Annotated in this window: 50 protein-coding genes, 1 tRNA gene and 1 pseudogene (1 of these 52 cut by a window edge); 32 read left to right on the top strand and 20 right to left on the bottom strand. The window is 71.1% G+C overall.

Annotated elements, in window-relative coordinates; genetic code table 11:
* From CJZ86_RS11245 to CJZ86_RS11260, 4 genes and pseudogenes are all read left to right on the top strand, one after another.
* Window positions 1-390: pseudogene (locus CJZ86_RS11245) on the top strand (hypothetical protein); the annotation flags it as partial.
* Window positions 390-1,811 (top strand): UDP-N-acetylmuramoyl-tripeptide--D-alanyl-D-alanine ligase, encoded by a 1,422-nt coding sequence (locus tag CJZ86_RS11250; protein WP_094586032.1) that lies wholly within the window; start codon window positions 390-392, stop codon window positions 1,809-1,811. The pseudogene CJZ86_RS11245 and the gene CJZ86_RS11250, both read left to right, overlap by 1 nt.
* A 77-nt stretch (window positions 1,812-1,888) precedes the next feature.
* Window positions 1,889-2,254, top strand: coding sequence for a YbjQ family protein (locus tag CJZ86_RS11255; RefSeq protein WP_094586033.1), 366 nt, complete (start codon window positions 1,889-1,891; stop codon window positions 2,252-2,254).
* Window positions 2,255-2,325: 71 nt separating this feature from the next.
* Window positions 2,326-3,309: an META domain-containing protein gene (locus CJZ86_RS11260; protein WP_094586034.1), complete on the top strand. Its 984-nt coding sequence runs from the start codon at window positions 2,326-2,328 to the stop codon at window positions 3,307-3,309.
* Between the two features lie 22 nt (window positions 3,310-3,331).
* On the opposite strand, the gene pyrC is transcribed toward CJZ86_RS11260, so the two are convergent.
* From pyrC to def, 4 genes are all read right to left on the bottom strand, one after another.
* Window positions 3,332-4,393 carry a dihydroorotase gene (gene pyrC, locus CJZ86_RS11265; protein ID WP_198960125.1) on the bottom strand — a complete coding sequence of 354 codons (1,062 nt, stop codon included), beginning with the start codon at window positions 4,391-4,393 and terminating at the stop codon, window positions 3,332-3,334.
* Window positions 4,394-4,431: 38 nt separating this feature from the next.
* Complete coding sequence (locus CJZ86_RS11270; protein ID WP_094586035.1) at window positions 4,432-4,977, bottom strand: YqhA family protein; 546 nt, start codon at window positions 4,975-4,977, stop codon at window positions 4,432-4,434.
* A gap of 80 nt (window positions 4,978-5,057) precedes the next feature.
* A complete protein-coding gene (locus CJZ86_RS11275) occupies window positions 5,058-6,686 on the bottom strand; it encodes a permease (protein WP_094586036.1) in 1,629 nt (542 codons plus the stop codon).
* Window positions 6,637-7,131: a peptide deformylase gene (gene def / locus CJZ86_RS11280; protein WP_094586037.1), complete on the bottom strand. Its 495-nt coding sequence runs from the start codon at window positions 7,129-7,131 to the stop codon at window positions 6,637-6,639. The genes CJZ86_RS11275 and def overlap by 50 nt, the downstream gene beginning before the upstream one ends.
* Window positions 7,132-7,216: 85 nt before the next feature.
* On the opposite strand from def, the gene CJZ86_RS11285 reads away from it, so the two are divergent.
* From CJZ86_RS11285 to CJZ86_RS11295, 3 genes are read left to right on the top strand one after another with little or no spacing between them, the layout of a single operon-like run.
* Window positions 7,217-8,089, top strand: coding sequence for a formyl transferase (locus CJZ86_RS11285; RefSeq protein WP_094586038.1), 873 nt, complete (start codon window positions 7,217-7,219; stop codon window positions 8,087-8,089).
* Window positions 8,086-9,093, top strand: coding sequence for a polysaccharide deacetylase family protein (locus CJZ86_RS11290; RefSeq protein ID WP_094586039.1), 1,008 nt, complete (start codon window positions 8,086-8,088; stop codon window positions 9,091-9,093). Before CJZ86_RS11285 ends, CJZ86_RS11290 begins: the two co-directional genes overlap by 4 nt.
* Before the next feature lie 24 nt (window positions 9,094-9,117).
* Window positions 9,118-9,783 (top strand): DedA family protein, encoded by a 666-nt coding sequence (locus CJZ86_RS11295; protein WP_094586040.1) that lies wholly within the window; start codon window positions 9,118-9,120, stop codon window positions 9,781-9,783.
* On the opposite strand, the gene CJZ86_RS11300 is transcribed toward CJZ86_RS11295, so the two are convergent.
* Window positions 9,780-11,600, bottom strand: coding sequence for an SLC13 family permease (locus CJZ86_RS11300; RefSeq protein WP_094586041.1), 1,821 nt, complete (start codon window positions 11,598-11,600; stop codon window positions 9,780-9,782). The genes CJZ86_RS11295 and CJZ86_RS11300 overlap by 4 nt on opposite strands.
* Window positions 11,601-11,608: 8 nt before the next feature.
* Complete coding sequence (locus CJZ86_RS11305; RefSeq protein ID WP_094586042.1) at window positions 11,609-13,489, bottom strand: APC family permease; 1,881 nt, start codon at window positions 13,487-13,489, stop codon at window positions 11,609-11,611.
* A 106-nt stretch (window positions 13,490-13,595) separates the two neighbouring features.
* On the opposite strand from CJZ86_RS11305, the gene CJZ86_RS11310 reads away from it, so the two are divergent.
* From CJZ86_RS11310 to CJZ86_RS11360, 11 genes are all read left to right on the top strand, one after another.
* Window positions 13,596-14,807 carry a cation:proton antiporter gene (locus CJZ86_RS11310; RefSeq protein WP_094586043.1) on the top strand — a complete coding sequence of 404 codons (1,212 nt, stop codon included), beginning with the start codon at window positions 13,596-13,598 and terminating at the stop codon, window positions 14,805-14,807.
* Complete coding sequence (locus CJZ86_RS11315) at window positions 14,804-17,569, top strand: cation-translocating P-type ATPase (RefSeq protein WP_094586044.1); 2,766 nt, start codon at window positions 14,804-14,806, stop codon at window positions 17,567-17,569. Before CJZ86_RS11310 ends, CJZ86_RS11315 begins: the two co-directional genes overlap by 4 nt.
* A 144-nt stretch (window positions 17,570-17,713) precedes the next feature.
* A complete protein-coding gene (locus CJZ86_RS11320; protein WP_094586045.1) occupies window positions 17,714-19,630 on the top strand; it encodes an NAD(P)H-quinone oxidoreductase subunit F in 1,917 nt (638 codons plus the stop codon).
* Entirely contained in the window at window positions 19,630-21,186 is a 1,557-nt protein-coding gene (locus CJZ86_RS11325; RefSeq protein WP_094586046.1) for an NADH-quinone oxidoreductase subunit M, read from the top strand. Before CJZ86_RS11320 ends, CJZ86_RS11325 begins: the two co-directional genes overlap by 1 nt.
* On the top strand, window positions 21,183-22,493 hold the full coding sequence (locus CJZ86_RS11330; RefSeq protein WP_094586047.1) for a CO2 hydration protein: 1,311 nt from the start codon (window positions 21,183-21,185) through the stop codon (window positions 22,491-22,493). The genes CJZ86_RS11325 and CJZ86_RS11330 overlap by 4 nt, the downstream gene beginning before the upstream one ends.
* A 9-nt stretch (window positions 22,494-22,502) precedes the next feature.
* Window positions 22,503-22,904: a fasciclin domain-containing protein gene (locus CJZ86_RS11335; protein ID WP_094586048.1), complete on the top strand. Its 402-nt coding sequence runs from the start codon at window positions 22,503-22,505 to the stop codon at window positions 22,902-22,904.
* Window positions 22,901-23,950 (top strand): amino acid ABC transporter substrate-binding protein, encoded by a 1,050-nt coding sequence (locus CJZ86_RS11340; RefSeq protein ID WP_094586049.1) that lies wholly within the window; start codon window positions 22,901-22,903, stop codon window positions 23,948-23,950. Before CJZ86_RS11335 ends, CJZ86_RS11340 begins: the two co-directional genes overlap by 4 nt.
* A gap of 69 nt (window positions 23,951-24,019) precedes the next feature.
* On the top strand, window positions 24,020-25,081 hold the full coding sequence (locus CJZ86_RS11345) for an amino acid ABC transporter substrate-binding protein (RefSeq protein ID WP_094586050.1): 1,062 nt from the start codon (window positions 24,020-24,022) through the stop codon (window positions 25,079-25,081).
* Window positions 25,081-26,103, top strand: a complete 1,023-nt coding sequence (locus CJZ86_RS11350; RefSeq protein WP_094586051.1) for an ABC transporter permease subunit — start codon at window positions 25,081-25,083, stop codon at window positions 26,101-26,103. The genes CJZ86_RS11345 and CJZ86_RS11350 overlap by 1 nt, the downstream gene beginning before the upstream one ends.
* Before the next feature lies 1 nt (window position 26,104).
* Window positions 26,105-27,316 (top strand): amino acid ABC transporter permease, encoded by a 1,212-nt coding sequence (locus tag CJZ86_RS11355; RefSeq protein WP_094586052.1) that lies wholly within the window; start codon window positions 26,105-26,107, stop codon window positions 27,314-27,316.
* Between the two features lie 50 nt (window positions 27,317-27,366).
* Window positions 27,367-28,116, top strand: a complete 750-nt coding sequence (locus tag CJZ86_RS11360; RefSeq protein ID WP_094586053.1) for an amino acid ABC transporter ATP-binding protein — start codon at window positions 27,367-27,369, stop codon at window positions 28,114-28,116.
* Window positions 28,117-28,135: 19 nt separating this feature from the next.
* Here the strand turns inward: CJZ86_RS11360 and CJZ86_RS11365 are convergent, their stop codons facing one another.
* Entirely contained in the window at window positions 28,136-29,701 is a 1,566-nt protein-coding gene (locus tag CJZ86_RS11365; protein WP_094586054.1) for a glycoside hydrolase family 57 protein, read from the bottom strand.
* 113 nt (window positions 29,702-29,814) lie between these two features.
* Between CJZ86_RS11365 and CJZ86_RS11370 the strand changes: the two genes are divergently transcribed.
* Both CJZ86_RS11370 and CJZ86_RS11375 read left to right on the top strand, forming a co-directional pair.
* Window positions 29,815-31,440 (top strand): 2-isopropylmalate synthase, encoded by a 1,626-nt coding sequence (locus CJZ86_RS11370; protein ID WP_094586055.1) that lies wholly within the window; start codon window positions 29,815-29,817, stop codon window positions 31,438-31,440.
* Window positions 31,437-32,273 carry a carbohydrate ABC transporter permease gene (locus CJZ86_RS11375; RefSeq protein ID WP_094586056.1) on the top strand — a complete coding sequence of 279 codons (837 nt, stop codon included), beginning with the start codon at window positions 31,437-31,439 and terminating at the stop codon, window positions 32,271-32,273. The genes CJZ86_RS11370 and CJZ86_RS11375 overlap by 4 nt, the downstream gene beginning before the upstream one ends.
* A 15-nt stretch (window positions 32,274-32,288) precedes the next feature.
* Here the strand turns inward: CJZ86_RS11375 and CJZ86_RS11380 are convergent, their stop codons facing one another.
* On the bottom strand, window positions 32,289-32,813 hold the full coding sequence (locus CJZ86_RS11380; RefSeq protein WP_233133984.1) for a hypothetical protein: 525 nt from the start codon (window positions 32,811-32,813) through the stop codon (window positions 32,289-32,291).
* 23 nt (window positions 32,814-32,836) lie between these two features.
* Window positions 32,837-34,366, bottom strand: a complete 1,530-nt coding sequence (locus CJZ86_RS11385) for a peptide ligase PGM1-related protein (RefSeq protein ID WP_094586058.1) — start codon at window positions 34,364-34,366, stop codon at window positions 32,837-32,839.
* Between the two features lie 51 nt (window positions 34,367-34,417).
* Between CJZ86_RS11385 and CJZ86_RS11390 the strand changes: the two genes are divergently transcribed.
* The 3 genes from CJZ86_RS11390 to CJZ86_RS11400 are packed head-to-tail and all read left to right on the top strand — an operon-like array spanning window position 34,418 to window position 35,546.
* Window positions 34,418-34,717, top strand: coding sequence for a SemiSWEET family sugar transporter (locus CJZ86_RS11390; RefSeq protein WP_094586059.1), 300 nt, complete (start codon window positions 34,418-34,420; stop codon window positions 34,715-34,717).
* 13 nt (window positions 34,718-34,730) lie between these two features.
* Window positions 34,731-35,102 carry a fluoride efflux transporter FluC gene (locus tag CJZ86_RS11395; RefSeq protein WP_190609249.1) on the top strand — a complete coding sequence of 124 codons (372 nt, stop codon included), beginning with the start codon at window positions 34,731-34,733 and terminating at the stop codon, window positions 35,100-35,102.
* 9 nt (window positions 35,103-35,111) lie between these two features.
* Complete coding sequence (locus tag CJZ86_RS11400) at window positions 35,112-35,546, top strand: fluoride efflux transporter FluC (RefSeq protein WP_094586061.1); 435 nt, start codon at window positions 35,112-35,114, stop codon at window positions 35,544-35,546.
* Here the strand turns inward: CJZ86_RS11400 and CJZ86_RS11405 are convergent.
* A complete protein-coding gene (locus CJZ86_RS11405) occupies window positions 35,536-37,626 on the bottom strand; it encodes an HDIG domain-containing metalloprotein (protein ID WP_094586062.1) in 2,091 nt (696 codons plus the stop codon). The genes CJZ86_RS11400 and CJZ86_RS11405 overlap by 11 nt on opposite strands.
* A gap of 80 nt (window positions 37,627-37,706) precedes the next feature.
* Here CJZ86_RS11405 and folD point away from each other — a divergent pair, with 80 nt between their 5' ends.
* Window positions 37,707-38,588: a bifunctional methylenetetrahydrofolate dehydrogenase/methenyltetrahydrofolate cyclohydrolase FolD gene (folD, locus tag CJZ86_RS11410; protein WP_094586063.1), complete on the top strand. Its 882-nt coding sequence runs from the start codon at window positions 37,707-37,709 to the stop codon at window positions 38,586-38,588.
* A 36-nt stretch (window positions 38,589-38,624) separates the two neighbouring features.
* On the opposite strand, the gene CJZ86_RS11415 is transcribed toward folD, so the two are convergent.
* Window positions 38,625-38,807, bottom strand: a complete 183-nt coding sequence (locus CJZ86_RS11415) for a hypothetical protein (protein ID WP_094586064.1) — start codon at window positions 38,805-38,807, stop codon at window positions 38,625-38,627.
* Between the two features lie 160 nt (window positions 38,808-38,967).
* Here CJZ86_RS11415 and crtE point away from each other — a divergent pair, with 160 nt between their 5' ends.
* From crtE to CJZ86_RS11435, 4 genes are all read left to right on the top strand, one after another.
* Window positions 38,968-39,870, top strand: a complete 903-nt coding sequence (gene crtE, locus CJZ86_RS11420; protein WP_190609248.1) for a geranylgeranyl diphosphate synthase CrtE — start codon at window positions 38,968-38,970, stop codon at window positions 39,868-39,870.
* Complete coding sequence (locus tag CJZ86_RS11425; RefSeq protein ID WP_094586065.1) at window positions 39,867-40,412, top strand: divergent PAP2 family protein; 546 nt, start codon at window positions 39,867-39,869, stop codon at window positions 40,410-40,412. Before crtE ends, CJZ86_RS11425 begins: the two co-directional genes overlap by 4 nt.
* Window positions 40,409-41,869, top strand: a complete 1,461-nt coding sequence (locus tag CJZ86_RS11430; RefSeq protein ID WP_094586066.1) for an AAA family ATPase — start codon at window positions 40,409-40,411, stop codon at window positions 41,867-41,869. Before CJZ86_RS11425 ends, CJZ86_RS11430 begins: the two co-directional genes overlap by 4 nt.
* A 117-nt stretch (window positions 41,870-41,986) precedes the next feature.
* Window positions 41,987-42,301, top strand: a complete 315-nt coding sequence (locus CJZ86_RS11435) for a hypothetical protein (RefSeq protein WP_094586067.1) — start codon at window positions 41,987-41,989, stop codon at window positions 42,299-42,301.
* A 4-nt stretch (window positions 42,302-42,305) separates the two neighbouring features.
* Here the strand turns inward: CJZ86_RS11435 and CJZ86_RS11440 are convergent, their stop codons facing one another.
* The 6 genes from CJZ86_RS11440 to petH form a co-directional block, all read right to left on the bottom strand.
* Window positions 42,306-42,992, bottom strand: a complete 687-nt coding sequence (locus CJZ86_RS11440) for a GAP family protein (RefSeq protein ID WP_094586068.1) — start codon at window positions 42,990-42,992, stop codon at window positions 42,306-42,308.
* Window positions 42,993-43,032: 40 nt separating this feature from the next.
* Window positions 43,033-43,317: an acylphosphatase gene (locus CJZ86_RS11445; protein WP_094586069.1), complete on the bottom strand. Its 285-nt coding sequence runs from the start codon at window positions 43,315-43,317 to the stop codon at window positions 43,033-43,035.
* The gene (locus CJZ86_RS11450; protein WP_094586070.1) at window positions 43,314-44,789 is read right to left on the bottom strand and encodes a cobyrinic acid a,c-diamide synthase CobB; all 1,476 of its coding nucleotides are present in this window, start codon (window positions 44,787-44,789) and stop codon (window positions 43,314-43,316) included. The genes CJZ86_RS11445 and CJZ86_RS11450 overlap by 4 nt, the downstream gene beginning before the upstream one ends.
* Before the next feature lie 37 nt (window positions 44,790-44,826).
* Window positions 44,827-46,125 carry a glucose-6-phosphate dehydrogenase assembly protein OpcA gene (locus CJZ86_RS11455; protein ID WP_094586071.1) on the bottom strand — a complete coding sequence of 433 codons (1,299 nt, stop codon included), beginning with the start codon at window positions 46,123-46,125 and terminating at the stop codon, window positions 44,827-44,829.
* Window positions 46,126-46,197: 72 nt separating this feature from the next.
* Entirely contained in the window at window positions 46,198-47,721 is a 1,524-nt protein-coding gene (gene zwf, locus CJZ86_RS11460) for a glucose-6-phosphate dehydrogenase (protein ID WP_094586072.1), read from the bottom strand.
* Window positions 47,722-47,888: 167 nt separating this feature from the next.
* Window positions 47,889-49,058 carry a ferredoxin--NADP reductase gene (gene petH, locus CJZ86_RS11465; protein ID WP_094586098.1) on the bottom strand — a complete coding sequence of 390 codons (1,170 nt, stop codon included), beginning with the start codon at window positions 49,056-49,058 and terminating at the stop codon, window positions 47,889-47,891.
* A 230-nt stretch (window positions 49,059-49,288) separates the two neighbouring features.
* Between petH and CJZ86_RS11470 the strand changes: the two genes are divergently transcribed.
* Window positions 49,289-49,807 (top strand): SRPBCC family protein, encoded by a 519-nt coding sequence (locus CJZ86_RS11470; protein WP_094586073.1) that lies wholly within the window; start codon window positions 49,289-49,291, stop codon window positions 49,805-49,807.
* 115 nt (window positions 49,808-49,922) lie between these two features.
* Here the strand turns inward: CJZ86_RS11470 and CJZ86_RS11475 are convergent.
* Together CJZ86_RS11475 and CJZ86_RS11480 are read right to left on the bottom strand one after the other, a co-directional pair.
* A tRNA-Glu gene (locus CJZ86_RS11475) sits at window positions 49,923-49,995 on the bottom strand.
* A gap of 64 nt (window positions 49,996-50,059) precedes the next feature.
* A complete protein-coding gene (locus tag CJZ86_RS11480; RefSeq protein ID WP_094586099.1) occupies window positions 50,060-51,229 on the bottom strand; it encodes a histidine kinase in 1,170 nt (389 codons plus the stop codon).
* Between the two features lie 156 nt (window positions 51,230-51,385).
* On the opposite strand from CJZ86_RS11480, the gene CJZ86_RS11485 reads away from it, so the two are divergent.
* The 3 genes from CJZ86_RS11485 to pepN all read left to right on the top strand — a co-directional run bounded on the left by CJZ86_RS11485 (window position 51,386) and on the right by pepN (window position 55,233).
* Complete coding sequence (locus tag CJZ86_RS11485; protein ID WP_094586074.1) at window positions 51,386-51,943, top strand: hypothetical protein; 558 nt, start codon at window positions 51,386-51,388, stop codon at window positions 51,941-51,943.
* 112 nt (window positions 51,944-52,055) lie between these two features.
* Entirely contained in the window at window positions 52,056-52,496 is a 441-nt protein-coding gene (locus tag CJZ86_RS11490; RefSeq protein WP_233133985.1) for a DUF8650 domain-containing protein, read from the top strand.
* Between the two features lie 7 nt (window positions 52,497-52,503).
* Entirely contained in the window at window positions 52,504-55,233 is a 2,730-nt protein-coding gene (pepN, locus tag CJZ86_RS11495; RefSeq protein WP_094586076.1) for an aminopeptidase N, read from the top strand.
* Here pepN and CJZ86_RS11500 read toward each other — a convergent pair.
* Window positions 55,230-55,327, bottom strand: the 3' end of a protein-coding gene (locus CJZ86_RS11500) for a glycoside hydrolase family 10-like protein (RefSeq protein WP_094586077.1). It continues 1,156 nt past the right edge of the window; only the last 98 of its 1,254 coding nucleotides appear in the window; its start codon lies off the right edge, out of view; its stop codon occupies window positions 55,230-55,232. The genes pepN and CJZ86_RS11500 overlap by 4 nt on opposite strands.

Here is a 55,327-nt window from a genome sequence, read left to right on the forward strand (position 1 = left end):
GCCTCCGCACCCGCGCCTGTCGCCCCGCCGGCCGGGCCCACGGCAGCGCGCCTGCCCAGCCCCGCGCCGGAGCCCGTGGCCGACCCCGAGCCGCCGCCCGCCCTGGAGCTCGACCCCCTGCTGGCCCTGCTGGCGGAGGACGACCCGGAGCACCTGATCGCCTCGGCCCATCCGGAGCCCGCCGAGGGACGGCTGCTGCTGACGATGGCGCCGGCCTACACCGGCCTTGCCCCCGCGAGCCGGAGCCGCTGGGCGGAGCGCTGGCAGCAGCGCGCCCGGGGGCTGGGCTACGAGCGGCTGGAGCTGGTGGACGGCCAGGGGCGGCTGCTGGCCCGGGGGGCCCTGGTGGGGTCCGGCATGATCCTGCTCGACCCCGGAACTTCAGGTTGATGCTGCTGCCGTTCGAGCCGTTGTGCCAGCTCTGGGGCGAGCCCCTGATGGCCCCCGGAACCACCGGACCCGACCCCATCCGTCGCGTCAGCACCGACAGCCGCGGCGATCTGGCCGGCGCCCTGTTCGTGCCGCTGGTGGGGGAGCGTTTCGATGGCCACCGCTTCCTTGGCGATGCCTTCGCCGCCGGGGCGGCGGCGGCCCTGGTGCAGCGGGACCGGCTCGATGGGACGGCGCTGGCGGAGGTTGTGGCCGGCAGCGGCCGGCCGATCTGGCCCGTGGACGACACCCTGGAGGCCTACCAGCAGCTGGCCCTTCTCTGGCGGCGGCAGCTGGGCCTGCCGGTGGTGGCGGTGACCGGGTCGGCGGGCAAGACGACCACACGGGAACTGATCCGGGCGTGCCTGGCCCCGCTCGGGCCTGTGGTGGCCAGCAGCGGCAACGAGAACAACGACGTGGGGGCGCCGCTCACGATCCTGAAGGCGGACGCTGGCACCGCGGCCCTGGTGGTGGAAATGGGGATGCGTGGACTGGGGGAGATCGACCGTCTGACCCGCTGCACCGAGCCGGACGTGGCCGTGATCACCAACATCGGCACCGCCCACATCGGCCGCCTCGGCAGCCGGGAAGCGATCGGCCAGGCCAAATGCGAGATCACCGCCGGACTCGGGCCGGAAGGGGTGCTGGTGATTCCCGCCGGGGATCCCCTGCTGGAGCAGTCCCTTGCGCGGGTATGGCGGGGCCAGGTGGTCCGCGTCGCCCTGGAGGACGAGGCGGCGGCCTTCCCAGCTGGGGTGCCGGCGCCGGAGCTGGTGGGCCGGCTGGAGGGGTCTCGCCTGAGCCTCCTTGACGGTCCGAGCCTGCCGCTGCCGCTTGAGGGCCGCCACAACGCCCGCAACCTGCTGCTGGCGGTGGCCGTGGCCCGGGAACTGGGCGTGCCGGCGGCGGCCCTCGGCGACCTGGCGGTGGCGCTGCCGGGCGGCCGCGCCAGGCGCCTGCAGCTGGGGGGCGTGGAGCTGCTCGATGAGACCTACAACGCCTCGCCGGAGGCGGTTCTCGCCGCCCTGGAGCTGCTGGCGGCCCCTGGAGGCGCCTGCGAAGGCCGCCGCTATGCGGTGCTGGGCACGATGCTCGAGCTGGGGGAGCGCAGCCTGGAGCTGCACCGCCAGGTGGCGGGCCGGGCCCGGGCCCTCGGGCTCGACGGGCTGGTGATCGTGGCCGCCGAGGCCGAGGCGCAGGAAATGCTCGCCGCCGCCGCCGGATTGCCGCGGCTGGCGCGGGCGGCCACGCCCGAGGAGGCGGCCGCCGTGCTGCTCGACTGGCTGGAGCCGGGGGATCGGGTGCTGCTCAAGGCCAGCCGAGGCGTGGCCCTGGAGCGGGCGATTCCCCTGCTGGAGGCGGGCCTCGGCGCGGCCGCCTGAAACCGGCCGCTTGGAGCACCCCGCTTGATCCGGGTTGCCGCCCCCAGCAGGATGGGGCAGCCGCCGACCGCCTCCCGATGGTGAAACCCGTGTTCGTGACCACCACCTTCACGATCGAGGGCTACACAATCACCGCCTACCGGGGCCTGGTGCGCGGCATCGTCGTGCGCTCCCCCACCCTGGTGCAGGGCTTCCTGGGCGGGCTCAAACAGATCGTGGGCGGCCGGATCGGCGCCTACACCGAGATGTGCGAGCAGGCCCGAGAGCAGGCCTACGAGCAGATGATCCAGCACGCCCGGGCCCTGGGGGCCAATGCCATCGTCGGCACCCGCTACGACGGCTCGGAGGTGCAGGGCGGCACCGCCGCCGCCACCGAGGTGCTCTGCTACGGCACCGCCGTGGTGGTGGAGCCCCGGCCCAGCAGCAGCGGCAGCAGTGCGTAGAGAAGCAGCAGGCAGCGGCACGCCATTCCGGCGTCCGTGTCCGATTGTGGAGAGCCCGCCGGAGACGCCCGATGCCTTTCCCAGCCAGCTCGATCCGGCTCCTGGCGACCTGGAGCGGCGGTGCCATGGCCACGGCCTCGCTACTGACGGGGGCGTCGCTGCCCCTTCACGCAGCCCCCCAGAACCCGCCGCTGCAGGGCACCACCTGGCAGCTGGTGGGGATCCAGTCGATGGATGACGCCCAGGGCCTGAAGCGTCCGGCGAACCCCTCCCGCTACACCCTCTCGCTCCAGGCCGATGGCCGGGCGGTCCTGCAGCTCGACTGCAACCGCGCCACGGGCAGCTGGCAGGTGGAACCCAGCACTGACCCAGGCAACGGCGGCTTCCGCTTCGGGCCCCTGGCCAGTACCAAGGCGCTGTGCCCGGCGCCCAGCCTGGGGGAACCCCTGGCCCGCCAGCTTCCCTATGTAAGGGGCTACCTGCTGCGGGACGGCCGGCTCAACCTGAGCCTGCTGGCCGATGGCGGCATCCTCATCTGGGAACCCCGCGCCGCCGCCGGGCCCGGCTACAGCAACCGGCCCGATCCGGCACTGGAGTCGGCGATCCTGGCGGCCTCCCCCGACCTGCGCCGCCCCCTGGGAAGCGCCGCCGGGGGCATGGGGCGGATCAGCTATGTGCACGCCCGCACCGACCTCGACGGGGATGGCCGTCAGGACGTGCTCGTCTACCTGATGGGTCCCTACGTGTGCGGCACCGGTGGCTGCACGCTCCAGGTGTTCCGCCCCGAAGGCCGGGGCTACCGCCTCATCAGCAGCTTCCCCACCAGCCGGCTGCCGGTCATCGTCCCGGAGGCGCGCCGCAACCGCTGGCGCGATCTCTGGCGGCTGCAGTCCGGCGGCGGCGCACCTGCCACCTGGGTGCGCGAGGTGTTCGACGGCCGGGGCTACCGCAGCAAGGAGCGCATCCCGGCGGCCGGCCGACAACCGGCGGGCACCGCCGTGCTGAGCGGCGTTCCCTCCCTGGCGGACGGGGCGCCGTTGGCGCCGCGCCCCTGATCGATCCCGGCTGGGCTGGCGCTCAGTCGTCGTCGGCCAGCCGCCACTGCAGCACCTGGCCGGCATGGAAGGGCACCAGGGTGGTGGCGTCCCCGTCGGCGGCGTTGCCGTGCAGGCGCGGCGGCACCGTGTGGGGCTCCCGCACCAGGGTGATGTGGCCCTCGTTCAGGGGCAGCCCGTAGAAGGCGGGCCCATGCAGGCTGGCGAAGGCCTCGAGGCGATCCAGGGCCCCCTCCTGCTCGAACACCGCCGCGTAGCTTTCCAGGGCGAAGGGGGCGTTGTAGATGCCGGCGCAGCCACAGGCGCTTTCCTTGGCCGAGCGGGGGTGGGGGGCCGAATCGGTGCCCAGGAAGAAGCAGGGCTCCCCCGAGGTGGCCGCCTCGCGCAGGGCCAGCCGATGGCGTTCGCGCTTGGCCACCGGCAGGCAGTAGAAGTCCGGCCGCAGCCCGCCCTGGAACATGGCGTTGCGGTTGATGTGCAGGTGATGGGGGGTGATGGTGGCGGCCAGGTTGGCGCCCCCCTGGCGCACGAAGGCGACGGACTCCGCCGTGGTGATGTGCTCCAGCACCACCTTCAGGCCCGGATGGCGCTGCAGCAGCGGCGCCAGGTGGCGCTCGATGAACACGGCTTCGCGATCGAAGATGTCGATCTCGGCGTCGGTCACCTCGCCGTGGATGAGCAGGGGCATGCCGATCCGCTCCATCGTGGCCAGCACCGCCTCGATCCGGGCCAGGTCGGTGACGCCGGCGGCGGCGTTGGTGGTGGCATGGGCCGGGTAGAGCTTGCAGGCGGTGAACACCCCCTCGCGGTGGCCGCGCTCGATCTCGAGCGGATCGATCGTGTCGGTGAGGTAGGCGGTGAGCAGGGGGGTGAAGCGGCTGCCGTCCGGCAGGGCCGCCCGGATCCGGGCGCCGTAGGCCGCGGCGGCCGCCACCGTGGTGATCGGCGGGCTGAGGTTGGGCATCACGATCGCCCGGGCAAAGGTGCGGGCCGTGGCCGGGGCCACCGCCTGCAGCAGGGCACCGTCCCGCAGGTGCACGTGCCAGTCGTCGGGTCGCCGCAGCCTCATGCGGGAACTCACCATGGAGAGGACCTGAGGAACCGGTTCATGTCATCCAGTCTCTAGAACAGCCGCTTGCCGCCGCTGCCCGTGACCAGATAACCGCTCAGGGACAGCAGCAGGACACTCAGGCAGAAGAAAGCCAGGGACGGGCCGTCAAGGATCGGCAGGGTCAGCATCGCCTTGAAGGCCGACACGATCAGGGCCACCACCAGCACCTTGACCAGCTTCTCCTTGAGTTGGTCGAGGTCGCGGATGTCGAGCAGGCCACCACCCCCCTGGTCACGTTCCCGGGCCGCCTCGATCGGAGAGATCAGCAGTTCGTAGACCCCATAGCCGAAGATCAGCAGGGCGATACCGATCAGATAGAGATCGATCCCGGTCACGATCGCCCCCAGCAGTTCGGCCACGAAGGTCTTCTTGGTGTGGGCCACATCTCCCAGGCTGACCAGCGCCTTGCCGATCTCGAGCGTGCCGAGCACGAAAGCGACGACCGTGCTGACCAGGCTCATGACCACCGGCAGGATGGCGATCAGCCGCAGGCGCCACAGAATCCGCTCGAAGCGATGCTCAAACCGCTTGAAGCGGCCATTGGGCACGGAAGCCATGCGGCGCTGATGCAATCGGCCAACCCTAGGCAGCGTTTCGGCTGCCCACATCCATCCGCCACGGCGATGCCACCACCGGTTCAGCGCTGCGGGCGCCCCAGCAGAAACACCACCGCCATCGCCAGATAGCCCAGGGCCCAGGGGGTGCCGCTGCCCCAGCCGGGGTCCAGCACCGTGTCGGCCAGGGTGAAGCTCCAGGCATGGACCAGCCCCAGCCAGGAGGCGACCGCCGCCACCAGGGCGCAGAGGGCGGCGGCGCGGAACCGCTGCTCGATCACATAGACGAGCATCGCCGCCAGCAGCATCGCCGCCAGGATCTGGCCCTGCTCCAGGGCGAAGGCACCGGCGGCCCACACATCCGCCTGCTGCAGGGGCAGCAGCAGCTGGGGACCGAAGGGGTTGGCCGGCGTGCCGCTGCCCCCGGCCCGTAGGCCCGCCTTCAGCATCAGGGACCCCCAGCCCGCCAGGCCGGGCAGCAGGCCGAGGGCCACGGCGGGGGCGTGGGCCGGTGGCGTGGCCTGGAAGGCCTGGGCCGCCATCACCAGAGCGATGTAGAGCACGATCGCCATGCCGGCCTCGATCGGCACCAGCTGGCCCACCACCCCGAACAGCCCCAGCAGGCAGCCCAGGCCCATCACCAGGCCGTTGAGCCAGGAGTAGCCGATGCGGGCGCCCATGCCCTTCCAGCCGGGGTGGCCGATGTAGATGGTGGTGGGGAAGCAGGAGCCGAGTGCTGCCGCCGCGATCGTGCCGATGCCGTTGATCAGCAGGGAGCTCTTCACCGGGTAGGGGTCGCCGGCCGCCTCGGCGCTCTCCAGGTTCTGCAGGGAACCCAGCAGGTTGAACAGACCCATGGGCACCGTCACCCCCAGCCAGGGGACCAGGGCTTCGCGACCCTCCCAGAGGGCACCGAGCCTGGGCACGGGCAGGTGGAGTCCCACCTGGGCGATGTTGGCCTGCCAGGTGGGCCCATCGAGCCGCAGCAGGCCCGTGGCCGCGGCCAGCACGATGCCCACCAGCACCGCCAGCACGCCGCCCGGCAGGGGCAGCCGGGCCTGGCCGAAGTAGGCCAGCAGGATCACCGCCAGCACGGCCAGCCCCACCACCGGGACGGCATAGGTGCGCAGCAGGAACCCCAGGCCGATGTAGCCGAGGGCGATGCCAGCCAGGGTGGAGAGCAGGGCCGCCCGGGGCAGCCAGCGGCGCAGGGGGGCCACCAGGAAAGCGCCCCCCGCCTCGATCAGCCCGGACCCCAGGCAGGCCAGCAGGCCGGCGCGCCAGGAGAGCAGCGAAGCCGCCTGGGGATCCAGACCCTGGCCGGTGGCCGCCAGCTTCACCGGCAGCATCACCAGGAACACGTAGGCGAACAGGCTGACGGTGTTGATGCCGTAGGGCAGGGCGGTGCGGTCGTCACGGCCCTCGCGCCGCCCCAGGCGGTGGGCCTGGACGGCATAGGCCACGTTGCCCACCACCAGGCTGATGCCGGTGGCCGGCAGAATCGTGCCGAAGATCAGCCCATCGGGATACCCCAGCACGCCGCGACACAGGCCCACGATCAGCAGGATCTGGATGAGGTTGTCGAGGCCGAGCCCCAGGAAGCCGTCGAGGTCGCCGCGCACCCACCAGCGGGGGGACGGCGGCGGGCCGGCTGCGGTGAGTTCAGCCACGGGGCAGCCCCGCCGGCACCCGATCCGGGAACAGCACCCCATCGAGGTGGTCGCACTCGTGCTGCACCACCCGGGCGTGGAAGCCCTCCACCTCCCGCTCGAACGCCTGCCCCTGGCCATCGAAGCCCCGGTAGCGCAGGCGGCGCCAGCGGGGCACCCGGGCCCGCCAGCCGGGAACGCTCAGGCAGCCCTCCCAGGCGTCATCGTCCTGCTCCTCGCCGAGGGGCGTGAGTACGGGATTGATCAGCACCGTTTCCGGGATGGGGGGAGCCTCCGGGTAGCGGGGGTTGTGGGTGATGCCGAAGATCACCACCCGTAGGGGCACACCGATCTGGGGGGCCGCCAGGCCGGCCCCATCGGCGGCGGCCATGGTGTCGCGCAGGTCGTCGAGCAGGGCCGACAGGGCGGGGTCGTCGAAGCGTTCCACCGGCGCACTCACCTGGCGCAGGCGGGGATCGCCGATGGTGAGCACGTCACGGACGGCCATGGGCGCCTCAGGATCGGTCCCACTGTGCCGCCTTCCGGCCGCCCCGTCCGTACCATCCGCAGATGATGCTGCGATCGGCGGATCCATGGCCGTGAGCTCCCTGCGCGTGGCCGTGCTCTGTTGCGACGGCCTCTACCAGCGCCACCTGGTGCGGCGGGCGGCCGAGGACTTCACCCTGGTGGGCGTGGTGCTGCAGGTGTCGCCGCCGGCGAGCCGCAGCACCCTCTCCCGGCTGGCCAAGTACCGCCGGCCCCTAAGGCTGCTGCGCCAGCTGATCGCCCGGGTGCTGCTGCGGCCCCACGACCGCCGCGGCGCCGCCCTGCAGCGGCAGCTGTTCCACCGGGACGGCGCCCCCCCCGAGCTGCCGCCCGAGGTGCCGGTGCTGGTCACCTCGGCCATCAACGAGGGGCGCACCGCCGACTTCCTGCGCCAGGTCGCCCCCGACATCGTGCTGGTGAACGGCACCCAGCTGCTGCGGGCGCCGGTGCTGGAGCTGATCCCCGCCATCCGCCACGGCATCATCAACCTGCACACCGGGCTGTCGCCCTATTCCCGCGGCGCCAATTGCAACCTCTACATGCTCATGGAGGGGCATCCGGAGCTGGTGGGCGTCACCGTGCACCACATCGACCCCGGCATCGACAGCGGCGACATCATCCTGTCGGCCCACGTGCCGATGCAGCCCGACGACAACGTCGAGACCATCGAGGTGCGCAGCTTCCAGGTGGGCATCGAGCTGCTGATCGAGGCGGCCCGCCGGCTCGAGGCCGGCACCGCGCCGCGGGTGCCCCAGTGGGAGAAGGGCAAGCTGTTCCTGCGGCGCACCGGCTACGTCTACGAGCCCTGGCAGCGGCTGATGGCCAACCGCCGCATCGCCCGGGGCCTGGTGCGCGACTACCTGGCCGACCAGGCGCGCCGCGACGGGGCCGTGCGGGTGGTGCGGGGGGAGCAGCCATGAGCCGGCTGGGGCGGGCCGCCAACCGGGCGGCGGACCTGCTGTTCCTGCCGCCGTTGGATCGCCTCTGGCTGCGGCGCCTGCGGGGGAAGGTTCTGTGTCTGCTGTACCACCGGGTGGACGAGCCTGGCCGGGAGCCCTTCCTCGACCGCTTCGGGGTGCCGCCGATTCCCCCCGAGGAGCTGGCCGCCGAGCTCGGTGTCCTGCAGCGCCGCGGCGCCCGCTTCCTCACCTACGCCGACCTGCGGGCCGGACGCTTCCCCACCGGCTCCGAGTTCGGGGTGATCGTCAGCTTCGATGACGGCCTGCGCTGCAACTACGAAGAGGGGATGGACGTGCTCCAGGGCCTGGGCATCCCGGCCGTGTTCTTCCAGTCCACGGCGATGGACGCCGGCGGGGAGCTGGTCTGGGAGCACGCCCTCTACTGGTATGGCGCCCATCCCACCCTGGCGCCCCGGCTGGAGCAGCTGGCCCGCCAGCGGCTGGATCTGCCGGCCGACCTGGAGGGCGCGGCCCTGATCGCCCGGCTGCGGGATGGCACCCCCGTGGTGCGGGTGCGGGAGCTGCTGGCGGAGCTGGCGGAGCACTGGGGCACGGCCGGCGAGCTGGCGGCGGCGGCCGAGCGCCTGTATCCCAGCGGTGAGCATCTGCGCCGGGCCCGGGAGGCCGGCCACGAGCTGGGCAGCCACGGCCATCACCACGTCCCGCGCTGCAACATCAGCCCGGAGGCATTCGAGGAGGAACTGAGCCGCTCGGCCGCCGAGCTCGAGCAGGTGCTGGGGGAGGCCCCCCGGGCCTTCTCCTACCCCTTCAACAGCCATCTGCCCGGCGACGCGGAAATCTGCGGCCGCCACTATCTCCAGGTGGCCACCGTCGACGCCGCCCTGGTCACCCCCGCCAGCCCGGCCCTGGACCTGCCCCGCTTCACCTGGCCGGGGCCCCACGCCAACCGGCTGCGCCGCCGCCGCTGGCTCAGCACCGGAACACTGGCCTGGCCGGGGAGATAGGGTCTGGATTCCTTCCACGTTGCGATGGCCTGGCCCCTGGCCGTGTTCGACGGGACCATCAGCCTCACCACGCTTCAGACCCTCCTGCAGGACTGGGGGTACTGGGTGGTGTTCGGCGCCATGCTGCTGGAGAACGCCGGCGTGCCCCTGCCCGGCGAGACCGTCACCCTGCTGGCGGGCTACGCGGCCGGCAGCGGCCAGCTGCAGGTGCTCGGGGTGATGGGCGCGGCGGCCGGCGGGGCGATCCTGGGGGACAACCTCGGCTACTGGGTGGGTCGCCGGGCGGGCTGGGGGCTGCTGCTGCGGGTCGGTCGGCTGCTGGGCCGGACCCCGGAGCAGATGGAGACCCTGCGCGAACGCTTCCTGCGCCACGCCGGCAAGTCGGTGCTGCTGGGCCGGTTCGTGGCGGTGCTGCGGGTGCTGGCCGGCCCCATCGCCGGCGCGGTGCGCATGCCCTACCGCCGCTTCCTGCTGTTCAACATGCTGGGGGCGGTGCTCTGGGCCTCGACGATGGTGGGCCTGGCCTGGCTCGGGGGGCGCTGGATCCCCTTCGATCAGATGGTGAAAGGGGTCGTTGAGTTCGGCCTCGGCGCCCTGGTGCTGCTGGTGATCGTGCTGGTGGTGCCGAAGCTGGTGGGCCGCTTCGAGGAGGCGGCCCTGGAGTCCGATGGCGGGGAGCCGCCCGCCTAGAGCCCGAAGTGCCGACAGATCAGCCAGGGCACCACCAGGGCCAGGGTGATCGTGAGCGGTGCTCCGTAGCGGGCCATGTCCAGGAAGCGGTAGCGACCGGGGCCGAACACCATCAGGTTGGTCTGGTAGCCGATCGGGGTGAGGAAGCTCTGGCTGGCGGCGAAGGTGATCGCGAAGATGAAGGCCATCGGCGGCAACGCCAGCCCCTTGGCCAGTTCGGTGGCGATCGGGATCAGCAGCACCACGGTGGTGCCGTTGCTGAGGGCCTCGGTGAAGAGCTGTCCCAGCACGAACACCACCAGCAGCACCCCGTAGGCCGGCCAGCCCTTGAGGGAGTGGAGCAGGTCAGTGGCCAGGGCCTCCGCCAGGCCGGTCTTCTGCATCGCCACGCTGAAGCAGGAGAGGGAGCCCAGCAGCAGGATCACGTCCCAGCGGACGGAGCGCAGCAGCTCGCCGGAGCGCAGGCAGCCCGTGGCCACCATCGCCACCATGGCCAGCAGCACCGCGGCCATCAGCGGCAGCAGTTTGAACATCGGCAGCAGGATCATCAGGCCCGCGATCACCATGCCGACGAGCTTGCGATCGGTGGTGGGCAGGTCCTTCTCGAGCTCGTCGAGCAGCACCAGATCGTTGTTGGCCTGCAGGCCGCGGATGGCATCCACCGGGGCCTGCAGCAGCAGCACATCACCGGCCTGGAGCACCACCCGGCCGAGCAGCTCCCGCAGCACCTGGTTGCCCCGCCGCACCGCCAGCAGGGTGGCGTTGTAGCGCTGGCGAAAGCGCATGTCCCGCACGCTGGCCCCGGCCAGGGTGGAACCGTTGGGCAGCAGCACCTCCACCACCCGCTGGGGGGAGGTGGTCTCGCCGGAGAGCTCGCGCAGATCCTCCTCCTGCTCGCCGATCGGGGCGAGGGTGACGGTGTGCTCCTGCTGGAGACGCAGCAGGTTGTCCCGGTTGCAGCGCAGCAGCAGCCGGTCGCCGGCCTGCAGGGGCAGGTCGGCCAGGGGGGCGCTGAAGCTGTCCTGGCCCCGGTGCAGCTCCAGCACGTCCACGTCGAAGCGCCGCTGCAGGCGGCTGTTGTGCAGCGACTGGCCGATCAGCTCGGACTGTTCCGGGATCAGCACGTCGGTGAGGTAGCCGTCGCGGGCGAGGCCGCCCAGCAGGTCCTCATCCCCCTGGCCGCGGTCGGGCAGCAGGCGGTCGGAAACCAGCACCATGTACAGCCCCCCCAGCAGCCACACGGGGATGCCGATGGCCGTGAAACTGAACAGTTCCAGGGAGCCGAAACCCAGCTGGCGGCTCACATCACTGGCCAGCAGGTTGGTGGAGGTGCCGAGCAGGGAGATGGTGCCGCCCAGCACGGTGGCGAACGACAGGGGCAGCAGCACCTTGGAAGGGGAGACGCCGCGGCGGTGGCACCAGCCCTCGATCACCGGCAGCAGGGTGGCCACGATCGGGGTGTTGGGGATGAAGCCGGAGATGGGGGCCACCACCCCCACCATCAGGGCGATCATCCGCTTCGGGCTGCGGACCGCATCGGAGCCGATCAGGGCCCGCAGCCGGTCGAGGCCGCCGCTGCGGAACAACCCGGCGGAGACGGCGAACAGGCCCATCAGGGTGATCAGGGCGGGGCTGCCGAAGCCCTGCACCGCCTCATCGGGCTTGAGCACCTTGAAACTGACCAGGAGGGCGGCCGCCAGCAGGCCGGTGACCTCCGGAGCCAGCCAGCCGGTGACGAACAGCACCATCGCCCCAGCGAACACCGCCAGGGTGATCAGGCCTTCCGGCGTGGCGGCGACCGTGAGGAACGCTTGCATGGGGCCGTTCAGAGGTAGAAGCCGACCGTAGTGACGACCCGGGTGCCGTGCTCGCGCAGGGCGCGCCGCAGGCGGATCGTCGACTGGTTGTGGAGCAGGTTCTCCCAGCGGTGCCGGGTGACGAACACCGGCAGCACCACCATGCAGAAGGCGTGGCGGTCCTTGTGGTGCTGCTGCTCGAAGCGCCCCACGAACCGGGTCACGGGGTCCACCAGGGAGCGGTAGGGGGAGGGCAGCACCTCCAGGGGCACATCCGGGAGCTGGCGGCTCCACTGGGCGCGGAAGGCCTCCCCCTGGTCACCGGCGAGATCCACGTGCACCGCCACCAGGTCGCTGGCGACGCTGCGGGCGAAGCAGATGGCCTCGTAGCTGCCCCGATGCAGCTGGCCCACCAGCACCACCGTGGGGGTGCCGTCGCCGGGAGGCGGGGGATCCGGCAACGTCAGCCGCCCGTCGGAGACGATGCGCAGGCGCCTGGCCACATGGTCGTAGTGGGTGCGGATGCGGAGGTACATCAGCACCAGCAGGGGGATGGCGAGCACCACCACCCAGGCCCCCTGGGTGAACTTGCTGATCAGCAGCACCGCCCCCACCACGGCGGTGATCGTCGCCCCCACCCCGTTGACCAGGGCCCTGGTGCGCCAGCCCCGGTCCTGCAGCTTCCACCAGTGCATCACCATCCCGGCCTGGGACAGGGTGAAGCTGATGAACACCCCGACGGCATAGAGGGGGATCAGGCGGCTGACACTGCCTTCCACCAGCACCAGCAGCAGGCCGGCCAGGGCGCTCAGGGCCAGGATGCCGTTGCTGAACACCAGCCGGTCCCCGAGGGAGCAGAGCTGGCGGGGCAGGAAGCCGTCCTGGGCCAGGAAGGCGGCCAGCCGCGGAAAATCGGCATAGGCCGTGTTGGCGGCGAGCAGCAGGATCAGCAGCGTCGCGAACTGCAGCACGAACAGCAGCGGCCCATTTCCGAAGATCAGCTCGCCCAGCTGATAGAGGAGCGTGGGGCCGTTGTCCTCCACCACCAGGCCGCTCTGGCTGGCCAGGGCGCTGATGCCGCTGAACATCACGGCCAGCATCAGCACCATCACCACCAGCACCCGGCGGGCGTTGCGCCACTCGGTGGGCCGGAAGGCGGCGACGCTGTCGCTGATCGCCTCGATGCCGGTGAGGGCGGCACAGCCGGAGCTGAAGGCCCGCATCAGCAGCAGGGGGCCGATGACCTGCAGCCCCTGGCTGCCCTGGTGGGCCGCCTCCAGCAGCCGCTGCTGCTCCGCCACCGGCAGGGGGGGGAGCTGGCCCAGCCCGGTCTTGATCGCCCCGGCCACCAGCAGGGTGACGACGGCGGCCATGAACAGATAGGTGGGCACGCTCAGGAACCGGGCGCTGGAGCTCACCCCGCGCAGGTTGGCGAGCATGACGAGCAGCACCGCCAGCAGGCAGAGGGGCACCCGCTCGGGTGCCAGCGCCGGGACATAGGAGGTGAGGGCGGCGATGCCGGCGGCCACGCTCACCGCCACCGTGAGCACGTAGTCGATCGAGAGCGAAGCCCCGGCCACCAGGCCCGCCGTCTGCCCGAGGTTCTGCTGGGAGACCCGGTAGGAGCCGCCCCCGTGGGGGTAGGCCTTGATCGTCTGGCGGTAGCTGCTGGCCACCACCAGCATCAGACCCACGATCAGGGCCGTGATCGGCAGGGTGTAACCGAGGGCTGCCGCTCCGCCCATCCCCAGCACCAGCACGATCTCCTGGGTCGCGTAGGCCACCGAGGAGAGGGCGTCGGAGCTGAGGATCGCCAGGGCCTCGGCGTTGCTGTAGCGCTCCTCGTGGTGGGCACTGGTGGGCAGGGGAGTGCCGATGAGCCGGCGCCGCAGGTTCTCGAGGCCGGCCATGCGTCGTCGACTCGCCCATGGGATGCCCTAGGACGCTAGGGGCCGTCGGGCAGCCCGTCCCAGGCCGTACCGAGCCGTCCGCCATCCGCCTGGGCCGATCCGTGCCATGGGACAACCCACGCTGCTCAGCACCCTCCTGATCCTGCTGCTGGGGGTGCTGCTGGCCCGCCTCTCGGAAGGCTGGATGGCGCGCCTGGCCGTGCCGGCGATCGTCATCGAACTCGTGCTGGGCTTCGTCCTCGGCAACACCGTGGTGCCGTTCGAGGCCATGGCACCCCTGAGCGGCCTGACGGAGCTGGGGGTGCTCACGCTGTTCTTCCAGGTGGGGCTGGAGGTGCGCGGCGACCTGCTCAGCTCCCGCCGGGGAGCGATCCTGCGCACGGTGGCGCTGAGCTTCTGCACACCCCTGCTGGCCTTCTGGCCCCTCAGGACCCTGTTCGACCTGTCCATCCCCACCACCCTGCTGTGCCTGGCGGTGCTGAGTGCCACCGGCACCGGTGTGACCCTGCGGCTCCTGTCCCAGCGCGGCGCCCTGCAGACCCCCTCCGGCCGGCTGCTGGTGGGGGTGTCGGTGCTGGATGACCTCCCGGCCATCGGCCTGCTGGCGATCGCCACCGCCAGCGCGGGCCTGCGCCTGGGAACGCAGGGGATCGGCTGGACCGGGCCGCTGCTGGGGGTGCTGCTGGCGGGGCTGAGCTGGCTGGCGGTGACCCACTGGGCCCGCCGCCACAGCCGGCGGCCCACGAGTGCCCTGGCGATCCTGATGCTGCTGATCGGTTCGGCCTGGGTGGGGGAGGCCTGCGGCCTCACCAGCCTGCTGGGGGCCCTCTGGGGCGGGGTGCTGATGGCCCGGCTGGGGCCGGTGGAGGGGGAGGTGCAGCGGGTGCTGACCGTGCTCTCCGAGGTGTTCCTTCCCCTCTATTTCATCAGTGTGGGGATGCGCATCGGCGCCGGCACCCTGCTGCAGCCGGCGGCCTGGAGCCTGGCGGCGGCCCTGATCGTGATGGCCCTGCTCAGCAAGCTGGCCTGCGGCCTGGGCATCGATCGCCACGACCGGCGGGCGGGGGTCGATCGCTGGCTCGTGGTGTTCGGCCTGATCCCCCGGGGCCTGCCGGGACTGGTGTTTGCCACCACGGCGCTGAACCAGGGCCTTATCGATGCCGTCCAGTTCTCCTCGCTCGTGCTGATGGTGACCGTCACCACGGTGGTGGGACTGGTGCTGCTGGAGCGGCGGCTGCAGCCGTCAGGAGTGCAGGGCGAACGGGAGCCGGACGAACCCATGCCTAAGGTTTGGGCCACCCGTGATCCGCCGCGTTGACCGCTCCCGCCACCGCGACCGCCTGGCACGCCCTGGCACCTGAGGCCTGCCTGCAGGCGCTTGAGGCCAGCACCGAAGGGCTGAGCACGGCCCAGTGCGCTGAGCGCCTGGCCAGGGTGGGACTGAACCGGCTGGAACTCAAGGCGGGGCGCAGCAACCTGCGCATCCTCTGGGACCAGTTCAGCAACGTGATGCTGATCATGCTGCTGGCCGTGGCGGCAGTGTCCGCAGGTGTGGCCTACGCCGCCCAGCGGTTCCCCAAGGATGCGATCGCCATCGTGCTGATCGTGGGCCTCAACGCCCTGCTGGGCTACCTGCAGGAAAGCCGCGCCCAGCAGGCCCTGCAGGCCCTGCGCGACATGGCCCAGCCCCTGGTGACCGTGCGCCGGGACGGCATCTGGGAACGGCTGCCGAGCGAGCAGCTGGTGCCCGGGGACCTGATCCGGGTGGAGGCGGGCGACCGGGTACCGGCCGATGCCCGCCTGCTGGAGGTGGCCGAGCTGGGCCTGCGGGAAGCGGCCCTCACCGGCGAGGCCGAAGCGGTGAACAAGCTGGCCGTGCTGGTGCTGGAACCCTCCACGCCGGTCCTGGAGCGCCAGAACTGCCTGTTCCAGGGCACCGAGGTGGTGCGCGGCCGCGGCCTGGGGGTGGTCACCGCCACGGGCATGCAGACCGAACTGGGCAAGATCGCCGAGATGATCAACACAGCGGGTGGCGAGACCACACCGCTGCAGGAACGGCTCGATGGCCTGGCCAACGTGCTGGTGGGCTCCGCCCTGGCCCTGGTGGCCGTGGTGGTGCTGCTGGGCTGGCTGCTGGGGCAGCGCCTGCTCGACCTGCTGGAGGTGGCCCTGTCGATGGCCGTGGCGATCGTGCCCGAGGGTCTGCCGGCGGTGATCACCGTGACCCTGGCGATCGGCACCCAGCGGATGGTGCAGCGGGCCGCCCTGATCCGCCGCCTGCCGGCGGTGGAGGCCCTGGGCTCGGTCACGGTGATCTGCACCGACAAGACCGGCACCCTCACCCTCAACCGCCAGGTGGTGCAGGAGCTGCGCAGCGGCACCACGGCCCTGGCGGTGAGCGGCAACGGCTACGACCCCCACGGTGAGTTCCGCGCCACCGACCTGGCCCTGCCAGCGGGTGCCGCGGGCGGCCTTGCCGCAGGTGGCCGAAATCTGCTGCTCCAGGCCGGGGTCCTGTGCAGCGACGCCGAACTCAAGCAGGAGCCGGACGGGCGCTGGGAGATCCTCGGTGATCCCACCGAGGGGGCCCTGGTGGTGGCGGCCGCGAAGGCCGATCTCGATGGCTTCGCCCTGCGCAGCCACTACAAGCGGGAAGCGGAGATCCCCTTCAGCTCCGAACGCCAGCTGATGGCCGTCTGGGTGCAGGACAGCGAGGGCAGCCTGCAGGCCCCCCTGGGGGCCTGTGCCGCCGGTTCGTCCACCCTGATGATCAGCAAGGGGGCCCCGGAGGTGATCCTCGGCACCTGTGACCGCTGGCTCGATGGGCCCGGCGTGGCGGCCCTCAGCGACGAGCAACGCCAGTGGTGGCTGGAGCAGGCCAGGGACCTGGCCGCCTCCGGCCTGCGGGTCCTCGCCTTCGCCTGCGCCCCCCACCACCCCAGCCCCGAGCACGAACTGGAGCACCAGGTGCTGCTCGGCCTGATGGCCCAGCTGGATCCCGCCCGGCCCGAGGTGGCCCTGGCTGTCTCCCGCTGCCGCGAGGCCGGGATCCGCCCGGTGATGATCACCGGCGACCATCCCCTCACCGCCCGGGCCATCGGCGTCAACATCGGCCTGGTGGACGACAGTGCCGAGGTGGTGCTCGGCCGCCAGCTGGAGGAGGCCGATGCCGGCCAGCTGGCCGCGATCGTGGGCCGCTGCAACGTCTACGCCCGGGTGGCCCCGGAGCAGAAGCTGCGCATCGTCAAGGCCCTCCAGGGCCTCGGGCAGATCGTCGCCATGACCGGCGACGGCGTCAACGACGCCCCGGCCCTGAAGCAGGCCCACATCGGCGTGGCCATGGGCATCACCGGCACCGAGGTGAGCAAGGAGGCCTCCGACATGGTGCTGCTCGATGACAACTTCGCCACGATCGTCAATGCGGTGGAGCAGGGCCGCCTGGTGTATGCCAACATCCGCCGCTTCATCAAGTACATCCTCGGCAGCAACGTCGGCGAGCTGATCACCATCGCCTCGGCCCCGCTGCTGGGGCTGGTGGGGGTTCCGATGACCCCGATCCAGATCCTCTGGATGAACCTGGTGACCGACGGCGTGCCCGCCCTGGCCCTGGCCCTGGAGCCCGGCGAGGCCGGCCTGATGCAGCGCCCGCCCGCCGAACCGGGCGAATCGATCTTCGCCCGGGGGATCGGAAGCTACATCCTGCGCATCGGCGTGGTGTTCGCCGCCATCACGATCACGATGATGGTGCTGGCCTCCAGGGCCGGTGCCCCCTGGAAGACGATGGTCTTCACCATGCTGTGCCTCGCCCAGATGGGTCATGCCCTGGCGGCCCGCAGCGACCGTCCGCTGGTGCAGGTGAATCCCTTCACCAACCCCTGGCTGCTGGGGGCAGTGGTGTTCACCACCCTGCTGCAGTTGTCGCTCCTCTACGTGCCGGTGCTGGCCAAATTCTTCGGCACCGTTCCCCTCTCCGCCCGCGACCTGGGCATCTGCGTGGGCTTCAGTCTGGTCTTCTTCCTCTATCTGGAGCTCGAGAAGGTGTGGCGTCTCTGGCGCCGCCATCGCAGCGCCGACGCCTGAGTCCCGCACTGCCCCGGGCCGACTGATAACGAGTACTTGGTGAACCCATAGGTCTTTCCTTCCTGGAAAGGCCTCCGCCCGGCGCCTGGGATCTTAGTGTTCGCCACCACGCGGGCCATCTCCGGTCCCGACCGTTCTCCCGCCATGACCCTGTTCTTCGCCCAGACGGCCTGGCTGGTCCCCCTCTACCCCCTGGTGGCGTCCCTGCTGTCGCTGCTTTGGTCTCCGGGGCTGATCTCCCGCACGGGCCCACGCCCCTGCGGCTATCTCAACCTCACACTGGTGAGCGTGGCCTTCGTCCACAGCTCCGCCGCCCTGATGGCGCTGCATTCCAATTCCGGCGCCGGTGCGGCCGCTCTCTACAAGCCCCTCGCCTTCGGCTGGACCTGGCTGGAGACCGCCGGGCTCAAGGTGGGCTTCGACGGCCTGATCACCGAGCCGGCCCTGATCGCGATGACGGTGATCACCGGCCTGCATGTGCTGGTGCAGATCTACGCCATCGGCTATCTGGAGATGGACTGGGGCTGGCCCCGCTTCTTCGGGTCCCTGAGCTTCTTCGAGGCCGGTCTTTGCGCCTTGGTGCTCACGGACTCGCTGTTCTTCAGCTATGTGATCCTCGAGCTGCTCACCCTGGGTACCTATCTGATCGTGGGCACCTGGTACAACCAGCCCCTGGTGGTCAAGGGCGCCCGCGATGCGTTCCTCACCAAGCGGATCGGCGACCTGATCCTGCTGGCGGGCCTGATCGCCCTGCTGCCGATCACCGGCACATGGAACTTCCACGGGCTGCAGGCCTGGGCCGCCGATCAGATCAACAACGGCAACCCCCTTCCCCAGGTTCTGCCGTTGATCCTGCTGGCCCTGATCGCCGGACCGATGGGCAAATGCGCCCAGATCCCCCTGCACCTGTGGCTCGATGAGGCCATGGAGAGCCCCTTGCCCTCCACCGTGCTCCGTAACTCCGTGGTGGTGGTGGGCGGCGCCTGGGTGCTGCTGCGGCTCGAGCCCCTGATCGAACTGAGTCCCCTGGTTCAGACCGTGCTCGTGATCGTGGGAGGAACCACTGCGCTGGTGGCCTCCCTGATCGCCCTCGCCCAGATCGATGTGAAGCGCGCCCTCTCCTTCCTGGTGAGCAGCTGGCTCGGCCTGCTGTTCGTGGCGGTGGGTCTGGGCGGTATCAGCGTGGCCGATCACCTGATGCTGGTGTATCCCCTGCCGATGGCGCTGATGTTGATGGTGATCGGCGCCATCGTGATCACCAACGTCACCCAGGACCTCACCCAGCTCGGGGGCCTGTGGAGCAAGCGTCCGCTGATGGGCCTGGCCTTCCTCACCGGCGCCGCCGGCCTGATGGCCTTGCCGCCGTTCGGTGGCTTCGCCGCCCTGCGCGAGCTCATGGAGCTCACGGCCGAGAGCTCCCATCCGGTGCTGCTCGGTTCCCTGGTGCTGCTCACCAATGCCCTGATCAGCGCCGGCCTGATCCGGGTGTTCGGTCTGATCTGGGGCGGGCGTCCGTCGGTATTCACCACCCGCTCCCCGGAGGTGCTGTGGCTGATGGCCCTGCCCACCTTCGTGCTCATGGGTCTGGTGCTGCACCTGCCGCAGCTGATGGTGATCAACGGCGTCTTCGCCCTGTCCCCCCTTCCGGGCTGGGGTCCGCTGGCGGTGCCCCTGCTGATCTCCACCCTCTTGGGCGGCGGCCTCTCGGCGGTGTTCTACCTGCGGCCCCACCCCCTGGCCCATCTGCCCGCGGCCCTCGGCGGCCTGCAGGACTGGCTGGCCCACGACATGCAGACCGAGCGCTTCTACCACCGCACCGTGGTGTGGCTGGTGGTGGCCCTGGCCCGGATCAGCGCCTGGTCGGATGACCGGCTGTTCGAGGGCTTCAGTGGTGCCTCCGGCAGTGCCGCCCTCGAGGGTGCACGCCGGCTCAGCTTCACCACCTCCGGCCGCACCCAGGCCTATGCCCTCACCCTCCTTCTCGGGGTGCTGCTGATGGCCGCCTGGCTGCTGGCCTCCGCCCCTTCCGTTCCGTCCGAACTCGTTCGCCCGTTCCGCTGATGGGATCGTCCTCGCTCCTGCTTCTCCTGGCCGCACCCCTGGCCGGCACCCTGCTGCTGCCCCTGCTGCCGGCAACCGTTCCTTCCGTTCGGGTCCGCGGCATCGCGGCCCTGTTCGGCGCCCTTCAGCTCCTGGTGGGCCTGCTCTGTTGGCAGCACCCCCCCGCCGACCTGCAGCTGTCCTGGCTGCCGAAACTCGGGCTCCGGCTCGATCTCGGTCTGGATGGCCTGTCGCTGCCGCTGGTGCTGCTCACCGCGCTGATCACCTCTCTTTCGATCCTCTCGGCAGCGGCTGACCAGTCCCGGCCGCGGCTGTTCTTCTCCCTGATGCTGGCCACCAACCTGGGTGTCGTCACGGGTCTGCTGGCCCGCAACGCCCTGCTGTTCCTCCTGGCCTTCGAGCTGGTGCTGATCCCGATCACCCTGCTGGTGGCGGTCTGGGGGGGCGAGAAACGGGCCGGTGCCGCCGTGCGTTTCCTGCTCTACAGCGCCGTCTCCGGCCTGGCCCTGCTGGCGGCCGTACTGGCCTTCGCCTGGTTCAATCCCGCCGGTCCGCTCTTCGCTTTCGAGGATCTTCGCCAGGCCCAGTTCTCCCCCACGGCCCAACGCTGGATCCTGGCCCTGCTGCTGCTCTCCTTCGGGCTGAAGCTTCCCGTCTTTCCCCTGCACGGCTGGCAGCCCTTCACCTACGGCCAGGCCCCCACGCCTGTGGTGATGCTGCTGGCGGGCTCCGTCTCCAAGCTGGGCGCTTATGGTCTGCTGCGCTTCGGCGTGGGCTTCCTTCCGGACATCTGGGCCGCCTGGTCGCCCTGGATCGCTGCCGCCGGTGCCATCAGCGCGGTGTACGGGGCGCTCAACGCCATCGCCCAGAGCGACATCCGCCGCCTGATGGCCTTCAGCTCCCTCGGCCACATGGGCCTGCTGGTGCTTGGGCTCTCGGCGGCCACCCCCCTCAGCCTGCAGGGAGCGGTGGCCCAGATGCTCGCCCACGGCATGATCGTGGCCCTGCTGTTCGCCTGCGTGGGGCTGATCGAGCGCAAGACCGGCACCACCGCCATCCCCGAGCTCTCCGGCCTGATGAACCCCCTGCGGGGACTGCCGTTCACCATGGGCATGCTGCTGCTGGCCATGATGGCGGCCGCCGGCATCCCCGGCCTGGCGGGCTTCCCTGCCGAGCTGCTGGTGTTCGAGGGCAGCTGGACCACCTTCCCCCGCGCCACCCTGGTCAGCCTGATCGCCTCGGGCTTCACCGCCGTCTACGCCATCCGCCTGTTCAACAGGGTGGGCTTCGGCCGCCTCGACAACGAGCGCGCCGACTGGAGCTCCACCTGCTGGAGCGAGCGGGCGCCGGCCATGGCCCTCACCGTTCTGGTGATCGCGGCGGGCCTCTGGCCGACGGCCCTCACGGGCTGGAGTGAGACCGTATCCACTGGCCTGGCCCTGCGCACCCAGCCGTTCCTCAGCCGGGATGCCGCCCAGCCCCTCACCCTCGCCGCCGCCACCTCCCCCCTGGTCGCCGTCACCCTCCCTTCCGCCTCGGAGCTGCGCACGTCATGACGCCCCCCACCGCCACGACCCCCGAGCCCGTCACCGCTCCCCTGATCCCGCCCTCCACCCATCGCTATGCCGATGTGATCCACCGGCTGGAGGCCGGCGGCTCGATGCTGCCGGACACGCCGGAGAACCTGATGCAGATCATCGGCATCTACAAGGCCTATGCCGTGCCGATGGACTTCTATTGGCGCGACCTGCTCTACATCGCCGAGCAGGTGTTTCTCGATCCCCTGCCGGCCTTCAAGTACTTCCCCTCCCAGGAGTACCTGGATCTGCCCAACTCCTACGCCGGTGAGCAGTCGAAGCTGCGGATCTGGCGTGGTGGTGAAAAGGCCCATCCTGAACTTCTGGAGTTCATGGAGAAGGGCGAAACCGGCAAGATGTCGAAGCTGCTCCATCACCTCTGGCACGACCGGATCAACATGGAGTTCGCCGAGGCGTGCATGGAAGCCATGCTCTGGCATCAGGGCATGGGCGGCCGCTTCTACGACTATCTCGCCAGTGACGCCTACCGGGCCAACGCCGATCGCGCCATCAAGGCCTACTTCCGCGGCAACCCGCTGATGCTCGGCCTCTATCGCCTGTTCCCTGAGATGTTCATGGAGCAGGTGAAGAAGATGAGCTACTACGCCAACCTTGGCCTGTTCTGGGAGGTGATGGCGCCGGTGTTCTTCGAGATGAGCGACATCTACGACGAGGGCGGTTTCAAGGGTGTTCCCGACGCCATGAACTTCCTGGTCAACGGCATCTTCGCGGTGGCGGGCCGGCCCATCTATCACCACGTCTACATCAAGGGCGAGTGTTTCGAGATCATCCCCAAGGGCGAAGGCTTCACCTGGCTCTATGAAGCGGCCCTCCCCTACGTGGAGGCGGTCTTCTATCGCACGGCGCCATTTCGCGGCACCAAGAGCTACAACGCCCAGGCCTATCAGGTTCCTGCCGATCAGGCCGATTTCCACTACGGCATCCTCTATGCCGACGTGTTCCCCGTGGGATCGGCCGGCATCCCTCCCACCCTGCTGATGCAGGACATGCTGCATTTCCTGCCGCCCTATCTGGAGGAGCTCTACAAGCAGCACAAGCGTGGCGATGAGGACAAGCTCATCCAGCTGGGCATCACCTTCCAGCGCTCCATGTACAACGTCACCTCCGCGGTGATCCAGGCCCTGCGCTGCGCCCTGCTCTATCCGCTGGATGACACCGATCCGGAACACCTGATGGCCAACCGGCGCTTCTTCGAGGCCCAGATGGACCGCTTCCTGCGCCCTGAGGCACGCCTGCCCCAGATCCAGACCCCGGACTACCGCTAGGAGACCCCCATGGCCAACATCATCGAAACCGCCAAGGGTGCCGGCTGCTTCGGCACCCTGCTGACCGCCGTCGAGGTGGCCGGACTCACCGGCGCCCTGGAGAGCCCCGGCCCCTTCACCGTCTTCGCCCCCGTCGACGACGCCTTCGCCGCCCTCCCCCCAGGCACCGTCCAGACCCTGGTGGACAACGTCCCCCAGCTGGCCCGGATCCTCAAATTCCATGTGCTCTCCGGCGCCTACCGGCGGGAGCAACTGATTGAGCAGCCGGAATGGGAGAGCCTGGAGGGGGCTCCGGTGGCGATCCGCCGGGCGGACCCCTTCGAGGTCAAGAACGCCACCGTCGTGTCCGCCGACATCGTCTGCGACAACGGGATCGTGCACGTGATCGACCGGGTGATCCTGCCGGGATGACCAAAGGGGGCCTGCTGGCGCTGGCGGTGGTGGGTGCCCTGATGGGCTGCGCCGCCGGCAACGACGCCCCCGGCAGCCCCACCATGGCCAAGATCCGCGAGCGGGGACGGCTGGTCTGCGCCGTGGATGGGGCGGTGCCCGGCTTCAGCACGGTGGGCCCGGGCGGGGCCTTCGTGGGCATCGACGCCGATTTCTGCCGGGCCGTGGCCGCCGCCGTGCTCGGCGACCCCAGCAAGGTGGAATTCCGGCCGGTGACGGCGGGGGAGCGCTTCGTGGCCCTCGGCAGCGGCGAGGTGGACCTGCTCTCGATCAGCTCCACCCACACCCTCAGCCGCGACGCCCCCGGCGGCAACGCCCTCAGTTTCGGGCCTGTCTTCTTCTATGACGGCCAGGGGGTGATGGTGCCCGCGGCCAGCGGTGTCCGCAGCCTGCAGGAGCTGGCGGGCAAGCCGATCTGCGTCGAGAGCGGCACCAACACCGAGCTGAACCTGGCCGATCGCATGCGGGAACTGGGGGTCGCCTATCAGCCGCTGCGCTTCCAGTCGGGCGAGCAGGCCTACCCGGCCTACGAGCAGGGTCGCTGCGCCGCCATCACCAGCGACAGCTCCCTGCTGGCGGCCAAGCGCAGCGGCTTCAAGCAGCCGGCGGCCCACGTGCTGCTCCCGGAACTGCTCAGCAAGGAGCCCAGCGCCAAGGTGACGATCCAGGCCGATCCGGCCTGGGCCGATGCGGTGCGCTGGGTCACCCACACCCTGGTCCAGGCGGAGGAGAGCGGCCTCACCAAGGCCAACGTCGAGGCCCGCCTCGCCGCGGCCCGGCGGGACCCCAGCCAGGCCGAAGCGCGCCGCTTCCTGGGGGTGGAGGGGGATTTCGGCCGCCAGCTGGGCCTGCCCGCCGACTTCACGGTGCGGGTGGTGAAGGCGGTGGGCAACTACGGCGAGCTGTTCGAGCGGCACCTGGGCAGCGCCACCCCCCTGGGCCTGGAGCGGGGCCTCAACCGGCTCTGGAACGACGGCGGTCTGCACATCGCGCCCCCCTTCCGCTGAGGAGGTTCCTCAGGGCCTACCTGCACCGGCGCGCACCTGCAACAATGCGGCCACCTTTACGTCGCAGGCATGTTCCGGACCCGGACCCGCTCCCTGGTGGTTTCCCTCTGTGCCGCCGGCCTGCTCGCCGGTTGCGCCGGCGATGGTGGCGGGGTGCAGAGCCAGAAGCTCTCCACGATCACGGGGCGGGGCAAGCTGATCTGCGGCGTGGAAGGCAAGCTGCCCGGCTTCAGCTTCGTGGGCCCCGACGGCAAGTACCTGGGCCTGGATGTGGACGTCTGCAAGGCGGTGGCCGCCGCGGTGCTGGGGGATCCCGAGAAGGTGGAATACCGGGACCTGAACTCCAGCGAGCGCTTCGCGGCCCTGGCCAGCGGCGAGGTGGACCTGCTCTCGCGCAACACCACCATGACCCTGAGCCGCGATGCGGCCGGCGGCAACGGCCTCAGCTTCGCCCCCACCACCTTCTATGACGGCCAGGGGGTGCTGGTGCCCGTGGCCAGCGGCATCAAGGACCTCAAGGGCCTGGCCGGCAAGCCGATCTGCGTCGAGAGCGGCACCACCACCGAACTCAACCTGGCCGACCGCATGCGGGAGCAGAACATCCCCTACACGCCGCTGAAGTTCCAGACCAGCGACCAGACCTTCGCCGCCTACCTCGGCGACCGCTGCGTGGCCGTCACCAGCGACCGCTCCCAGCTGGCGGGCAAGCGCACCAGCTTCCCAAAACCGGACGACCACACCCTGCTGCCGGTGGTGATGAGCAAGGAGCCCCTCACCCCCGCCACCACCAACGGTGATCCGGCCTGGGCAGATGCGGTGCGCTGGATCGTCTACGGCCTGATGCAGGCCGAGGAGAGCGGCATCACCCAGGCGAACGTGGACGCCAAGCTGGCCGAAGCCAAGGCCAACACCAACCAGGCCGACCTGCGACGCTTCCTGGGGGTGGAGGGTGACTTCGGCAAGCAGCTCGGCCTGCCGCCCGACTTCGTGGTCAAGGCGGTGAAGGCCGTCGGCAACTACGGCGAGATCTTCGATCGCAACGTGGGGCCCGCCTCCGCCCTCAAGCTCGACCGCGGCCTCAACCGCCAGTGGAAGGACGGCGGCCTGATCTACTCGCCGCCCTTCCGTTGATGGCGCCGGTGCCCCCCGCCGACCCGGCCCCTCGTCCAGCCACTCCGCCTTCGCCGCCCTGGTGGCGCGACCGCCGCATCGTGCCCTGGGTGGTGCAGGCGGTGGTGGGACTGCTGGTGCTGCTGCTGATCGCCTTCCTGCTGGGCAATCTGATCCGCAACCTCACCGCCGCCGGCCTGCTGCTGAGCTGGCGCTGGCTGCAGCAGCCCGCCGGCTTCGACATCTCGGAATCGGTGATTCCGTTCAATGCCCAGCTGCCCTACTGGCGCGCCCTGGCCGCCGGTCTGGTGAACACGATCCGGGCGGTGCTGGTGGGCCTGGTGGGGGCCACCCTGCTGGGCACCCTGGTGGGGATGGCCTCCTTCAGCCACAACGGCCTGCTGCGGCGGCTGGCGCGGGTCTACGTGGAGGTGGTGCGCAACATCCCCCTGCTGCTGCAGCTGGTGTTCTGGTATTTCGTGGTGTTCCTCACCCTGCCGAACGGCCTGGCGGCGATCCAGCTGCCCGGGGTGGTGCTGGCCAAATCGGGGCTCTACATCGCCGGGTTCGGTGAGGGGCTGCGCTGGATGGGGCCCAGCCTCGTCAACGAGGTCTGGCAGGCGCCGCTGCGCCTGAGCGTCGAGTTCGGCGCCCTGCTCACCGGCCTGATCGTGTACTCGGGCGCCTTCATCGCCGAGGTGGTGCGGGGCGGCATCGCGGCCGTGCCGAAGGGACAGTGGGAGGCGGCCTCCTCCCTGGGGCTGAGCTGGTTCGCCACCCTGCGCCGCATCGTCCTGCCCCAGTCCCTGCGGGTGATCGTGCCGGGGCTCAACACCCAGTACATCTCCCTGGCCAAGAACTCCTCCCTGGCCGTGGCCGTGGGCTACACCGACCTCTATTCCGTGGCCGAAACCACCCTCAACCAGACCGGCCGGGCGGTGGAGGTGATCCTGGTGCTGCTGGCCGCCTACCTCACCCTCGACCTGCTGATCTCGGCCCTGATGAACGGTCTCAACCACCTGGTCCAGATCCGGGAGCGCTGAGATGAACGCCCTCCTGAGACGGCTGCGCGCCGAACTGTTCGCCACCCCCGCCGATGGGGCGCTCAGCGTCGCCCTGATCATGCTGCTCAGCCTTGGGGCCTTCGGGTTCCTGCGCTGGGCCCTCACCCAGGCCCAGTGGGCCGTGGTGAAGGTCAACAGCACCCTGTTCGCCGTGGGCCGCTACCCGATCGAGCAGCAGTGGCGCCTCTGGCTGCTCACCGCCTTGCTGGTGGCGGCCAGCGGCGCCACCTGGGGGCTGCTGCGCGCCCACCCCCGCCCCGACCGCACCGGGGTGCTGTGGCCACGCAACGACCGGCTGGCCCTGGTGCTGCTCGCCCTGATCGCCCTGGCCCTGCCCTCGGCCCTCGGACTCACGCTCGCCATCCAGACCCGCTGGTGGGGGCTCCTGCTGCTACTGGCTCTCTGCCGCTGGCTGGCCGGCCGTTTCGGGGCGAACCTTTCGTCCACCGGCCGGCGGCTGGCCGCCCTGGTGTGGCCCCTGCTCTACCTGGTGGGCATGGTGCTGATCAGCGGCGGCCTGGGCCTGGTCACCGTTTCCCCTTCGGAATGGGGCGGCCTGCTGCTCACCCTGCTGGCCTCCAGCTTCGCGATCCTGCTGTGTTTTCCGATCGGGGTGCTGCTCGCCCTGGGACGCCGCAGCGAGCTGCCCCTGCTGCGCTGGGGCTCGGTGCTCTACATCGAGTTCATCCGCGGCGCGCCGCTGATCACCCTGCTGTTCCTCGGCCAGAACATCCTCGGATTCCTGCTGCCCGGCGGCCTGGCACCCGAGCGGGTCTGGCGGGCGGCCTGGGTGCTCACCTTCTTCGCCGCCGCCTACCTGGCGGAGGCGGTGCGCTCCGGCCTGGCGGCCGTGCCCCGGGGCCAGCTGGAGGCCGCCCGCTCCCTCGGCCTCTCCTACCCGAAAGCCCTGCAGCACGTGGTGCTCCCCCAGGCCCTGCGGGTGGCTCTGCCGGCCATGGTGGGCCAGTTCATCTCGCTCCTGCAGGACACCACCCTGCTGTCGCTGATCGGATTGCTGGAACTGCTCGGCACGGCCCGCACCGTGATGGCCAATCCGGCTTTCCTGGGCCGCAACGGTGAGGTGTATCTCACCCTGGCGGTGCTGTTCTGGGGCTGCTGTGCCGCCCTCGGACTGAGCAGCCGGGCCCTGGAGCGCCGGCTTGATCCCCACGCCGTGCCCTCCGCCACCTGAGCCGCGTTCCCCTTTCCCTCCTCCCCAGCTCCGATCCCACGTCCCGCCCCATGAGCCAACCCAGCAGCGAACTGATGATCGAGGCGCGGGCCGTCGAGAAGTGGTACCCCAACGGATTCCAGGCGTTGCGCGGCGCCAGCCTGACCGTGCGGCGGGGCGAGGTGGTGGTGATCATGGGCCCCTCGGGATCGGGCAAAAGCACCTTCATCCGCACCTTCAATGCCCTGGAGGACTTTCAGAAGGGCAGCATCACCGTCGACGGCATCGTCCTCTCAAACGACCTGCGCAACATCGATGCCATCCGCCGGGAGGTGGGCATGGTGTTCCAGCAGTTCAACCTGTTCCCGCACCTCTCGGTGCTCGACAACCTGACCCTGGCGCCGGTGCTGGTGCGCAAGCGCCCGAAGGCGGAGGTGGAGAAGCAGGCCCGGGCTCTGCTGGAGCGCGTGGGCATCGCCGAACAGGCCGGCAAGTATCCCGGCCAGCTCTCGGGGGGTCAGCAGCAGCGGGTGGCGATCGCCCGAGCCCTGTGCATGGAACCGCGCATCCTCCTGTTCGATGAGCCCACCAGCGCCCTCGACCCGGAGATGGTGCGGGAGGTGCTGGAGGTGATGCAGGATCTCGCCGCCGACGACATCACCATGGTGGTGGTGACCCACGAGGTGAAGTTCGCCCGCCACGTGGCCCACCGGGTGGTGCTGATGGCCGACGGCGAGGTGGTGGAGGAGGCCGAACCGGAGGTGTTCTTCACCAACCCCAGCCACGAGCGCACCCGCCGCTTCCTGGATCAGATTCTCTGACCGGGACTGGGTGAGGCCGCTAGCCCCTGGTCGCCCAGTCGGCGGCGTTGAGCTGCGGGAACAGCCCGTCCTCCCGCTCCACCCCCACCAGCCACTCCCGCGGCAGGTCGGTGCCGTGCTCGAGGGCATCGATCAGCCGCCAGAAGCGATCGAGGTGACGCCGGATCCGCTCCCGCGCCAGGCCGGTGGTGGTGCCGGCCCGCAGGATGAAGCTCCAGTCGGAGCTCTGGGCCAGCAGCAGTTCGCGCCCCGCCTGGGTGAGCAGGGCGCGCTGGGCGGTGCTGCCCACGCCCCGGTTCACCCGCTGCACCATGGCCCGGGAGGCGCGCTGCCACTCGGCCACCACCCAGGCGTTGGTGTCGTTGAGCCAGTAATCGTGGTAGCCCCCCTGGCCCCAGCTGGAGGGGGCCGGCCGGCAGACCTGCAGGGCCCGGTTCTGGCTGAGCACGTCCCGCAGGTGGGTGAAGCGCACGTCCAGGGCCGGCCCCTGGCGGAACAGCTCGGCCAGAAACCGGGGCCCCTCGAACCACCAATGGCCGAACAGCTCCGCATCGAAGGGGGCCACCAGCAGCGGCGGTGGCTCGATCGTGGCCGCCAGCTGCCCCATCTGGGCGGCGCGGCCCCGCAGGAAGGCCTCGGCGTGCTCCTTCAGCCGCTCGCCCGCCCGTTCCGGGTCATAGGGCGCCTTGGCGTCCAGGGGGCAGCCCTGGGCGGTGACCCGGTGCAGCTTGAGCCCGAGGGGGCGGCGGTCGTGGATGCCCTGGGCCTCCAGGTCCGCTTCGGGCAGGTCCCAGCCCAGGTCGCGGTGGAACTCCCGGTAGGCCCCATCGCCCGGGTAGCCCTGGCTGGCACTCCACACCGGCAGGGTGGATTCGCTGTCACGGGCGAAGAAGGCCACCCCCGCCGGGGAGCAGATCGGCGCATAGACGCCGTAGCGGGGACGGGGCAGGCCATGGAGCAGGCCGTGGCCGTCGAGCAGGGAATAGCGCAGGCCGCATTCGGCCAGGAGCCGGTCGAGGTCCTCGTAGTAGGCGCACTCCGGCAGCCAGATGCCCAGGGGCCGCTGGCCGAGCAGACGCTGGTGCTCCCGCACGGCGGTGAGCAGCTGGGCCCGCACCGCCTCCGGTGAATCCCGCAGCAGGGGCAGATAACCGTGGGTGGCCCCACAGGTGATCAGATCCAGGACCCCCTGCTCCTGCAGCCGCCGGAAGCGGGGCAGGAGATCCCCCCCCATCTCCCGCCACTGGGCCTCGATGGCCGAGAGGGTGCCCTTCAGCTCCCGGGCCGGAACCTCCAGGTCGGGATCGGCCCCGTCGAGCAGGGTGCGGCGCAGGGCCAGCCAGGCCGGGAAGCGACCGTTGAGGGCCCGGTCGCTCAGCAGCGACAGCAGGGTGGGGGAGAGGCCGAGGGTGAGCCTGGGCCGTTGCTGGGGATCGGCGGCCGCCTGCTCCAACACCTCCAGCAGCGGCAGATAGCATTCCTGGAGAGCCTGGAAGTACCAGTCCTCCTCGAGCGAACCGGGTTCTCCGGAGCGCACATAGGGAAGGTGGGCATGCAACACCAGGGCCAGATCGCCTGCGGCCATGGGGAAACCCTCTGTGCGGCCACTCTACGTTCCGCTCCCTGACGTTCCCCTCCTGGAGCCGGGTCTTCCGGCCCGTAGAGTGGGTCTAACTCATAGCTGTTCCGCCTAACCCCATGGCCCGCGATCCCGGCCGGGTATTGATCTTCGATACCACCCTCCGCGACGGGGAGCAGTCCCCCGGCGCCAGCCTCAACCTGGAGGAGAAGCTCGCGATCGCCCAGCAGCTGGCCCGCCTGGGGGTGGACATCATCGAGGCCGGCTTCCCCTTCGCCAGCAGCGGCGATTTTCACGCCGTTCAAAAGATCGCCGCCACCGTGGGCACCCCGGACGGGCCCGTGATCTGCGGCCTGGCCCGGGCCGCCAGCGGCGACATCAAGGCCTGCGCCGAAGCCGTGGCCCCGGCGGCCCACAGGCGCATCCACACCTTCATCGCCACCAGCGACATCCATCTGGAGCACAAGCTCCGCAAGACCCGCGCCGAGGTGCTCGCCATCACCGCGGAGATGGTGGCCTACGCCCGCTCCCTGGTCGACGACGTGGAGTTCTCCTGCGAGGACGCCGGCCGCAGCGACCCCGAGTTCATGCACCAGGTGATCGAGGCGGCGATCAACGCCGGCGCCACCACCATCAACATTCCCGACACGGTGGGCTACACCACCCCGGCCGAATTCGGCGCCATCATCGCCGGCATCAACCGCTCCGTGCCCAACATCGACCAGGCCGTGATCTCGGTCCATGGGCACAACGACCTCGGCCTGGCCGTCGCCAACTTCCTCGAAGCCGTCAAGAACGGCGCCCGCCAGCTGGAGTGCACGATCAACGGCATCGGTGAACGGGCCGGCAACGCCTCCCTCGAGGAGCTGGTGATGGCGCTGCACGTGCGCCGCAGCTACTTCAACCCCTTTCTGGGCCGGCCGGCCGACCAGCGCGACCCCCTCACCAACGTGCGCACCGAGGAGATCACCAAGACCTCCCGGCTGGTCTCCAACCTCACCGGCATGGCGGTGCAGCCCAACAAGGCGATCGTGGGCGCCAACGCCTTCGCCCATGAGTCCGGCATCCACCAGGACGGGGTGCTCAAGAACCGGCTCACCTACGAGATCATCGACGCCCGCACCGTCGGCCTGGCCGACAACCGCCTCTCCCTCGGCAAGCTCTCGGGCCGCAGTGCCTTCCGGGCCCGGCTGGAGGAGCTCGGCTACACCCTGGAGCGCACCGACCTCGACGACGCCTTCGCCCGCTTCAAGGAGCTGGCCGACCGCAAGCGGGAGATCACCGACCGGGATCTGGAGGCGATCGTCAGCGAGCAGGTGCAGCAGCAGGACCAGCCCCGCTATGCCCTGCAGTCGGTGCAGGTGAGCTGCGGCACCAACCTGCAGCCCACCGCCACCGTCACCCTTAGGGATGGCGATGGCATCGACCTGACCGAGGCGGCGATCGGCACCGGGCCGGTGGATGCGGTCTGCCAGGCCCTCAACCACCTGGCCCAGGTGCCGAACGAGCTGGTGGAGTTCAGCATCAAGTCCGTCACCGAAGGCATCGACGCCATGGGTGAGGTGACCATCCGCCTGCGCCATCAGGGGGTGCTCTATTCGGGCCATGCGGCCGACACCGACATCGTCGTGGCGGCGGCCCAGGCCTTCGTGAACGCCCTCAACCGGCTGGTCTCCGGCAGCCAGCGCGCTCCGCTCCATCCCCAGAAGACGGCCCTTCCGGTGGCGGAACTGCCGCGTCTGTGAACGCCCCCAACCGCTCCCCGCTGGCCACCGGGCTGCAGCTGGCCCTGCTGCTGCTGGTGGCCGTGCTGCTGCTGCTGCCCCTGCTGTGGCTGGTCAGCACCTCCCTCAAGGGGCCGGCGGAGGACATCTTCACCAGCCCTCCGGCCCTGCTGCCCAGCCAGCCGAGCCTGGAGGCCTACGGGCGCCTGTTCGCCGCCAACCCGATGGGCACCTACCTGCTCAACAGCACGATCGTCAGCGCCCTGGCGGTGCTGGCCAACCTGCTGTTCTGCTCCCTGGCGGCCTACCCCCTGGCGCGGATGCGTTTCAAGGGCCGCGGACTGGTGCTCGCCCTGGTGGTGGCCACGATCCTGATCCCCTTCCAGGTGGTGATGATCCCCCTCTATCTGCTGATGGTGCAGATCGGGCTGCGCAACACCCTCTGGGCCCTGATCGTGCCCCAGGCGGCCACGGCCTTCGGCATCTTCCTGCTGCGCCAGAGCTTCCTGGCGGTGCCGGTGGAGCTGGAGGAGGCGGCCCGGATCGATGGCTGCACGCCTATCGGCGAATGGTGGAACGTGATGCTGCCGGCGGCCCGGGCCGACCTGATCACCCTGGCGATGTTCGTGTTCATCGGCACCTGGAGTGACTTCCTCTGGCCGCTGATCATTCTCGACGACCCCACCCTCTACACCCTGCCCCTGGGCCTGCAGCAGCTGGCCAGCAGCTTCTCCCTCGACTGGCGCCTGGTGGCGGCCGGCTCGGTGGTCTCGATCCTGCCGGTGCTGCTGCTGTTCGTGCTGCTGCAGCGCTACATCCTGCCCAGCGCCAGCGGCGACGCCGTCAAGGGCTGAGGCCCCCCAGGGAGCTCAGGGGGTGCTCACCGGCGGGGGGCGAAGCACGCCGCCGCCCTCGCCGCGGTCGGCCGGGGCCTGGCCGGGGCGGCCGCCGGGTCCCGGGGAGGGCATCGGTGCGGCGGGGAAGGGGTCCGGATCCCGCTGGGGGCGCCGCACCGCCCGGCCCTGCAGGTCGGCCAGGGCGGAACGCCACTCGTCCTGCTGCTGCTCAAGAGCCTCCAGCCGCTGGGCCCCGGCTTCCAGGGTCTGGATGCGCCCCACCATCGCCCGCTGCTGCTCCTCCAGCACGGAGGTGCGATCGAGGGCGCGGCTGTTCTCCAGCCCCTGCAGCCGCTGCTCCAGCTTCATCAGCAGCTGGCTCTGTTCCCGCGTCTTGCCCAGGATCACCAGGAACAGGACAGCGAGCATGGAGCTCAGGCCGATCTGCAGCCAGCTGGTCCAGGCCGGCGGGCCGGAGGCCGGGGGCGGGGGGGAACGCCGGGAGCCGTCGTCTTCGCGGTCGGTGATCGAGACCATGCGCCCCCTGTGCTGACCCATCCTGCCCTGAGCGGCCCGGGGCGTCAGCCGCCGGCCGCGGGCAGGCCGGCGCCGCTGCGGGCGGCGGCACCGGCCAGCAGCTCGGCCACGGTGGAGCGGTAGACGGCGCTCGCCTGCTCCGGATCGCGGCCGATGCAGGTCATGCCCAGCTTGCCGAACTCCGAGAGGCAGCCCAGCAGGTGAAACACGCTGCCCTGCAGGCGGGCCGGATCGTAGTGGAGGCCGGCCTCGGCCACGATGTCGATCAGGTCGAGGGGCATCAGGCCCCGCAGGCGGGGGTCGCTGAGGTTGTCGGTGGCGCGGTAGTGCAGCGGCTGGCCGGTGGGGGAGAGGAAGCAGCCGGTGGCGGGGTCGAGGCTGCCGGCGGTGATCGCCCGCAGGGCCATGAAGGGATGGGTGGTGCCCCCCTGGCGCAGGTTGACCTCGATGGCCTGCAGGTCCCAGCGCTCGCCGAAGCGGCGGGCGATGAAGTCGACCCCGAAACGCTCGAGGGCCCCTTCGGCGGCGAGGGCCCGGCCGACGGCCAGGCCGTGCTCCATCAGCGCCACCCGGTAGGGCTCGGCGGCCGGGAAGCAGCAGCCCAGGTAGGTCTGGCCGCCGGCGCCGCCGAGGATCTGCTCGTGGGTGGAAAGCACCTCCACCATCCCGCCCGGGTGGATCGTGCCCTGCACGCTCGGGGAGCGCAGCGCCTCGCCGCCCTCCAGCCAGGCCTCGGCCAGGGCCCCCTGGCCGGCCAGCAGCTCCGTCCAGCCGGCCGCCGGCATCGGCAGGGCCTCGAGGGCCCGCCGGATCCGCCCGAGCCGCTCGCGTCGGGCCAGTCCGGCCAGCGCCAGGGGCGTGAAGTCGAGGCGGGCATTGCCCTCGCCGCTGAAGCCCTCGTTCAGCTTGACGACACAGCCGCCCAGCCCGGGGTCGCCCTCCCAAAGGTCGGTCACCGCCTCCGCCAGCTCATCGAGGCCGTGGGCCAGCCCGGTGCCGGGGGGGTGGGGAACGCCGCAGCGGGCGAACAGCTCCCGGCTGCCGGCCTTGGTGCCCCAGTAGCCCAGGGCCGGATCGGTGCCCAGCAGGGGCACCTGCAGGCGCTCGGAGAGGGTCTTCTCCAGCTCGGTCACCACGTAGCAGATGATGAAACTCCGGCCCGGCCGCAGCCGCTCCCGGATCCGTCCGAGCAGGGCCGGCCGCTCCAGCAGCTTCTGCGTCAGGGGCCGGGCGGAGCCGTCGTCGGTGTCGAACAGGTGCAGCCGGCGGCGGGCATGGGAGGTGGGCACCCCCGGCATCAGCTCGAGCACCGCATCCACCACCAGTTCGGGCAGCAGCTTGCTGGTGACATAGACCACCTGCACGCCTGGGTTGCGCAGCCGCATCAGGGAGAACAGCTGGCGTTCCTCGTAGTGGTGGGCGCCCGTGACCAGGGCCAGCTGGGAGGGGTCCATGGTGAGCGAAGGCACCATCAGCAGGTCGAAATCCGCACCCGCCCCGCCCCCGGCGTCGCCGTGCTCCCGGCCCCACGGGGCCTGCAGCCCCTGCTGCAGTTCGCGGAAGCTCAGGACCATGGCCGGATGGGCGGAATGTCGTCATGCTGACCACCACAGCGACCAGCGCCAATGGAGTCGTTCACGGTGAGTGCCCTCGGCTATGGCGCCGCCTCACTCACCACCCTGAGCCTGTTCCCCCAGGCGCTGAAGACCGTGCGCAGCGGCGACACCAGCGCCATCTCGCTGCGGATGTACGGCCTGTTCACCCTCGGGGTGCTGGCCTGGGCCGTCTACGGCCTGCTGCGGGCCGACGGTCCGGTGATCGCCGCCAACCTGATCACGCTGATCCCGGCCTCGGTGGTGCTGGAACGCAAGCTGCGGTCTCTGTTGGAGGGCCGGGACCGTCGGGGCCCCGGGGGGAGGCGCTGAGGTGGCGGCACCCATGGACAACGGCGCCCTGTTCGTCGCGATCGGGGCGGTGCCGGGGGCCTGGCTGCGCTTCCGGGTGGTCAACCACTTCGAACCGATGCTGCCCCGCAAGCACTGGGGAACGTTCGGGGTGAATCTGATCGCCTGCTTCGCCATCGGCCTGCTGGTGAGCCTGGAGGCCAGCTGCGGGCTAGCCGCCGGTCGTGCCCTGCTGCTGCTGGGCACGGGCTTCCTGGGCAGCTTCAGCACCTTCTCCACCTGGATCGCCGAGCTGCACGCGACCCTGCACCAACGCCAGCGCCGCGAGGCCGTCCTGCTCTGCGGCGGTTCGGTGCTGGGGGGCCTGCTGGCCGTCAGCGCCGGCCTGGCCATCGGCGGCAGCTAGGGGAGAACGATGGCGCCATTCCCGAGCGAAAGCCCCCCCAGCCTGCGCCGCGAGGCGCGGGACCTGCTGCTGGTGGCTGCGGGGGCGGTGCCCGGCGCCCTGCTGCGCTGGCGCCTGGAGGACGTCGGCAAGGGCCTGGAGGGGGTGCCCACCGGGCTGATCGAAGCCGACCTGGTGGCCAATCTGCTCGGCACCTTCCTGATCGGTGTGATCGCCGGCCTGCACCCCCCCCGGCCCCGGCTGCTGCTGCTGGGCGGCATCGGCTTCTGCGGCTCGCTCACCACCTTCAGCAGCTGGATGCTGGAGATCAGCCTGGCGCTGCGGCGCGGACGCCCCGATGAGGCGCTCGCCGTGGTGCTGGTCAGCCTGCTGGGGGGCCTGGTGGTGGTGACGCTGGGGCTCGGGGTGGGCCGCTGGCTGGGGCGGTCGCGGCTCAGGCGCTGAAGGCCTTGCGGGGGGGGATGGGGTAGGGAATACGGCGGTGGCGCATGCGCTTCCAGACCCGCACGAAGGCGCGGATCACCAGCTCCAGCTCCGCCCGCGAGATGCCGCTGCCGTCGAGCTGGCCGTCGTTCTGGCGGGCCTCCACCAGCCGCCGGACCATCGCCCGGGCCTCGGCTTCGGTGGTGCCCGGCGGCAGGGAGCGCAGGGCGGCCTCACAGCCGTCGGCCAGCATCAGAATCGCCGTCTCCCGGCTGCGGGGCGCCGGACCGCGGTAGCGGAACTGCTCCTCCCGCACCGAAGGGTCCCGTTCCTTGGCCTGGTGGAGGAAGTAGCCCATCTTCAGCCGGCCCTGGTGCTCGGGGATGAAATCCGCCAGGGGGCGGGGAAGCCGGTAGCGACGGGCCAGCTTCAGCCCCTCGTCGACGTGGGCCTGGAGGATGGCGGCACTGGCGAAGGGATCGTCGAGTTCGTCGTGGGGGTTGGCGCCGTGCTCCTGGTTCTCGATGAACCACTGGGGCCCGTGCAGCTTGCCGACATCGTGGTAGAGGGCACCGGTGCGGATCAGGTCCACATCACCCTGGATGGCGCGGGCGCCCTCCTCGGCCAGGCCGCAGATCATCAGGGTGTGCTCGAAGGTGCCCGGCGCCTCCATCGACAACCGGCGCAGCAGGGGCCGCTCCAGATCGGCCAGCTCCATCAGCCGGGCCCGGGTGAGCAGGCCGAAGAAGCTTTCCACCAGCGGCGCCAGCAGCAGGCCTCCCATCAGCAGGCCCGCCACCAGCAGGGCCTCCTGCAGCAGATCGGTGCTGCTGAACAACCCCTGGGAGGCCTCGAGGCTGCCCAGGTGGAAGAGCTGGATCAGCAGCCACTGCAGCAGCACGGCCCCGATGGGCAGCAACAGGGCCAGCTGCAGCAGCTGGGCCCGGTTGCGCTGCCGTCCCGCCAGCACCGCCGCGATCGCGGCCACCAGGGCCGCCACCCCCAGCTGGGGAACCAGCAGGCCCTCGACAGGCACCGGCCAGAGCATGGCGGCCACAGCCAGCCAGGCCAGGCCGGCGGCCGTACCCAGCCCCTGGGAGAGCAGCAGGGTGGGGGGAACCAGCAGGGCCAGGGGGCTGACCTGGCTGCCGAGCCAGAGCTTGCACCCCTGCACCAGCACCAGCATCGCCAGGGCCAGCAGGGCCTGGCGGGGTTCGAGGCTGGCGCGCCAGCGGCGCATCACCAGCAGCAGCACCCCGCAGGCGGCCAGGGCCTCACTGAAGCGTCCCAGCCAGGCCAGGGGGCGGGGGCGATGGTTGACCAGATCGAAATGCTCCAGCACGTCGAAGGCCTGGGGGCTGATCGGTTCCCCCTGCCGGGTGATCAGGTCGTTCTTACGCACCCGGATCGTGGGCAGCCCCTGGCGGGTGAGCAGGTCCTCGATGCGGCGCTGGCTGAGGAAGCTGTCGCCGCGGAGGTTGGTGCGGCCCTGGAGGCTGGCGGCCAGCAGGCGGCTGCCCAGGCTGCGGGCGGGGGGGGAAAGGTCCTGCAGCTGCAGCTCCGCGGCCGTGAGCAGCTGGCCCTCGGAGAGGCTGGCCACGACACCCTGGCTGAGCATGCGCTGCTGGGCCCGTCGCAGGGAGACCTTCCAGCGCATCAGGTCGGGGGGCGTCAGCCCCGTCAGCCAGCGGCGCTCCTCTTCGGTGAGATTGAGGGAATCGGGCCGGGGCTGGTCGTCGGCCACCGTCTGGCGCACCCGCTGCAGCCGCAGCTCCAGCTGCTGCACCAGGGCCTCACTGGCCTGGGGGTCGACCACCTGGATCTGGCTGCGGGGCAGCATCTGGCTGCGGCGCTGCTCCAGGTCGGTGCTGTCGATCACCGTGGCATCGCTCGGGGCCCGGGCCGTGAACGGGGCCGGCATGCCGGGACGCAGGTTCGGCTCCACCAGCCAGGGCCAGCTGGAGAGAAGCGCCACCAGCAGACAGAGCAGAAGCACGAGCAGACCGCCCCCGGGGCGCCAGGCCACCAGGGCCTGGCGGGGACGCTCGAGCCGCAGCAAGTGGCGCCACAGTCCCCTGATCCGCCGCAGCCCGAATCTCATCGGTCCAGGCTAGCCAACGGTTGAGGGTCCCCCTCCGGGTGGCTTCGGTGCATGCTGGGGTTCGGCAACGCACCCCCCCGATGGCCACCCTTCTTGATGGCAGGCGACTGGCGGCGGTGATCGAAGGGCGGCTGCACGCCGTGGTCGCCGATGGGCTGGCGGTGGCGGGACGGCCCCCCGGCCTGGCGGTGCTGCGGGTGGGGGATGACCCCGCCAGCGGCGTCTACGTAGCCAACAAGGAGAAGGCCTGCCGCCGCGTCGGCATCAGCAGCCATGGCGGCCATCTGGCGGCGGACACCCCGGCGGAGGAGGTGCTGGCCCTGATCGCGCGCCTCAACGCCGACCCGACGGTCGACGGCATCCTGCTGCAGCTGCCCCTGCCGCAGGGCCTGGACGAGGGGCCGCTGCTGGCGGCGATCGACCCGGACAAGGACGCCGATGGTCTGCACACCCTCAACCTGGGTCGCCTGCTCAAGGGGGAGCGGGGTCCGCGCAGCTGCACGCCGGCCGGGGTGATGGCCCTGCTGCGCAGCGCCGACGTGCCGATCGCCGGCGCCCAGGCCGTGGTGGTCGGCCGCAGCATCCTGGTGGGCAAGCCGATGGCCCTGATGCTCCAGGCCGCCGATGCCACCGTCACCATGGCCCATTCGCGCACCCATCACCTCGACGAGGTGACCCGGGAGGCCGAGATCCTGGTGGTGGCGGCCGGTCGCCCGCGGCTGATCGGCGCCCGGCACATCCGGCCTGGGGCGGTGGTGGTGGATGTGGGCATCCACCGGCTGGAGGGCAGGCTCTGCGGCGATGTGGACTACGAGGCGGTCGAACCGCTGGTGGCGGCGATCACGCCGGTGCCCGGTGGGGTGGGGCCGATGACGGTGGCGATGCTGCTGGTCAACACCGTGCTGGCCTGGTGCGAGCGCCACGGGATCGACACAACGGACCTGGCGGATCTGCGCCCCTGAGGCCCGCCTGGGACGCCCCCCGGACGGCAGCGCCGCTCAGGGCCGGGGCGCCGTGGTGCGGGTGGCGTCGTGGGGTTCGCCGGAGCCGATCAGCAGGGGTACGGCCACGCCGATGCGGACCAGACCCGACGCCAGCAGCAGACCGGCCAGCAGGACGGCGGCGAGGCTGCCGCAGATCACTGGCACCAGGTCCGGCTCGCTGTTCAGGGGGGCCTGCATCGCGCGCTGAGACGTGACTGCATCCAGCATGGCGGCGCTGGGGTTCCCGGACCGCACGCCTTCACCGGCCTTCACCGAAGGGTTCGTATCGTGTCGAAACATCAAGGTGGCGGCGCCCGGCCCGTGGCCTGAGAGAATCCGCGCCAACCCTCAGGACCCCATGACCCCGGCGGTGAGCACGGCCTTCGACTTCACCGCCTACCTGGAGGCGGCCCGCTGGCGCGTGGAGGCCGCCCTGGACAGCTCCCTGGGACCCGAGCGTCCGGAGTCGCTGCGGGAGGCGATGCGCTACTCCCTGCTGGCGGGCGGCAAGCGGCTGCGGCCGATCCTCACCCTGGCGGCCTGTGAGCTGGCGGGCGGCGATGCCGATCTGGCCATGCCCACGGCGGTGGCGATGGAGATGATCCACACCATGTCGCTCATCCATGACGACCTGCCCGCCATGGACAACGACGACCTGCGCCGCGGCCGGCCCACCAACCACAAGGTGTACGGCGAGGCCAAGGCCATCCTGGCCGGCGATGCCCTGCTGACTCGCGCCTTCGAGATGGTGGCCCTGCGCAGCCCGGGGGTGCCTCCCGAACGGCTGCTCCAGGTGGTGGGCGAGCTGTCCCTGGCCTCCGGCGCCCCCGGCCTGGTGGGCGGCCAGGTGGTGGACCTGGAGTGCGAGGCCCGCCAGGTGGATCTCGACACCCTCGAATACATCCATCTCCACAAGACCGGCGCCCTGCTGCGGGCCTGCGTGATCTCCGGCGCCCTGGTCGCCGGGGCCTCCGAGGAGCTGCTGACGGCCCTGCGCACCTACGCCCGCGGCATCGGCCTGGCCTTCCAGATCATCGACGACATCCTTGATGTCACCGCCAGCAGCGACGTGCTGGGCAAGACGGCGGGCAAGGACCTGGCCGCCGACAAGACCACCTACCCGAAACTGCTGGGCCTGGAGGAGTCCCGCCGGCGCGCCGATGCGCTGGTGAGCGAAGCCAAGGCGGTGCTGGAGCCCTGGAGCGCCAAGGCCGCCCCCCTGCTGGCCCTGGCCGACTACATCACCAGTCGCGACCGATGAGCGAAGCCATCGGCGCACTCAATGCCCTGGGCGAGCTGCTGGCCAACGGCGTGCTCGCCTGGGGCCTGGCCGCCTGCGGCGTGGCCCAGCTCTCCAAGCTGCTGATTGAGCTGGTGGTGCACCGCCGCTGGCGCCCGGCGGTGCTGATCGAGACGGGCGGCATGCCGTCGAGCCACTCCTCCCTGATGACGGGCACCGCCGCGGGCCTGGGCTGGGAGCTGGGATTCGCCGATCCCCTGTTCGCCCTGGCGGCTGTGCTCTGCTTCGTCGTGCTCTACGACGCCAGCGGTGTGCGGCGGGCCGCCGGACTGACGGCCCAGCGGGTGAACGGACTCCCCGACGGTCTCTGGGACACCCTTCCCCAGGACGGCCCGCCGGAGGGGGCTCCGGTGCTGCGCCCCCTGAAGGAGAACCTCGGCCACACCCGCGCGGAGGTGCTGGTGGGCAGCCTGATCGGGCCCCTGGTGGCGCTGCCGGGCCTGGCCCTGCTCGGCTCGCCGCTGCAGATCGCCCAGGGCGCCGGCTGGCTGCCGCTGGGGTGAGCGATCACGACGGCCTGAGCGACGACCAGCAGCAGGCGGCCGCCGCCTTCGCCGACTGGCTCGGGGCCCCGGCCGACGGGGTGCCCTTCGTGCTGGAGGGCTACGCCGGCACCGGCAAGACCTTCCTGTCGATGCGGTTCCTGGCCCAGGCGGAGCGGGCCGGTCTCTGCTGGACCGTGGTCGCCCCCACCCACAAGGCGGTGGGCGTGCTGCGCCACCACCTCGCCCTGGCGGGTCTGCACCCCACCTGGTACCCCTCCACCATCCACCGCCTGCTGCGGCTCAAGCTGAAGCGGCAGGGGGACCGGGAGCGCTGCGAGGAGACGCTCCAGACCGCCCTGGCGCTGGAGAACCTCGGGCTGGTGCTGATCGATGAGGCCTCGATGGTGGATGGCGGCCTGCTGGAGATCACCCTGCGCTGCGCCCAGGCCTACCGCACCCGGCTGGTGTTCGTGGGGGATCCGGCCCAGCTGCCGCCGGTGGGGGAGGAGCGCAGTCCGGTGTTCGCCCTCGGGCGGGCCCGGCGGGTGGCCCTGACCCACGTGGTCCGCCACGGGGGCCCGGTGCTGCGCCTGGCCCGCGGCCTGCGGGAAGGGGCCCTGCCCTGCCGCCGGCCGCCGCTGCTGGATCCGGTGCGCACCACCGAGGGCCGGGTGTCGCTGCTGGGGCGGACCGACTGGCTGGCGGCCGCCCAGGAAGGCCTGCGCCGCAGCGCCGAAGCCGATGATCCCGACCTGGCCCGGATCCTCTGCTACACCAACCGCTCCCTGGAGCGGCTGGTGCCGATCGCCCGCCGCGCCCTGCACGGCGCCATGGCCGACCAGCTGCCGGTGCTCCCCGGAGAGGTGCTCATCACCCGCACGGCCGTGATGGCGCCGGCCTGCCGGGAGGGGGACGCCGCCGCCGAGGAGCCGGACCTGCTGCTGGGCAGCAACCGGGAGCTGGTGGTGCGGGACGTGCGGCCCGACCGCTGCGATCTGGCCGAGTTCGGGGTGGATGCCTGCCACGGCCCTGCGGTGATCGACACCCTCAACGCCACCGTGGAGTCGGGGGAGGCCCAGCTCAACCTGCGCCTGCTGCCGCCGATCGGCAGCGCGGCGCGGGCCTGCCTGGATGGGGTGCTGGAGCGGCTGCGGCTGCAGGCCAGGGAGGCGGGCCAGAAGGACGGCAAGGCCCTCTGGCGCCGCTTCTTCCTGGTGCGCGACGCCTTCGCCTCCCTCGGACCGGCGGCCGTGCTCACCGTCCATCGCAGCCAGGGCAGCACCTTCGGCGAGGTGTTCATCGACGAGGACGTCTTCTGGCCCCGGGACCTGCCGCTGCGCCAGCGGCTGGTCTACGTGGCGGTGAGCCGGGCCAGCCAGGCGGTGACCCTGATGGCGGGGGCCGCAGACCCCGGCGAGCGGGAGCGCTGGGACCGCTGGCTGCGGGACACCGGCGGCAACGCCGCCGACGCCTGAAGCGGAGGGGGACCGGTGCGTGCGCAAAAGGGACCGACCCGTTACCCTCATCACTACCGACTCGTGCTGGGCGCCTGATTCGTGCTGGAATCCCGTCCCCCGTCCGCGACCCCCGGCATGGCGCTTCCCCAGGCGGGACCGATGGCCATGATCGCCACCACCCCGGCCACGGACGGGCAGGCGGTCGGCACCAGAGCCGCCGGCGGATCCGGCGGCGGTGAACTGCTGACGGATGTGGGGGCCCTGGCGATCGCTGCGGCCCTGGTCGGCTTGGTCGTGCTGGTGCGGCGCTGGCTGATGCTGCGCTCCCGCCAGCCCCTGCCTGGCCTGCCGAAGGAGCGGGTGCTGCCCCTCTCCCGCCACGGCGCCCTGCACGACCCCAAGTATCTGGGCCGGATCCTGGAGGCCGAGGAGCCACCGACGGGCCCCTGAGCACTCACCCCGCCCGCAGGCCTTCCACCCCCTGCCAGCCGAGGTAGATCGCCAGGCCGAAGCAGATGGCCGCCACGATCAGTTCGGCGTTATCGAACAGCCAGAGCTTGCCCGCCTGGAGCACCGGCAGCAGCCGCTCCTGACCCACCAGCACCAGCCCCGCCAGGGGCAGCAGCAGCAGGGTGCCGGAGAACAGGCTGAAGACCGCCGTGGTCAGCACCTCCCGGGGCCGGCTCAGCCCGGCCTCCAGCAGGCTGGCGGCGGTGCGGGCATAGAGGAAAAGGTCGTCCGGGCTGGACACCTGCACGGCGGCGCTGAGGCCGAGCAGGAGCGGCAGGGGCAGGGCGCAGAAGCCGTCCAGCCGGCGGGTCCAGCCGGGGGGACCGCCCCCCTGGCGGCTGCTCAGCAGACCGTTGAGGCCCAGGGCCAGCAGACCGCCCGCCCCCAGCAGGTCGAGGCCGGTGCGCTGGTCAGTGCCCCGCTCCATCGTGAGCAGCAGGCCGTGGCCCACGGTCAGCAGCAGGGCGATGGCCGCCGCGGAGGTGAGCAGCCAGCCGATCACGAACCAGCTGCCGCGGCGGAGCGGGCTGGGGCCCAGCAGGATCAGCAGCAGCAGGCCGATGTGCAGCGGACTGAAGCTGATCGCCAGGCCGAATCCGAACAGTTCACTCCAGAGGCTGGGGGTCGGCATCCATGGGAGTCATGACGCCCCATTGTCCGGTGCTGGGGGTTCAGGTGCGGATCTCGAACCAGTCCGTGCCCGCCACGGCGACCTGGCCACTGGTGACGCCGCTCACCTGGGCGCCCTGGGGCCCCTTCTCGCACCAGAGACGCAGTTCCACCAGCCGGTCGGGCAGCCCCTCGGCCTCCACCTCCACCGACCCGTCAGGACGGTTGCGGACCCAGCCGCTGAGGCCGAGGTCGATGGCCTTCTGGCGGCAGCCCAGGCGGTATCCCACCCCCTGCACCTGACCACGGACGCTCATGCGCCAGCGCTCATGGGTGGTGGCGGTCACCCGGAGACTGGGTTGCAGGAAACGGCGTTCCTCGGCAGCGGCACGGCGCTGGCGGCGGATCTGGCCAGTCTCGAGGGAATCGCCGGGCATCCAGCCCAGTGGAGGTGCAGCCAGGTGGCGTGAACGGTCGGCGCGCTCCATCCTTCGATCCTCCCGGGTGATCCCCATCCTTTAAGTTGCCACAGGCTCTCGGCCTCTGCCAACACCTCTGCGCCCGAAGGCTGTGGCAGCAGCTGCCAGCGGTGGAACTCATGGCCGCAGAGGGATTCACCGCGACGCACCAGCAGTCCGTCGGCCACCGGTACGGCCTGGCGGTAGCCGAGGCTGAGGGGTCCCCGGCGGGCGCGGAAGGGGAGCAGGCCGGCCATGGGGTGGGGCAGGCCGTCCGGGTCCTCCAGCTCCCGGCCCAGCAGCAGAAGACCGCCGCATTCGGCCACGATCGGCAGGCCGGCCCGGGCGGCGGCCCGGAGGGATCCGAGGCTGCGGCGGCTGGCCGCCAGACGGGGGGCATGGAGTTCGGGGTAGCCGCCGGGCAGCAGCACCGCCCGGCAGTCCGGGGGGAGGGGATCGTCGGCCAGGGGGCTCCAGGGCACGGGGCTGAGGCCGCAGGCCTGGAGCAGCTCCTGGGCTTCCGGGTAGCGGAAGTGGAAGGCCGCATCGCTGGCGATCGCCACCGGCAGGCGGGTTCCGGCCCCGGCGGCTACCGAAGACCCGGCGGCCCCGGCGGGGGCCGGCTCCGGCGGGACCCGGTCGAGGCACCAGCGGATCGGATCGCGCCGTTCCGGCGCCGGCTCAGGCGGTGCCAGCAGCGGCCACAGCCGGTCCAGGTCGAGGTGCTCCTCAGCCAGGGCGGCCCAGATCTTCTGGCGCTCCCCCAGGTCGCCCAGCTCGCCCGGGGTGAGCAGGCCCAGGTGGCGGGAGGGCAGCTCCAGGCTGGGATGGCTGGGCAGCACCCCCAGCAGGGGCACCTCGATGGTGGCCAGGGCCTCGGCCAACAGCAGCCGGTGCCGTTCGCTGCCGACCCGGTTCAGCACCACCCCCGCCAGGCTCACCCGGGGCGGGCCGTGGTCGCGGAAGCCGCGCACCAGGGCCGCCAGGCTGCCGGCCTGGCGCGACGCCTCCACCACCAGCACCACCGGCAGCCCCAGCAGGGCCGCCACGGCGGCGGAACTGCCCTCACTGCCGGAGCCGCGGCCGTCGAACAGGCCCATCACCCCCTCCACCAGCACCCGTCCGGCCCGGCCGCCGTGCCAGCGGTAGCTGCGCCGCACCCACTCCTCGCCGCAGAGCAGGGGGTCGAGGTTGCGGCAGGGGCGGCCCGCCACCGCCCCCAGCAGCTGGGGGTCGAGGTAGTCGGGACCCACCTTGAAGGGCTGGATGGTCTCCCCCCGCGCCCGGGCCACGGCCGCCAGGCTGAGGCTCAGCAGGGTCTTGCCGCTGCCGCTGCAGGGGGCCGCGATCAGGCAGCTCATGCGGTCGGCGGCATCGGCCGCTCCGGCGGAAGGTGCCTCAGCCTGGCAGCAGGCTCGCCGCCAGCGGGGCGGCCGCCGCCAGCAGCGGGGAGGTGGAATCGTGGCCCCCCGAGAGCAGGCGGGCCATCTCCATCTCCTCGCTCTCCTCGGGCAGGGGCACCACCCCCTCCGCCAGCTCCATGCTGGCCATGCCCCCGGACTCCAGGCGCATGCAGCCGCCGGACTCCGAGCAGAGAATCACGCACAGGGGGGGCCGCTGCTGCGGTTCGCAGATCAGCCGCATGCCGACGATGGCGCCGGGGTGGGTCTTGGGCACGCCCATGGGCACGGGCATGAGGGTGAACTGGACGGCCACCCCGTCAGTGCGCTCAAACTCCGCCGTGATCCCCGGGCCGGGACCGTCCACCTCCACCGTGTAACTGGTGATCAGGTGCCAGCCGAGGCGGTCGGCGATCCAGGCGGCCAGCAGCAGCCCCTTCACCGGATGGTCGCCCTCCACGTCGATGTCGAGCTGCACCACGTGACCGAGGGCATCGCGGCGGGACGGGGGATCGAACACCATGGCCAGGGATTCGCGCCAGGTGCGCAGCCGCAGCCAGTTGAGATCGTTGACAGCCTGGCCGGCGCTGATCCGGGCCAGCATCAGATCGAGGCAGCGGCGCGGCTCCCCGAGGGAGCTGTCGATCACCAGCCGCCGGGGCAGCGGCGCCAGGGCCTCGAGCATCTCGGAGGGCTCATCCAGGCTGCTGTTCCACCACACCCAGCAGGGCAGGGAGTCGTCCACCAGGGAGACGATCAGATCGAGGCTCTGCTTGAGGGCCCCCATGCCGCCGCGCAGCACCACCACGTCGCCGCAGGCGGCGCCGGCGCCGCCCTCCTCCGGCAGCGGGCAATAGGCCGCCACCAGGGTCTCGAGCGGATGGCCCGGGTCGAGGGTGGGGGCCAGGGTGATCAGGCGCCGCGGCATGTGGGCGCTGATGGCGCTCTCCACGAACTGGCCGCGCAGGTCCTCGGGCCGGTGGTTCCCTTCCTTCTGGCCGATGGCCCAGGCCAGGCGGGGATCCATGGGCGCCGTGCTGTACGGCAGACCGGTCTCGGGCACGGCCTGGCGGGCCGCCTCCAGCAGCTCGGCGCGCAGCAGGCCGGTGATCGGCCCGTCGACCCGGCCGATGCGGACCATCTGCTGCTCCAGCCAGGAGGGCTCCCAGACCACCAGGGTGAAGGTGGCGGCCCCGGTGGAGCCCTCCAGGTCATGGGTCCAGAGGCGATGCAGGTAGGGGTTGACCTCCTCGGGCGGCAGATCGAGGGGGGCCTGGAGGGTGAGCTGGGGAGCCATGGGCGCGGAAGGGGGCGGGGATCGCTGGGCTGCGGAAGGGGAAAGGGGGCGCGGGGGCCCTGGAGCCGGGCGTCAGGGACGCCGCCAGATCAGGCCGTCACTGGCCAGGAGGCCATCGGCGGCGGTGGGCCCCCAGGTGCGGGCCTCGTAGGGCTGGACCGGCAGCTGCCAGGGGGATTCCTCGATCAGGGACAGCAGCGGCGTGTACAGCCGCCAGGCCGCCTCCACCTCGTCGCTGCGGGTGAACAGGGTCGGATCGCCCAGCATCGCGTCGGCCAGCAGCCGCACGTAGCCCTCGTCGGAGGGCTCGCCGAAGGATTCGTCGTAGCTGAAGGCCATGTCGACCGGCCGGCTGCGCATCCCGGAGCCGGGGGCCTTGACCTCGAACTTGAACTCGGCGCCCTCGTCGGGCTGGATGCGCAGGATCAGCTGGTTGGGGGTGGGGGCGCCACCGGCGGCGTCGAACAGGTGCACCGGGGCCTCCCGGAAGGTGAGCACCACCTCGCTGAGGCGCTTCGGCAGCCGCTTGCCGGTGCGCAGGTAGAAGGGCACCCCCTGCCAGCGCCAGTTGTTGATGGCCACCTTCATGGCCACATAGGTTTCCGTGGTGCTGTTGGCGTTCACCCCGGGCTCCTGGCGGTAGCCGGGCAGGGGCCGGGCCAGGCTGCCGCCGGCGGCGTACTGGCCCCGCACGCAGCACTTCCAGGGCTCCTCCTCGTTGGCCAGGCTGGCCGACTGCAGCACCTTGGCCTTCTCGTTGCGGATGGCCTCCGGATCGAAGCGGCCGGGGGCCTCCATGGCGGTGAGGGCCAGGATCTGGGTGAGGTGGTTCTGCACCATGTCCCGCAGGGCGCCGGACGACTCGTAGTAGCCGGCCCGCTCCTCCACCCCCACGGTTTCGGCCGCGGTGATCTGGACGCTGGAGATGTAGTTGCGGTTCCAGATCGGCTCGAAGATCGTGTTGGCGAAGCGCAGCACCAGGATGTTCTGGACCGTTTCCTTGCCCAGGTAATGGTCGATGCGGAACACCTGGCTTTCCTTGGCGCAGGCCTGCACCACCTTGTTGAGGGCCTGGGCGCTGGCGTAGTCGCGGCCGAAGGGCTTCTCGATCACCACCCGGCTGCGCTCGGCATCGGCCAGCAGGCCGGCACCGGCCAGGGCGCGGCAGCCGCTGCCGTAGAACTCCGGCGAGACCGAGAGATAGAAGGTGCGGTTGCCCCGGGTGGCCCGCAGCCGGTCGATGCTCTCCAGCCGCTGGCCGAGGCGCACCAGGTGGTCGGGCTGCTGCAGGTCGACCGGCTCGTAGAAGAGGCCCTGGGCGAACTGCTCCCAGGCGGTGCGATGGGAGGCGATCTCATCGGCCAGGGCGGCCCCCATCTTCTCGCGGAACTCCTCATCGCTCCAGGGCCTTCGGGCGCAGCCGAGCACGGCGAACTCGCTGGGCAGCCGTCGCTGGCGGAACAGCTCGAACAGCGCCGGGATCAGCTTGCGGTGGGTGAGATCACCGCTGGCCCCGAAGATGACGATGCACTGGGGCGAGATCACCCGCTCCTGGCGCAGACCAACCCGCAGCGGGTTGGTGAGGATGGCGGTCATGGGGAGGGCGTCCGGTCATCCCTGGTTTAACGGCGGCGCAGGCATCCCGCTGCATCGCTGCGACAGGGAGCCTGCCGGTGTGAGCATTCTCGGATCGTCAGCCATGAAAAAGGCCCGCCGGAAGCGGGCCTTGCAACGGGGGCGGTGTGCCCCGGGGTGCGATCGGCTCAGTAGGTCTCGACGTGCCAGCGGTCGGCCTTCTTGAGCTGGGGCCGCAGCTCGCTCCACTCAAGGCCCTTGGCGGCGGCGGCGGCGGTCATGGCCTCGTCGATGCCGGGCTCCATGCCGCGCAGACCGCACATGTACACGTGGGTCTTGGGATCCTCGATCAGGGAGAAGATCTCGTCGGCGTGCTCGGTGACGCGGTCCTGGATGTACATCCGGCCGCCACTGGGGTTCTGCTGCTCGCGGCTGATCGCCTTGGTGTAGCGGAAGTTCTCGGGGAACTCGGCCAGGTAGCGCTGGAAGTCGTCCTCGTAGAGGAGGTTGGGCGTCTTGGGGACCCCCATGATCAGCCAGGCCTTGCCGCGGAACTGGTACTCGGGGTTCTTGGCGCGCTCGGAGGGCTCGAACATGCGGCGCAGGTAGGCCCGCATCGGAGCGATGCCGGTGCCGGTGGCCAGCATGATGATGTTGGCGTCCTCATCGGGGGGCAGGAGCATCTCCTTGCCCACGGGGCCGGTGATCTTCACCTTGGCGCCCGGCTCGATGTCGCAGAGGAAGGTGGAGCAGACACCGTTGATGGTGGTGCCGTCCTTCTCGTACTGGAGCTGGCGCACGCAGAGGGAGACCGTGCCGCCCTCGCAGTTGTCGCCGTGGCGGGTGCTGGCGATCGAATAGAGACGCAGCTTGTGGGGCTTGCCGTTGGCGTCCTCGCCATCGGGAATGATGCCGATGCTCTGGCCTTCGATGTAGTGGAGGTTGCCTTCCGAGAGGTCGAAGGTGATGTGGTTCACCCGGCCGATGGCCCCCTCGGCCAGGAGGCTGTAGTTGCCGGTGACCGTGCCGATGAAGGGATCCTTCGGCTTGTAGAGGTTGACCGGGACGTCGGCGTGGCTCACGGGGGCTTTCTTGGCGGGGGTGGGGGTGGCGGCCGGGGCGTCGGAAACCGCAGCGTCAGAGGGGGCCGGAGCGGAGCCGGCGGGGACCTCCTCGGCGTTGACGGCCTTGATGCGTCCGCCCTGCTGGGCGATGGTCTGCATCAGCCGCTGCAGCTGGGGGAATGGCACGGTGATCCGGCGCTCGGCCCGCCGCTGCAGGCCGACGCCGAAGCCTTCGACCACAACCGTGAACATGCGGCCGTCGGACTGGGTGGCCTTGCCGGTGGAAACACGCATGCGGGCGTCGGAGCCGAAAATCGGCCCGATCATAGAGAACTCGCCCCACGCCCCTTCGGTGCGGATTCGTTGACCGGATTCCGGAGACACCGGTTAGTTTGTGTTCCGTCGCACCAATCCCGGTGCCGACCGCTGCCACCCTCACGCAAGCCCCGAGCGAGCTCCGATCCGTCTTGGCACAGCTTCTGGCGTCGTTTCCCCGCCCCGTGCACCTCCCTTCCACTGAGGCCATGGTCGCCAGCGAGGCCAGTTGTGCCCTCGACACGATCCAGCAGGAGATGGAGCGTCTCCCCCAGGGCACCCGGCGCCTGGCGGTGCAGCTGCGCCTCGATCTCCCCCCCGAGTGGATCTGGTCGGTTCTCACCGACTACGACCATCTCGATCGCTTCATTCCCAATCTCGCCAGCTCCCGCCAGCTCTGGCGCCGCGGCAATCTGGTCGCCCTGGAGCAGGTGGGCACCCAGCAGTTCTGCGGTCTGCGCTTCAGTGCCCGCGTCCAGCTGGAGCTCAGCGAAGAGCCGGAGCAGGGTCGCCTGGCCTTCCGCATGCTGGAGGGCGATTTCCGCTGCTTCCAGGGCGTCTGGCAGGTGGGCGCCGACGACACCAGCACCTGGCTCCTCTACGACCTCACCGTGCAGGGCAAGCCGGGCATGCCGATCGGCCTGATCGAGCAGCGGCTCAAGGAGGATCTGGCCAGCAACCTGCGGGGCGTGCAGCGGGAAGCCCAGCGCCGCGCCCAGCAGCTCTGAGGCCCTTCGCCATCCGGCCCTGATGCCAGCGGCATGGCGAGGGAGCAGCTGAACAGCACCCCTGAAAAAATGGCCCGGCTCAGGACGAAACCGTCCCGAGCCCGGAACCGATGCATACCCCCAAGGGGATTCGAACCCCTGTCGCCTCCGTGAAAGGGAGGTGTCCTAGGCCTCTAGACGATGGGGGCGAGGCCACAGCCGGCTTGGCGCCGATCTGATGTGCTGGACGCTACGGGCCGGAGGGACCCTTCGTCAAGGAAGGCCCTCGGCGGTGGGCCGGCCGGGGAGGGAGCGGTCCGGTTCCGGGGAGCTCTGGCCGGTCCAGACCGGCACGGTGAAGTTGAAGCAGGCGCCCTCGCCGGGTTCGGACACCACCCAGATGCGGCCCCCGTGCACCTCGGCGATGCGGCGGCACACCGACAGGCCCACGCCGAAGCCGGAGGTGGTGCCGGAGGTCTGGGGCAGCCGCACCCGGTCCTGGAAGATGCGGTGCTGCTCCTCGCGGGGAATGCCCGGCCCGCTGTCGCAGATGCTCACCTGCACCCACTGGCTGGTGCGGTGCATGAGGCTGAGGCTCACCTTGCCGCCGTCGGGGGTGAACTTGAGGGCGTTCTCCAGCAGGTTGAGGAACACCTGCCGCATGCGCCGCTGGTCGGCGTGGACATCGGGAAGGTCGGCGGGGATGTCGGTGACCAGCTGCAGGCCCCGGCCCACCCAGAGCTTCTCCAGCTCGAGGATGGCCTCGGCCGCCACCTGGCTGAGATCCAGGCGCTGGGGGTTGAACAGGGCCTCCCAACGGGTGGTGCCCACCTCCAGCAGGTCCCTGGAGAGGGCCTCGATGTCGTCGAGCCGGCGGTTGAGCACGTCGCGGAAGCGGCTCTCGTCGATCTGGCCCAGGGCATGGCTCTGCAGGGCCAGCTTGGCGGCGGTGAGGGGGGTGCGCAGCTCGTGGGCCACCATGCGCAGCAGCCGTTCCTGGACGCCCAGCCGCTCGATCAGGGTTTCGTTCTCCTGACGCAGCACCAGCAGCTGGTCCTCGAGCTGCACCTCCCTCTGGCTGCGGCTGCCATCCATCTCCGCCGGCCGCAGGCTCAGCCCCAGGGTGGTGACCACCTCCATCTGCTGCCAGCGGGGCAGCCAGATGCGCAGCTGCTGGGCCAGGGTGTTGCCGGCGAAGACCTGCTTGGGCAGGGGATCGAGCTTGATCAGGGCCGGGGTGGCCACCAGGCGGTGCAGTTCGAGCAGCTCGGGATGGTCGGCCGGATCGGCCACCTGGAGGGAGACCTTGCAGGTGCAGTCCTCCGATTGCAGGAAGGCCAGCAGGGCCCGCAGGTCGGCGGAGGCCATGTGATGGCGGGCCGCCACCAGCAGCAGCTTGAGCGGTTTCTGGGCCTCACCGGTGGCGGTGCCGGCCTCCGCCACCGCCGCCGGCGACGAGGTGGGCGGGAAATCGGGCTCCCCCAGGACCGGCAAAGGCAGGCATGCGGCAATGCACCCAACCTTATGGGGTTTTGGGCAGAACCCGGAAACGTCGCTAGGACTTCAGGGATCGCGTCCGTGTGCCTGGGTGGGCCCGCCATGACCACACCGACCCAGCCCGGCCTCTCCAGGGTTCCCCCCGTGCAGAGCCGCATCCGCCTCGACAGCAGCCTGCGGCGCTGGTTCGCCCGCAACCTGGGGCTCTGGCGGTCGCGGCGCACCTACTTCTTCACCAAGGACGACGAGGTGCTGCGGGTGGACATGAACCTGCGCATCGAGGTCCACGGCGAGCTGGTGGACGGGGATGAGGGCTACCGCTTCACCTGGTGGGCGGAGGGGCATCAACCGTTCTTCGAGACCAAACCCGACTACCGGCCCGAGGGCACGATGGAGGCCTGGCTTTGCGGTCACCAGCTGCGGCGCAGCTGCGGCTACCTGGCGGGGGCCCCCACGGTCAGCCAGATCCGCCAGATCGATGAGCACACCATGGCCTTCCAGTCCCACTACGACGACTGGGACGTGCTCGAGCAGATCCGCCTGGTGGATGGGGACAACTACCGCTCCCGCTCGATCCACACCTGGCGTCACGGCAACCTCGAGCTGGTGGAGCTCCACCACGAGATCCGGCTGGAGGCGGCGGGAGAGCCGATCGGTTAATCGCTGTCAGGGCCGGGGCCCCGCCGGCTGGGCCGCCTCGCGGAGCGGTCTCTGCGGCGGGTGTGGCGGCTGCTGCGATGCAGCACGATGGTGGTTCATGAATCCCTACCCCTTGTCTCACCTGCTCCGCCGCTCCCGGCCGCTGCTGGCCCCCCTGGTCGCCATGCCGCTGCTGCTGGCACCTCTGGCGGCGCACGCCGCCCCCGCCACCCCCGCCGAGATGGGGCTTTACACCCGCATCGGCGCCGTCAACGTCTGCATCTCCCGCGCCGCCGGCATCGACTTCGAGAAATCGGTGGGCATCGCCGGCGAAACCATCGCCCAGCTGATCCTCGGCCAGCACAAGGGCGAGATCCAGCAGGTGGGCACCAAGGCCCTCACCATCGAGGAGCTGCGCCGCGGCGCCATCAACTCGGCCGTGCTCGGAGCCGCCGAGATCTGCCCCAAGGAGGTGCCGGCCGACGTGATGAAGAAGGTTCAGGACGCCATCAAGCAGCAGGGCGCCGCCCGGCCTGGGGCACCAGCTCCTGCGACCCCGGCGGCCCCCAGGTAAGCCCCTGATGGCCGTCGTCCACCTCGCCGACTACCGTCCGGCGCCCTACCTGCTGGAGCGCACCGACCTGACGGTGCGCCTGTTCGCCGACCATGCCCTGGTGGAGGCGCGGCTGGCGTTCCTGCCCAGGCCCGGCGCCCCGGAGGCGCCGGAAGGGCCGGTGGAACCGCTGGAGCTCCGCGGGGTGGATCTGGAGCTGCGGGCCCTGGCGATCGATGGCGTGCCCCTGCCCCCCGAGGCGTATCGGCTGGAGGACGACCGCCTGTTGGTGCTGCAGCCGCCCCGGCGGCCGTTCGTGCTCACCAGCACGGTGTGGCTTGATCCGCGGGCCAACACCAGCCTCGAGGGGCTTTACGTGAGCGGGGGGATGGTCACCACCCAGTGCGAGGCGGAGGGCTTCCGCCGCATCACCTATCACCCGGATCGTCCCGACCTGCTGAGCCGCTTCCGGGTGCGGATCGAGGCCGACCGGGACAGCTGCCCGGTTCTGCTCTCCAACGGCAACGGCATCGAGGCCGGCGACCTGCCCCCCGGGCCAGGCGGAGAAGCCCGTCACTACGCCGTCTGGGACGACCCCTTCCCCAAGCCCTCCTATCTGTTCGCCCTGGTGGCGGGCCGGTTGGAGGAGGTGCGCGACACGTTCGTGACCTCAGGCGGCCGCTCCGTGCAGCTGCGCCTGCACGTGGAGCCGGGCGATGCCCCCTTCACCGCCCACGCCATGGCGTCCCTGAAGCGGGCGATGGAGTGGGACGAGCGCGTCTATGGGCTGGCGTACGACCTCGACGAGTACAACATCGTCGCCGTGCGCCACTTCAACATGGGCGCGATGGAGAACAAGAGCCTCAACATCTTCAACTCGAAGCTGGTGCTCGCCGACGCCGCCACGGCCACCGATGGCGAGCTGGAGCGGATCGAGAGTGTGATCGCCCACGAATACTTCCACAACTGGACAGGCAACCGCATCACCTGCCGCGACTGGTTCCAGCTGTCGCTGAAGGAGGGGCTCACCGTCTTCCGGGATCAGAGCTTCTCGGCCGATCTGCATGGCCATGCGCTCAACCGGATCGAAAACGTGGCGATGCTGCGCAACACCCAGTTCCGGGAGGATGCGGGCCCGACGGCCCATCCGGTGCAGCCGGATCAGTACCAGGCGATCGACAACTTCTACACCACCACGATCTACGAAAAGGGATCGGAGGTGATCCGGGTGCTGCACACCCTGCTGGGGGAGGAAACCTTCCAGCGGGGTATGGCCCTGTACGTGGAACGCCACGACGGCACCGCCGCCACCTGCGAGGACTTCGTCCAGGCCATGCAGGATGCCGCCGGCGAAGTGGCCGACAGCTGCCGCCTGCCGCCCTTCGATTTCGTGCAGTTCCGGCGCTGGTACCACCAGGCGGGCACACCGGTGCTGCAGGTGCGGCGCCGCTGGAACAAGGCCGCCGGGACCCTGGAGCTGTTCGTGCGCCAGTCCACCCCCGCCACCCCGGGCCAGCCCCACAAGCAGCCCCTGGTGATCCCCCTGGCCGTGGGCCTGGTGGGCCAGGCGGGCCAGCCCCTGCCGATGCGGCTGGTGGCCGAGGACCCCGACCACGGTGCGGCGCCTCTGATGGGCCGCCGCTGGGGGGCGGGCACGCGGCTGCTGCTGATCGATCAGGAGGAGCAGGTCTTCCGCTTCGAGGGGCTGCCGGCCCAGTCGCCGCCGCCGGCCCTCTCCCTGCTGCGCCAGTTCTCGGCGCCGGTGAAGGTGGCGCTGGGGCGGCCCTCCAGCGAGCTGGTGCATCTGCTGGCCGCCGACAGCGACCCCTTCGCCCGCTGGGATGCGGGCCAGGTGCTGCTGCGCCGCGCCCTGCTGCGCCGGGCCGCCGGCCGGGTGGATGGGGTGCTGGAGGACGCCTTGATCGACGCCTTCGGGCGGATCCTGGCCGACCCCTCCCTTTCAGAGGCCAGCCGCAGCGTGCTGCTGGCCCTGCCTGGGCTGGCCGAACTGGAGGATGGGGCGCCCGAGCCCGATCCACCGGCCCTGTTCGCCGCCCTGCAGGCCCTGCGCCGCCGCTTCGGCGAGGCCCTGGCCGAGCCCCTGGAGCGAGCCCTGGAGCGGGTCAGCGCGCAGTGGGCCCTGGCCTGGCCGGAAGGGGTGGGCGACCGGATGCTGACGGGCTCGATCTGGAGCTGGCGGGTGGCCGCGGGTGATGCGGCGGCGATCGCGGCGGCCCGCGCGGCGGTGGACGGCCCCTCGATGACCCTGGCCCGGGCGGGCCTGCGGGCGCTGCAGGACCATCCGATCCCGGCCCGCCAGGAGGCGGTGGATGCCTTCTACGCCCGCTGGGAAGAGAAGCCCGTGATCCTCGATTCCTGGTTCGCCCTGGAGGCCGCCGCCCCCTTCGCCGATGGCCTGGAGCGGGTGCAACGGCTGCTCGACCATCCCCGCTTCGATCCGGCGGCCCCCAATGCGGTGCGGGCGGTGCTGGGGGGGCTGGCGGGCAACCCACCGGTGTTCCATGCCGCCGACGGCAGCGGCTACCGCTTCATGGCCGACCAGATCGTCGCCCTCGACCAGCGCAACCCGATCACGGCCTCGCGCATGGCCAAGGTGTTCAGCCGCTGGCAGAGCTACGGCCCCGGACGGCGGGAGCGGATGCGGGAAGCCCTCGAGGGGCTGGCGGCGGCCGAGCTCTCCACCAACACCCGCGAGGTGGTGGGCCAGTGCCTCGGTACACCCACTGGGGACGCCTAGCGGCCGCCGAACACCTCGCGGTTGAGCCGGCGGAAGGCGGCCTGGCGGGCGGCCGCCCCCTCGGGGCCGGCGTACTGGCCCCAGAGCCCCTCCC

The organism is Synechococcus sp. BO 8801 (assembly GCF_002252675.1).
In the GTDB taxonomy this organism is placed as follows: Bacteria; Cyanobacteriota; Cyanobacteriia; order PCC-6307; family Cyanobiaceae; genus Cyanobium.

Excerpts from the sequence above, each read along its gene's own strand:
- CJZ86_RS11250 (WP_094586032.1), top strand. The coding sequence starts at position 390 with ATGCTGCTGCCGTTCGAGCCGTTGTGCCAGCTCTGGGGCGAGCCCCTG.
- CJZ86_RS11380 (WP_233133984.1), bottom strand. The coding sequence starts at position 32,813 with ATGGGTCAGCACAGGGGGCGCATGGTCTCGATCACCGACCGCGAAGAC.
- CJZ86_RS11440 (WP_094586068.1), bottom strand. The coding sequence starts at position 42,992 with ATGCCGACCCCCAGCCTCTGGAGTGAACTGTTCGGATTCGGCCTGGCG.
- CJZ86_RS11340 (WP_094586049.1), top strand. The coding sequence starts at position 22,901 with ATGACCAAAGGGGGCCTGCTGGCGCTGGCGGTGGTGGGTGCCCTGATG.
- pyrC (WP_198960125.1), bottom strand. The coding sequence starts at position 4,393 with ATGGTGAGTTCCCGCATGAGGCTGCGGCGACCCGACGACTGGCACGTG.
- CJZ86_RS11295 (WP_094586040.1), top strand. The coding sequence starts at position 9,118 with ATGGCCTGGCCCCTGGCCGTGTTCGACGGGACCATCAGCCTCACCACG.
- CJZ86_RS11310 (WP_094586043.1), top strand. The coding sequence starts at position 13,596 with ATGGGACAACCCACGCTGCTCAGCACCCTCCTGATCCTGCTGCTGGGG.
- CJZ86_RS11485 (WP_094586074.1), top strand. The coding sequence starts at position 51,386 with ATGACCACACCGACCCAGCCCGGCCTCTCCAGGGTTCCCCCCGTGCAG.
- CJZ86_RS11385 (WP_094586058.1), bottom strand. The coding sequence starts at position 34,366 with ATGGTCCTGAGCTTCCGCGAACTGCAGCAGGGGCTGCAGGCCCCGTGG.
- CJZ86_RS11325 (WP_094586046.1), top strand. The coding sequence starts at position 19,630 with ATGGGATCGTCCTCGCTCCTGCTTCTCCTGGCCGCACCCCTGGCCGGC.
- CJZ86_RS11415 (WP_094586064.1), bottom strand. The coding sequence starts at position 38,807 with ATGCAGGCCCCCCTGAACAGCGAGCCGGACCTGGTGCCAGTGATCTGC.
- CJZ86_RS11355 (WP_094586052.1), top strand. The coding sequence starts at position 26,105 with ATGAACGCCCTCCTGAGACGGCTGCGCGCCGAACTGTTCGCCACCCCC.
- def (WP_094586037.1), bottom strand. The coding sequence starts at position 7,131 with ATGGCCGTCCGTGACGTGCTCACCATCGGCGATCCCCGCCTGCGCCAG.
- CJZ86_RS11405 (WP_094586062.1), bottom strand. The coding sequence starts at position 37,626 with ATGAGATTCGGGCTGCGGCGGATCAGGGGACTGTGGCGCCACTTGCTG.
- CJZ86_RS11285 (WP_094586038.1), top strand. The coding sequence starts at position 7,217 with ATGGCCGTGAGCTCCCTGCGCGTGGCCGTGCTCTGTTGCGACGGCCTC.
- CJZ86_RS11275 (WP_094586036.1), bottom strand. The coding sequence starts at position 6,686 with ATGGGGTGCTGTTCCCGGATCGGGTGCCGGCGGGGCTGCCCCGTGGCT.
- CJZ86_RS11455 (WP_094586071.1), bottom strand. The coding sequence starts at position 46,125 with ATGGCTCCCCAGCTCACCCTCCAGGCCCCCCTCGATCTGCCGCCCGAG.
- CJZ86_RS11360 (WP_094586053.1), top strand. The coding sequence starts at position 27,367 with ATGAGCCAACCCAGCAGCGAACTGATGATCGAGGCGCGGGCCGTCGAG.
- CJZ86_RS11345 (WP_094586050.1), top strand. The coding sequence starts at position 24,020 with ATGTTCCGGACCCGGACCCGCTCCCTGGTGGTTTCCCTCTGTGCCGCC.
- petH (WP_094586098.1), bottom strand. The coding sequence starts at position 49,058 with ATGCGTGTTTCCACCGGCAAGGCCACCCAGTCCGACGGCCGCATGTTC.
- CJZ86_RS11300 (WP_094586041.1), bottom strand. The coding sequence starts at position 11,600 with ATGCAAGCGTTCCTCACGGTCGCCGCCACGCCGGAAGGCCTGATCACC.
- CJZ86_RS11290 (WP_094586039.1), top strand. The coding sequence starts at position 8,086 with ATGAGCCGGCTGGGGCGGGCCGCCAACCGGGCGGCGGACCTGCTGTTC.
- CJZ86_RS11365 (WP_094586054.1), bottom strand. The coding sequence starts at position 29,701 with ATGGCCGCAGGCGATCTGGCCCTGGTGTTGCATGCCCACCTTCCCTAT.
- CJZ86_RS11350 (WP_094586051.1), top strand. The coding sequence starts at position 25,081 with ATGGCGCCGGTGCCCCCCGCCGACCCGGCCCCTCGTCCAGCCACTCCG.
- CJZ86_RS11400 (WP_094586061.1), top strand. The coding sequence starts at position 35,112 with ATGGCGCCATTCCCGAGCGAAAGCCCCCCCAGCCTGCGCCGCGAGGCG.
- CJZ86_RS11390 (WP_094586059.1), top strand. The coding sequence starts at position 34,418 with ATGGAGTCGTTCACGGTGAGTGCCCTCGGCTATGGCGCCGCCTCACTC.
- pepN (WP_094586076.1), top strand. The coding sequence starts at position 52,504 with ATGGCCGTCGTCCACCTCGCCGACTACCGTCCGGCGCCCTACCTGCTG.
- CJZ86_RS11320 (WP_094586045.1), top strand. The coding sequence starts at position 17,714 with ATGACCCTGTTCTTCGCCCAGACGGCCTGGCTGGTCCCCCTCTACCCC.
- zwf (WP_094586072.1), bottom strand. The coding sequence starts at position 47,721 with ATGACCGCCATCCTCACCAACCCGCTGCGGGTTGGTCTGCGCCAGGAG.
- crtE (WP_190609248.1), top strand. The coding sequence starts at position 38,968 with ATGACCCCGGCGGTGAGCACGGCCTTCGACTTCACCGCCTACCTGGAG.
- folD (WP_094586063.1), top strand. The coding sequence starts at position 37,707 with ATGGCCACCCTTCTTGATGGCAGGCGACTGGCGGCGGTGATCGAAGGG.
- CJZ86_RS11370 (WP_094586055.1), top strand. The coding sequence starts at position 29,815 with ATGGCCCGCGATCCCGGCCGGGTATTGATCTTCGATACCACCCTCCGC.
- CJZ86_RS11470 (WP_094586073.1), top strand. The coding sequence starts at position 49,289 with ATGGTCGCCAGCGAGGCCAGTTGTGCCCTCGACACGATCCAGCAGGAG.
- CJZ86_RS11335 (WP_094586048.1), top strand. The coding sequence starts at position 22,503 with ATGGCCAACATCATCGAAACCGCCAAGGGTGCCGGCTGCTTCGGCACC.
- CJZ86_RS11255 (WP_094586033.1), top strand. The coding sequence starts at position 1,889 with ATGGTGAAACCCGTGTTCGTGACCACCACCTTCACGATCGAGGGCTAC.
- CJZ86_RS11395 (WP_190609249.1), top strand. The coding sequence starts at position 34,731 with ATGGACAACGGCGCCCTGTTCGTCGCGATCGGGGCGGTGCCGGGGGCC.
- CJZ86_RS11330 (WP_094586047.1), top strand. The coding sequence starts at position 21,183 with ATGACGCCCCCCACCGCCACGACCCCCGAGCCCGTCACCGCTCCCCTG.
- CJZ86_RS11305 (WP_094586042.1), bottom strand. The coding sequence starts at position 13,489 with ATGGCCGGCCTCGAGAACCTGCGGCGCCGGCTCATCGGCACTCCCCTG.
- CJZ86_RS11425 (WP_094586065.1), top strand. The coding sequence starts at position 39,867 with ATGAGCGAAGCCATCGGCGCACTCAATGCCCTGGGCGAGCTGCTGGCC.
- CJZ86_RS11260 (WP_094586034.1), top strand. The coding sequence starts at position 2,326 with ATGCCTTTCCCAGCCAGCTCGATCCGGCTCCTGGCGACCTGGAGCGGC.
- CJZ86_RS11450 (WP_094586070.1), bottom strand. The coding sequence starts at position 44,789 with ATGAGCTGCCTGATCGCGGCCCCCTGCAGCGGCAGCGGCAAGACCCTG.
- CJZ86_RS11435 (WP_094586067.1), top strand. The coding sequence starts at position 41,987 with ATGGCGCTTCCCCAGGCGGGACCGATGGCCATGATCGCCACCACCCCG.
- CJZ86_RS11270 (WP_094586035.1), bottom strand. The coding sequence starts at position 4,977 with ATGGCTTCCGTGCCCAATGGCCGCTTCAAGCGGTTTGAGCATCGCTTC.